Consider the following 56,801-nt stretch of genomic DNA (forward strand, 5'->3'; position numbering starts at 1 on the left):
TCCGGAATGGCTGAAGCTGATCTAGACGCCGTAATCCGGCAACTCGCCAAAGCACAGAACAAAAGCCTGATGGCCGCCGCCAAAAAGCGGCAGGGCCTGTTTATGGCCAAGGCCGCCTCGGCCAAGGACAAGGAAGCCAAGGCGCGGTTCAAGCTGCTCGCCCAGAGCGCGATGCTCCATGGCACGGCGGCGGCGAAACGGCTGCAGAACTCCGCCGACAATGCCGCCGACAGCTACGCGCGGGCGGTCAAGAACGCCGCGGAAGAGATCGCGGCGATGAAGCTCGCCAAGAAGGCCGAGAAGAAGGTTGAGAAGCAGCCTGCAAAGGCCGCGAAGAAGGCCAAGAAGCGGTCATAGGGCAATTTGGCCGAAGAAGGACCCCGGCATTTGTGCGATGGGACTGCATCCGCCCGCTGCGCTGATAGGCGCACTTGGCCTGCACTTACGACGCGAAGAATAGGCAAAGAACCAAGACCGCGAGAAATCGGCCCCTCTTGCAGTCCATTCATTAGCCGCGAACCCGTGAGCATTCCTGGCAGCGCATGTACCGCGCCAGATCGGTGATCAGCGTCGTCTAGGGCCGGCGCACATTCCCAAGGCAACCGTCTGGTGCGTGTCGCAGCCCAGGCAGCGAACCCAGCCGGCATTGAGCGCGTCACCGAGGGCTGGGAGGGTCCCTTGTAATTTAGCATCCGCATGTTCCAGGCCGCGCCCGCGAGCTTGTCGGCGTCCTTACGCGCTGTCGCATCTTTCTCCGCAGACACTCACTGGAACGGTATGACGGTTTGGTTTAGTTCTAGCATTATGTCTTCCAAACTTTTACTGCCAATCGAAATCGGCTGTGCTGCGGTGTTGGCAACCCTATGTCTAGCGGCCGCAGAGTTCGTGCTCCGAATTGAACCGGTAACCGATTGGCTTGACCGTAACAGACCACCTTACATCCAATCTAACGGAAACGTGGACATGAGGTTGCACGTCGAAAAACAGATGATGCACCTAGAGCGCCTATCTCAACTAAACGAGAGGCGCGTCGTGTTTGTTGGCAGCAGCTCTGTCGTTAACGGCTTTGACGAGGGCATCGCCGCTAAAACGCTCAACCCATTGCAGCCCAGAAACCTTGGCTTGACCGCCCTTCTTGCGCACGAACTGCCGGGACTTCGCTCATTGATTGAAACGCCACAAACCGATGCAGTCGTCTACCTATACAACGGTTTTTCTTTCCCGAACGTTCAGAATCCTGATGCGATAGAAACACGCGGCAATGTGCTTGAGGACCTAAAGATTGAGCCCATTCAGTGGTGGCAGGTGCGAACTCTGTTCAACATTGGTGAACGCACTGTTTCCGAAACACTATGGGCTCGCCGCTATCGCAATCTGCTCATTTCCTATTTGGAGCGACTGCTTCGTGGAACTCTTTCACCCCTCGAACATCCATTTGACTATCCAGTTGAGCGGCAACCCCCACCACCCGATCAGCTTACAAGAAAGCCGCAGCCCCCAGAGCCATTATCCAACTGGCTCCGGAAAGCATACGTAGAGAGCGGCTCGCTTGAAACGAGCAGAGGCTACGACGCCCTACGATCATTCTGCGACGCCGCTCGGCATAACGGTACGAAATTTATAATCTCCCCGGTCCCAGAGGCAGCGTTTGGCCGCAACAACAGCTACGCGGTTGGAGTTTCGTTTGGACACATAGACCAACGCGTCGCGCGTATCGCTAGCGAGTGTGGCGCAGCTTTCATTAACCGCGATTCACAATTCGAGAACGACGATAGAAACTTTGTCGATGAAGTTCATCTGTCTGCGAGCGGCCGAAATTCCTACACATCATTGATCTCCGAAAAAGTTGGCAAGATTTTGCGCCGATGATTTTTACATCTCTTGAGTTCTTCGTTTTTTTATCCGCGACGTTCTTTGCTGTGGCTTTCGTTTCACCGCGCGCTCGCCCATGGGCGCTGGTCATTGCGAGCTACGTTTTCTATGCCGCCGGATCGTTTTGGTGGTTATTGCTTCTCATTGCAGCTACCGCGTTTAATTTCGTCATGGCGATAGCTATTGACAAAGCGCCTGAACGCCGCGCTCTGGTTCTGATAATTGGCGTCGCTGTGAATGTAGCTCTTCTCGTGTCCTATAAGTACGTCGGCTTTATTGCCGCACTTATAAACACCGGATCAGGTCGGACTCTCATACCAATTTTCAATCCAGAGCTTCCGCTTGGAATAAGCTTCTATGTATTCGAGTCAATTAGCTATCTTGTTGACGTATACCGAAAACGGATGCCCGCTGTCCGTCGCCCAAGAGATTATGCTCTCTTTATTTCGTTCTTCCCGCACTTGGTCGCCGGCCCGATCGTCAGGGCAGCAGATTTTGTTCCTCAGATCGAAACTGCCCGCCCCTTCGATCTCGAACAGTCTCGTCGTGGGATAGAACTTATAGCCGTCGGCTTCTTCAAAAAACTTGTCGTAGCTGACAACCTGGCACCATTCGTAGGTCGAGTATTCGGTGCCCCCGAAATTTATGGCGGATCTGTTTATTGGATAGCTGCATTGGCCTTTGCCATTCAAATCTACTGCGACTTCAGCGGGTACACCGATATAGCAAGGGGCATCGCCAAACTTCTCGGCTACGAACTCGCTCTTAACTTTGACTGGCCCTATCTCAGCCAGTCGATTCGTGATTTTTGGCGACGTTGGCACATTTCACTCTCATCTTGGCTGCGTGACTATCTCTACATCCCTCTTGGGGGTAGCAAAGGTCGCGCCTCGCACTATGCGAGCGCTATCATTGCAACGTGGTTTCTTGGCGGTCTTTGGCACGGCGCGTCGTGGACATTCGTCGCTTGGGGTCTTTATCACGGTACTCTTGTAACGCTTGCCGGTTTTGCACGCGGAACGGTTGGGGAGCGAGCGTGGAATTCACTACCCAGCCTGATAAAAATTGTTCTGGTTTTCGTAGTTGTCACTTTTGGCTGGGTTCTCTTCCGAGCAGATAGCCTTTCGAAGGCGATGAACTTCTGGAAGGGCATGCTTGGGCTAGGCGCCAACCCGTTCCTATACCGGTTCAGTTTTATTTCCTACGTCATGCTATGCGGCATGGCATTGGCATCGGTTGCGCACTATGTCTCGTTCCGCATTAGGCGCGATCAAGATCAGGTATGCCTCACGAACTTTGCTCCCTTGCGTGTAGTGCTAATCGCAACAGTTATTCTAGCTTGCTTTATGTTTGCCGGAACATCGCAGACATTCATCTACTTTCAATTCTGACGCCTTCGCGTCAGTAGTCGGCAAACTGTCACGGACCTATATGTACTGCGCGACGCGCTGACGCCAAGAGAACTAGCCGTCCCAGCGCCGCTTGTGGCACCTGGAAACACCGCATGATTGTAACCCCATTCTGTATCTTTCCATTCCAGGATCGGTTGGCAGCTATCAACCCATTCGATCAGAACCGGACGGACTTTACACGCTCGGGATCGAGATGACCGGCAAGCGCGGCCACGCGACCGGTGTCGCCTAGCTTCAGGACGACCGCATCATGGGCGGCGACAGCTTTTTCCATTATACGGGCTCCTACTCCTACGCGAAGGACAAGTGGCGCCGCGAAATGATCGTGCATCAGCACACCGAAGCACCGGGCCTGAACCTGGTTTTCCAGGGCCGAGAGGTCACCTGCGGCTTTGCCGTCACCTATTCGGATGGCTTCACCGACATCGCGGCACCGCGCTCGTGGGCGGCTACTCTATTCCCTTTCGCGCGCGATTGACGCTAAATCGCGTATTGCAGATCCAGTCAGTGAGTGATCCGGAATGGCTGAAGCTGATCTAGACGCCGTAATCCGGCAACTCGCCAAAGCACAGAACAAAAGCCTGATGGCCGCCGCCAAAAAGCGGCAGGGCCTGTTTATGGCCAAGGCCGCCTCCGCCAAGGACAAGGAAGCCAAGGCGCGGTTCAAGCTGCTCGCCCAGAGCGCGATGCTCCATGGCACGGCGGCGGCGAAACGGCTGCAGAACTCCGCCGACAATGCCGCCGACAGCTACGCGCGGGCGGTCAAGAACGCCGCGGAAGAAATCGCGGCGATGAAGCTCGCCAAGAAGGCCGAGAAGAAGGTTGAGAAGCAGCCTGCGAAGGCCGCGAAGAAGGCCAAGAAAGCTGACAAGAAAAAGGCCTGAGCGCGGCTAGCCGCGCAGCATTTCCTTCAGCTTCAGCACCGCGCTGTCAGGCGTGGTCACAACCGGCCGGCCCGAGGCTTTCGCGACCATCTCGGCGGCGGGCGCCATGCTGTATTGGGCCAGCGCGATCAGGTCGCAATCACGCAGGTCTTTGGACGCCTCCACCACCAGACGATCATGGGTGGCGCGATCGCCGCGGTCGAGCGCGGCCATGGCGCCATCAGCCAGTTTCGGCACCAGCTCGATCGAAGCCGGAAATTCCCGCGGCATCGACACCAGCGTCGGCGGGAACGAGGACAGCAGGCCGATTTTGCGGCCCCTGGTGACGGTCTGCTCGATCATCGCCTCGTTCGGCTTGAGCACCGGCATCGGCGCATGCGCGCGCGCCACCGCTTCGATGCACGGACCGAAGGCGGAACAGGTGAACAGGATCGCATCGGAACCTGTGCCCGCCGCATAGCGCCCGAGTTGCATGAAGCGCTCGGTCATGGCCTCGGTGAGCCCGCCATCGCGCGCCAGATCGGCCGACAGGCTGTCGTCCAGCAAATTCATCAGCCGCGCGTCAGGCCAAAGTTTTGCAAACGAGGCCTCGATCGGCACAATCGAGTGTTTCAGGGCGTGGATGAGGGTAATGCGCATGCTGATCAGTGTGGCGGCGGCGCGATCGGTGTCAACCCGGTGCGCCGGCATTGTCCCCGCCAGCGCCGGGGCGAGAAGCGATTCACGCCGATTCGATACCTTGCCGGGAACCCCCGCCGAGCGAACCCGCAAGCTCATTGAACCTGTCGCGGACGGCCTCCGACCAAGAGGCTCGTTCGGAGATGATACGATGGCACTTGCCCAATCAATCGACGCCTGCATGACCTTCGCCGCTGGAATCCTAGCGGCCTATTACGGCTGGCGTCCGGTCCCGGCCGGCCCGAAGCATCTCGAATGGATCGCCTGGCAGGAGCGCTGGGGCATGCCCTGCCGCATCGCCGGCGTCTTCCTGATTGTCACATCGCTGATACAGATCGTGGCGAAGGCGTCCTGATGCGCAGGATGGCGCGAGGATTGTTCATCGCAGCCATGCTGGCGCTGACATGCGGCGCTTCGAACAAGGACTGACGGCGCCGGCACTTGCCGCGGCGGTCACACGTTTGAATCGTGGCGCGGCCGCCGGCGCTGATCGCGTTGTATCTGGGCGGGATCGCGATCCCTGCGGATCCGGTTCTTGAAACGGTGACCGACGACGATGAGGGCACCTTGACGACGCCCGGCGCCATCGGCTGCGGCGGATGCAGGCAAATCCGTTTCAGGGGGCTGGTTATCCTGACTCACGGCTTCGAGCGCCGCGAGAAAATCGCGGCCCGCTTGTGTGATTTGCCATCCCTCGTCGTCACGCAGCACATAGCCGGCGCCAAAGATGTCGATCGCCGGAACGCGTCGGGCCAGGCGTTTGATGCGCGCGTTCCAGTCCGGGCCGCTGGCGGAGAGAATGACGACGTCTCGCTTGAGCGAAGCAAGCGTGGCCCGGCCGCTGCCGTGACTGGCCAAGACCTTCAGAATAGCAACCTGTATGCTCACGCCAACGCCTCGGACCGCGACGTTTCTTTTTGTTCTGTGCGATCGGAGGCGAGAGTATTTCCTCGCTAAGGCACCCGTCCAGCAGCCGCAGCCAGTTATCCGCAGCCTTGATAAGGGCTTACGCATTGCTTTCACAAGCGGCCGCCTCTGCAATTCCGCGCAACGGCATGCGCGGGCTTTCACGCAGCCTCGCGCACGCCGACGCGGCGCTCGGGCCGCGCTGCTGACATCGATTCCTCCTCGCTGTCCTGCGGCGTGCCCCAGAATTCTGACAGCGGCGGCAAATGGTCATCGGGGGCCGATCGAAGGGTGTGGCACGTTCATGAGAAGAATGCGCATGGACGTCGCTCTGCTCCGTTGGTGTCATCGTTCGTCCCCTCTATGTTGTGGAAACTCCGGCCCCCCGGCCGGCGCCTGATGACGGATCAGAGGCTCGGTACCTCTTCCGGTGCGATCGCCTGCAGACCGCCGAAGCGGCGCTCGCGGCGATGGAACGCGCCGAGGGCTTCGGCAAGATCCTGCGCCTCGAATTCCGGCCACATCCGTTCGGTGAAGTGCAGCTCGGCGTAGGCGCCTTCCCAGAGCAGAAAGTCCGACAACCGCTTTTCTCCGCTGGTGCGGATGATGAGGTCGACGTCGCGAAGGTTTTTTTCGCCGGTGATGAGTTCGGCAAGCCTCTCGCGGGTGAGATCGACAATGCCGGCCGCGCGCGTTGCGGCGTTGAGGATGGCGTCGCGGGCCGAGTAATCGATCGCGATGCGCAGGTGCAGCGCAGAGCCGGCGGCGGTCGCCGCTTCCGCGCGGGCGATGGCATGGGCGATGCCTTCGGGAATGCGATCGCGGCGTCCGATCACGGTGAGACGAACGCCGTTGCGGACCAGCGCCTCGACCTCGTTGGCGAGATAGAATCGCAAGAGCGCCATTAGCGCAGAGACTTCGGTCTTCGGCCGACGCCAATTATCGCTGGAGAAAGCATACAGCGTCAGCGCACCGACGCCCTGCCCTGGCGCCGCCTCGACCACGCGCCGGATCGCTTCGACGCCGGCCTCGTGGCCGCGCAACCGCGACATCCCGCGCCGCGTCGCCCATCGGCCATTGCCATCCATGATGATGCCGACATGCAGCCGAGCGTCGGGCGTGTCTCCAAGTTTGGGCGAGAGATTACTTTGCATCACAAAGTCTCCGATTAAAAAAAGGGGATGGCGGTCAGACCGGCAGGATGCCGAGCCGGGCGACGGCGGTGTCTTCCTTGCCGGCGGCCTTGGCGGCGTCGCGCACCAGACGCTCCAGCACGGCGAGATAATCGAGGAAACGGCGGCGGCCGCTCTTGGTCAGGCGGCAGGTGGTGTGGGGACGGTTGCCTTCGTAACCTTTGGTCACCTCGACCAGGCCCGCCTCCTGCAGAACCTGCAGATGCCGGCTGAGATTGCCGTCGGTGAGGCCGCAGAGTTGCTTGAGGTCGGCGAAGGCCAATCCCTTGGGATGAGCCATCAGCGAGGTCAAGAGCCCGAGCCGCGCCTTCTCGTGGATCACACGATCGAGCCCGTCATAGGAAAACGGCGCGTTGTTGGGTTCAGTCTTCGGCATCATTCTCTCCGGACGCAAAATGCAGCAGTGCAGCCATCAGGAGCTGCCCGACCGCGAATGGCACGCCCATCATCCAGGGCGACAGCAGATGGTTTTGGCTGGCGAGCAGCAGGACCGTAAAGCCCGACAGGAAATACCAGGCACCACCGAAGGCGATGCTGCGCGGCAATGTGCGCACCGAGGCGAACACGCCAAGGCTGACCAGCACCTGACACAGCCCCGGCAGCATCCACAGCGTTTCGGGCGCGAACTTCCACAGCATGATCCCCAGCAGCAGGCCGGCGACGCCGGGCGGGAGAAATTGCTCGAACGCCTGCTGGATCATGGCGTCGGCGAGGCCCGAATGATGCCGGCGCGAGCGCGCCAGCATCTCGATCCAGATCAGCGCGCCGGAAAACAGCGCGGCGGCCGCCCAACCGGCAAAGAAAATGACCGGTTGCCCGGTCGGATCGTTGAGCCAGAGGAATTGCATGATCGCGGTCAGCAGAGCGATGCCGCCGGTGGCGGCGACCGTTGCTGGACCATAGCCGCGAAACGCGGTGCCGGCCGCAATCTGGCTGCGGATCGCCAGGATATCAGCCAACGCCTTGTCGAGGTCGCGCATCGCCCACCCTTACTTTGTATCGCAAAGTATACCGGATTACAAAGTAGATGCAAGCGGGATGCGCGAAGCCGCGATTGCGCGGTTACCTCAACAGCTTATTGGCGTGTGACACCTGGCGGCGGCTTCAGACCTTCACCAGGCTCTCGAAGCCGCCATAGATCATCCGCTTGGGGTCGAACGGCATCGACTTCATATCGCCCATCGATGACTTGAGCCTGGGATCCGCCATCACCTTGGCATTGATCTTGTCGCGCTGCGCGCGTGATTTGTAGGTGATCCAGGCGAACACCACGGTCTCGCCCGGCTTCTGCTTGACGCTACGCGGAAACGACGTGAGCTTGCCGACCTTGACGTCGTCCGCAACCCATTCGCGGTAGTCCAGCGCGCCGTATTCGCGCCAGACCTTGCCGGCCTTGGTGGACATCTTGCGATAGGCCGCGATGTTCTTCTTTGGAACTGCGACGATGAATCCGTCGACATAGGCCATGGGTTTTGTTCCCTCTGTTTGTTCGCGTCATTGCGATGTTTTCGACGAAGCAATTTGGCTTTCGTCATTCCGGGATGGTCCGAAGGACCAGACCCGGAATCTCGAGATTCCGGGTTCGATGCTTCGCATCGCCCCGGAATGACGAGGAGATCAACTATGGCAGCAGGATGCCTGAACCGGCGCCGGTGTGTATTGGTCACGTAGCCGCACCCAATCCATCGGATATGGCAGATCCTCCTCGTGACGACCGAGCGGTGTCAGGTCGAGATAATGATAGGCGGCGTTCATCATGTCGAGGCCGCGCGCGAAGCAGGAATAGGTGTGAAAGATGTTCCCGGCCTCATCGCGATAGAACACGCTGATGCCGGGTGCTTCCTCCGTGCCGAAGCGGGTGGTGCCGAAATTATATCTGTTGTCGCCTGACTTGAGCGCCTCCGGCGTGAACGACACCTCATAATCGTAGTTGAAATCGTTGTTCCCCGACGACAGCCAGTCGAAGGTCCAGCCCATCCGCGCCTTGAACGCGGCTAGCTTTTCGACCGGCGCGCGCGAAATCGCGACCAGCGTGGTGTCGCGCGCGGCAAGATGCGGGATCATGCGCTCAAATCCGTCGGCCCAGAACGAGCAGTGCTTGCAACCTTCGTTCCAGTCCGGCGCGAACATGAAATGCTGTACCACGAGTTGGCGGCGCCCCTTGAACAGGTCGGCCAGCGTCATCCGGCCGCCGGGTCCGTCGAACATATAATCCTTTTCGACCTTGACCCAGGGCAACGCGCGACGCTCCTCGCTCAGGCGCTCGCGCGCCTGGGTCAGCTCCTTCTCATGCGCAAGATGGGCTTTGCGTGCGGCGATCCACGCTTCGCGCGAGACGACGATATGCGGCTGCATAGGCGGCTCCTGTGTTGATCGTTCAGCTGACAAATCGTTCGAGCTTGCCGAGCAATTCGGTCCAGCCCTTCTCATGGCCGTCGCGCGCGGCCTCGTTGAAGAACTGCTCGTGATGCAGCGTCAGCAGCGTGCCGGCGCCATCCGGCTTCAACGTGATGGTGAGCTGCGATTCGCGTTCCGGTGTCGAATGCCAGGCCCAACTCATCACCAGCAGCTCGTTCGGCACGATTTCGCGATAGACGCCGCCGGCCTGAAAATACTCGCCGTCGGTGGCATGGAAGCTGATGCGGTAGTGGCCGCCGACGCGCAGATCGGTTTCCGCCTGCACCGAACCTTCCCTGACCTTCGAGGGCCCGAACCACGCCGCTAGCTTTTCCGGGTCGGTCCACGCGGCGTAGATTTTCGCCGGCGCCGCACCGATACGACGTTTGAGGGTGAGGCTTGGGCTGGTTGCGAGAGCGGTGTCGCGGCGAGAATCTGGCTGGATGCCTGACTGGGTGGCCATGGGTCTTCCTCCACAAAAGCTGCAAGTCGGTCGAGATTGTCGGACCAGAAGCGCTGGTAGCGGTTCAACCAGTCCATCGCCTGCTCCATAGGCTTGGCGGTCAATCGGCACGCCACGGTGCGGCCGGTTTTCTCGCGCGCGATCAGGCCCGCATCCGACAACACGTCGAGATGCTTCATGATGGCGGGCAGCGACATCGCAAAGGGCTGCGCCAGTTCGCTCACGGAAAGGCTTTCGCGGTCGCCGAGCCGCGCCACCAGCGCGCGCCTCGTCGGATCGGCGAGGGCTGCGAAGGTACGGTCCAGGACATCTTCTTGATACTTAACCATATGGTTTAGTATATGCGCAAAAGATCAGGCGTCAAGCGCCTGCTGCTGATTTTCCTGATCAGTAATCCCGATAGACCCGGCCGCGCCGTGGTTGCTGGTTCAACGCCGCGCGCGGATTGACGTTGCAATAAACGCCGCGGCCGGAGGCCGAGGCCATGCACTGCTGATAGGTCTGGTAAGAACAGTCGCCGGGAATGCCGACGCCCCGGCCCTGAACACAATAGGGGTAATCGTAAGCGGCGGCCGGCGTCGGGCCAGCCACCGTGGCAGTTCCAGCCGCCAGCAAAACCAACATGGCCAGCTTCGCGTTGCGCATGATCGAATCCTCCTCCACGGTATTATACCGCATCGCCGGGTCGCCTTAGGTTCAAAACCTCGCGACCCGGAGAAGGTTCCCGAGAGGCGCTTTACTGCACCTTCTCGATATTGGCGCTGTCGATCACTTTCTTCCACTTGTCGGTTTCGGCCGCGATCATCTTGCCGAACGCTTCGGGCGGGCCGATCAGCGGCTCACCACCGAGATCGACCAGCTTCGCCTTGATCGCAGGCTCCGCCAGCACCGCGTTCACTTCCTTGTTCAGCTTCTCGATGATTTCCTTGGGCGTGTTCTTCGGAGCCCCCATGCCGAACAGCGCGCTCGCCTCGTAGCCCGGAATGGTGTCGGCGAGGACCGGCACGTCGGGCAGAAGCTCGGACCGTACCGTCGAGGTCACCGCCAGCGCGCGCAGCGAACCGGCACGGATGTGCTGCAGGATCGAGGGCATGTTGTCGAAGATCACCTGAACCTGGCCGCCGAGCAGGTCGGTGATCGCGGGCGCCGCGCCGCGGTAGGGCACGTGCTGCATCTTGGCACCCGACATCATCATGAACATTTCGCCGGACAGATGCACCGACGTGCCGTTGCCCGATGACGCCAGGTTCACCTTGCCCGGGTTGGCCTTCACATAGGCGATGAACTCGGCAACCGTCTTCGCCGGCACGTTGTTGTTGACCGTCATCACGTTCGGCACGCGATTGAACGCCGCGACCGGCGCGATGTCGCGAACGACGTTGAATTTCAGGTTGGCGTACAGCGATGCGTTGATGTAGTTCGCCGGATTGACCAGCAGAAGCGTGTAGCCGTCCGGTTCGGCATTGATCACCGATTCGGTGGCGATGTTGTTGCCGGCGCCGGGCTTGTTTTCGATCACGAATTGCTGGCCAAGCCGCTCCGACAGGCGCTGGCCGATCAGGCGCGCAATGATGTCGGTGGCGCCGCCGGGCGGATATCCGACCACCCACTTGACCGGCCGCGTCGGATAATCCGCCGCCAAGGCAGTGCCGATCGAAGCGGTCATCGAAAGGCCGATTGCCGTCAGGCAGATCGCGGTACGGCGTGAAATCATGAGTTATTCTCCCTGGGGCCCGGGTTCACCCGGGCCGTTTCTATTGAACTGAATACGGGCCGCGTTGTAACAAACAATCTCCGATGCGACCAGTGCGACGCAACGCCCTCAAGGCGCGACCAAAGGATTAGGCATGTCCGTCAAGGTGAATGCGCTCGATCATCTCGTGATCAATGTCTCCGACGTGGCGCGTTCCGCCGAGTGGTACCGGAACATCCTCGGCATGGAGATCAAGGTGTTCGATCCGGGCCCGGGCAAAACGCCGCGGACGTCGCTGGTGTTCGGGAACCAGAAGATCAACGTGCGGCCGCGCGATGCCGACAAGGTCGAGTGGTTCACGGCGGATCATGAGACCGCCGGCAGCGACGATCTGTGCTTCCTGACCGCGAGCACGCCGGACCAGGTGGTCGCGCACCTCAAGGCCAACGGCGTCGCAATCGAGGAAGGCCCGGTCGCCAAGCAAGGCGCGCGCGGCACGCTACGTTCGGTCTATTGCCGGGATCCGGACGGGAGTTTGATCGAGATTTCGTCGTATGAGGGGGATGTGGCCTGAGGGCGCCCGGCCTCTCCCCGTCATTGCGAGGCGCGAAGCGACGAAGCAATCCATATCACCGTGAGGACGGTATGGATTGCTTCGCTTCGCTCGCAATGACGCGGAAGGAGATTTGCCCGCAAATACCGATTTGATCATCCCGCGATCCAATGGCAGAACTGCTCCCAAGCAATAACCAAGGCAGCGGTCAGCTGCACCGGGAGGACATATGTCTATTTCACAGGCAGTGCCGGGCGTCGTCGGACCATTCGCAGGCCTCGACGTGCCATGGCTGCTCCGGATGCGGGCCGAGAGCCGCCGCAACCATCCGTTCCTGATCTGGGCGCCGTTCGAGGCCCCGGCGCGGAGCTGGTCCTACGGCGAATTTCATGAACGCGTCGGCGCGCTGGCGGCGGGCCTCGTCAAACGCGGCATCAAGCCCGGCGAATATGTGCTTATTCATCTCGACAATTGCATCGAGGCGATGCTGGCATGGTTCGCCTGCGTCGAGCTCGGCGCCATCGCCGTCACCACCAACACCCGCTCGGCCGCCGCCGAAATGGAATATTTCGCCGGCCATTGCGGCGCGGTCGCCGCGATCACCCAGCCGGCCTATGCCGAATTGATTTCGGCCCATTGCTGCGACCTGCGCTGGATCGCCGTGATCTCGCATGACGCCGGCGCTGTGCCCGCGCAAGGCAAGGGCGCGCCGCGCGGCGATAGTTTCGAATCGTTGTTCGCCGACAGCACGGACCGGCCGCGCCGCGCCACCGACCCGTTTGCGCCCTGCAGCGTGCAATATACCTCCGGCACCACGTCGCGCCCGAAGGCGGTGCTGTGGACGCATGCCAACGCGCTGTGGGGCGGCAAGATCAACGCCGCCCATGAGGATCTGCATCAGGGCGACGTGCACCAGACCTATCTGCCGCTGTTCCACACCAACGCGCTGGCCTATTCGATGCTGGCTTCGCTGTGGGTCGGCGCGTCCTGCGTGATCCAGCCGCGATTTTCCGCGAGTCGGTTCTGGAACGTCGCGCTGGAACATGGCTGCACCTGGACCTCGACGATCCCGTTCTGCCTGAAGGCGCTGCTGGAGCACGAGATTCCGAAGCATCACAAATTCCGGCTCTGGGGCACGGCGGTGAACGATCCGCCGCCTTTCGCCGCCTTCGGCGTCAAGACCATCGGCTGGTGGGGCATGACCGAGACCATCACCCACGGCATCGTCGGCGAGGTCGATCAGCCCAACACGCCGATGTCGATCGGCCGCGCGGCGCCGGAATATGAGATCCGCATCACCGATGACGACGGCCGGCCGACCGAAGTCGGCGACACCGGCAATCTCCTGATCAAGGGCATTCCCGGCCTGTCGCTGTTTTCAGAGTATCTGCACAACGACAAGGCGACGCGCGAGAGCTTCGACGAGCACGGCTATTTCATCACCGGCGACCGCGTCACGCTGCTGGAGGGCGGCTTCATCAAGTTCGGCGATCGCGCCAAGGACATGCTGAAGGTCGGCGGCGAGAACGTCGCGGCGTCCGAAATCGAACAGGTGGTCGCGCTGGTGCCCGGCGTGCGCGAGGCCGCGGTGGTGGCGAAGAATCATCCGATGCTGGACGAGGTGCCGGTCGTGTTCATCATTCCGCTGGCTGGCGTCGCGGCCGCGCCGGCCGATCTGCATGATGCCGTGATGGCCGCCTGCCGTAATGCGCTGGCCGATTTCAAGGTGCCGCGCGAGATCATCTTCGTCGACGAGATGCCGCGCTCGACGCTGGAGAAGGTCGCGAAGGCGGAATTGCGGAAGCTGCTGGAGTGAGGTGCGTGTAGTCTCCTCCGTCATTGCGAGGAGCGTAAGCGACGAAGCAATCCATTCATTCGTTATGCCGCACGATGGATTGCTTCGCTGCGCTCGCAATGACGCGGCGAGGCTTTCGCCTAGCCATACCCGAACGCGATCGGGCGGAAGGCCTGCAGCAGATGCTGATCGAGCCTGTCGCCCATCTCTTCCATCACCCCGAACGCCTTGACGTGGGTGAACTGCAGCCGGTAGGCGCGCTTCTCGACGAGGGCTGCGTAGATGTCCACGATGGTCGTCAGGCGCACGATGTCGCTGATCTCCTTGCCGGAGAGGCCGTCGGGATAGCCGGTGCCGTCGAGGAATTCATGGTGGTGCAGTACCACGTCGAGCATTTCCGACGGAAAACCGCCCTGCGCCGCCAGCGCGTCATAGCCGCGCCGCGGGTGCTGGCGCATCTCTTCCATTTCCTCCGGCGTCAGCGGATCCGGCTTGTCGAGGATCGCGACCGGGATGAACGCCTTGCCGACGTCGTGCAACAGCGCGGCGCGGGCGAGACGGCGCTGGTCGTCCTCGCGCATGCCGAGGTGCTGCGCGAACGCCACCGCAAAGCCGGTCACGAACAGGCAGTGCCGATAGCTGTCGGTGTGGTGGCAGCCGACGGTCGTCAGCCATTCACGCAGCGAGGTGTGCTTGATGGCTTTCAGAATCTTGTTTTCGGCCTGCACGATGTCGCCGTATTTCAGCGGCTCGCCGGCCCGCATGCCGTTGAAAATCCTGACCATGACGCCGTGCGCGGCTTCGACGCCGCGGTTCAGCGCCTTGCCGCGGTCGGTCTCGTTGTATGAACTGTCGTCCGGAAAGGCGGCCCGGATGCGCTGCAGGATGCCCTGCGCGTCGAACGGGCGCGCGATGGTGTCGGTGGCGCCGAGCGCCCAGGCCTGCATCGATCCGTGATGCAGCGCGTCCGCCAGCACGAACAGCCGCGGCATTTCGCGATAGGCCTCGGTGCGCAGCTTGTTGCGCACCATCTGCACGCTCTCGGCCGAGCGCAAGTTGATGTCGACCACGATGCCGGAGAGATCGCGCGCCGGCGCGTCGGGAATATCCGTCGTGGCGATCATGTCCACTTGGCCGACCGACTGCAGAATGCCGGCCAGTTCGCTGCTTTGATCGCTCCGATCCGACGCCAGCAGCAGCCGGCGCTTGGACGGAGTCTTGTTGGTTAATGCTGTCATAGGACCCCAGGGCCTTGCGGTGATGACCGTCCGCCAAGCTACCGGATAAGGAGTTCCCTGTGGCTTAAGACGTATCGTGAATGTTGATTGATCGGGATCGATAGAATTTTAGGGATTCTGGGGCTTCGTCGTCCCGGCGAAGGCCCCTCCATGCGTCGTCCCGGCGAAGGCCGGGACCCATAACCACCGGCGATAATTGTTCTTGCGCGCAGGTCGTTATCTTCCTTTTTCAACCACGCGGGCCGCGGCGTATGGGTCCCGGCCTTCGCCGGGACGACCAATATTGTTCTCGCGACGCATTGCGCCCGAGCTGTTGAAAATTCTTCACCCTCTAAAAATCCAGAGGGCGCAGGGAATGCCGGATGCGCGCTGCACCCGCGGTCTCGTGTGCGATTGTGCAACAAGATGGTGCACACGAGCATACAGGGCAGCGGAGAGCATCCGACATTCCCTGCGCAATGGCTTTACGGCTTATGACGCGCTCTCCCCGGTGAGACGGCCTCTATTGCCACCGTCACCGCGCAGGGCGTGAGCCCTTGCGCAGCTTGACGCCGTTACGGGCGCCAGGACCACACGCTTTTACCGTACGCCTCAGCCGCGACCGTCAATCGCAACCTCAGCGTCCACCGCGACCCGCCCCTCGTTGTGACGATGGCCAACGCCCCTCTGAGTGGGACGGGATGGCTATTGATGTGCAGGTGATTTGGGGTGGAAGGGAAGAGAAATATTTTTTGATTTTCGGAAATTTAGGACTTGACATCATTTCTGCAAATCGGAATTGATTTGCCCGTCGTGTTGTTTTGTCGCACGCGAGCCGCGAGATTGCGCTTGCGCGCGAGGCGACTCAGTCAGGCTTTTGCAATTCATCTGAAAGGAAACTACGGTAAAAAATAATGCAATCAGCCGTGGTCGATTTGGATGAATGTTGTTGGTCGGGTCGAAAGTGTTTGGCGCTATCCTGTGAAGAGCATGCGCGGCGAAATGCTGCCGGAAGCCTATGTCAGCTTCTCCGGAGTTTTGGGCGACCGCCTTTACGCGGTCCATAATTCGGCCGCGCCCACGGCATTCCCATATCTGACGGCACGGGCTCGCCCGGACATGCTGCGCTATCGTCCGTTTTTCCGCGAACCGGTGCGTTCGGTGCTGCCGAGCAACCTTGCCGAGGCCGAGGCGCGCGGACCTGGCATCACCCCGCTCTATCCAAGCCTTGAGGATCTGGCTGTCGATGTCGAGATACCGTCGGGAGAAATTCTCGGGGTTGATGATGACAGGCTGCTCGGCGCACTGACCGACGCGTCCTCGCCGGGCGCGCTGACCATGCGACGGTCGGATCGCGCCATCACGGACTGCCGCCCGCTTTCGCTGCTTGCGACCCGGACGATCGACGGCATTGGCCGCGCGGTGGGTGTGAGGCTCGACAAGCGCCGCTTTCGCGAAAACCTTTATGTCGATCTCAATTCCGGTGAAAGCTTCGCCGAAGACGCCTTCGTCGGTCGGCGGCTGCGGATCGGTCCGAAATTGACGGTGCACATTCTGGAACGCGACATCCGTTGCCGCATGATCAACATTGACCCGGAGTCGCTCGAAGAGAGTTCCGAGATCTTGCAGTATGTCGCCAAGAATCATGACAACAGAGCCGGCGTCTACGCCGCTGTGCTGGTGGAGGGTCTGGTACGCCCGGGTGACGAGATCGTTGTTGAGGATTAGTATCTGCTTGGGGGCGGGTCCTTCTCGCCGATCCATACGAGATGGCGGATTAAAGCGAATCCGCCCTACGGCCCTGCGCTTGCGGCACAGAGCTTGGCTTCAACCCATACTCGTCTCAACCGCGAGAGCGGCGATGAAGCGATCGAGTTCTTCCTCGGTCGTATAGAGCGCGGGGCTGACACGAATGCACTGCCCCTTGGCTACGCCATCGCGGCGCACGGTGAGAACTTTGTGCCTGTCGCGCAGGGCGACAACCAACGCATTGTTGTCCTCGCGCGATCCCTTGTTCTTGACCCGGAATGAGGTGATCCCTGCAGCCAACCCCGGCTCGTCCGGCGTCAGCACCTCGATATTCGGCAACGCGCGCGCCTTTGCGACCCAGCGGTCGCGCAGATAGCGCAGACGTGCGGCCTTGGCCGTCGTGCCGATGGTCTCGTGCAGCTTCAACGCCAGCGGAAGCGTCAGGATGGTCGCAAAGTTCGCGGTACCGGTATGAACGCGGGTGCGGATGTCGTTCGGATCGAAACTGCCATCGCCATAGTGCCGGTCGATCGCGTCCAGACGGCCTTTCCGGATATAGAGGAAGCCGATGCCGACCGGCGCCCCGATCCATTTGTGCAGGTTGAAGCCGATGAAATCGACGCCGAGATCGGCGATCTGAAAATCGATCTGGCCCCATGAATGCGCGGCGTCGAGAATGACGTCGATGTTCTTCTCCCGCGCCATCGCGGCGATTTCCTTGACCGGGATGATCAATCCGGTGCGATGGCTGAGATGGGTAAGCAGGATCAGCTTCAGCTTCGGCGTTTCGCGGATGGCTTTGGCGTAGGCATCGAGAATGGCCTGCCTGCTGGCGGGTTCCGGCAGCGCGATCTTGAAAACGCCGACACCGCGCCGGTCTTTCAGCCACTCCATTGCGAATTGCATCGAGTCATAGTCGAGATCGGCGTAGAGAACGGAATCGCCGGGCTGAAGGCGGTTATAGTTGACAATGAGATTCTGCAGCGCCTCGGTCGCCCCCCGGGTGATGGCGATCTCATCCTTGTCGACACCGGCCGTACGTGCGAGCGCGCTGACGACCGCGTCGGAATCCGCGCCAAATTTCGTGCGGGCATAGGCGGTATTCTGTTGATTGACCCTCTCCGTCTGGCGAACGAATTCGGCAAGAACCGGCCTGGCCATGATGCCCCAATAGCCGTTCTCCAGATTGGCCATGCTGCGATCGACGTCATAGAGCGACGCGACCTGCTCCCAGAACGGCCGGTCCTGCGAGACGCTGTCGCCAGTCCGCGTGAACGACGGAAGTGACGATGCGCCAGTTTGCGCGCCGGCGCTGCTGGCCGTGACGATGGCCGCCGCCGTGCCACCCAGCACGCCGCGCCGGGAAAACTGCGGGGTCCGGTTCATGATAGCCTCCCTCGGATCAGGGGCGCTTGATCTCAATTTGAGACGACAGCTTCATGACATCAGCGCGTAAGGCGGGGCGGATTCTCTTTGACCCGCCGATCGATACGAGATGGCAGATTAAAGGGAATCCGTCCTGCGGGCTAGATAAGGCCCAAGCGCAGCTACCCGTTGAGCATCCCCACATATCAGTCGTGGACTTCCGATAGGATTTTAGCGCCAGAGGCCAGCAAAATCTGCTTGAAGGCATCTATTCGGGGCGGAATACCGGTCACTTGCAAGACGAGCCGCACCTCGCTACCCGATCGCTCATAACCCCACCACCGCCAGTCGCGCTCACGAATGGCATCGAGCCATGATCCGAATTCCCAATTTGGTATTAGCTCATCCCATTGCTCGCGCGGCACGCGAGCCAAAGCCGCATCGCACTCCTCTCTCGTCATCATGAACGATGACAACCAGTCCGGCAGGATTGCTCTCCAATAGTCTTCATCATCTGGCCAGCTATCATAGTCAAAAGCGACCACACTTTCGACAACACCAATAATGCGCTTCCAAGCATCGTCCGGGCTCTGGCCCAGATCGATCCTAAAATCCCATTTGGCGACGGGCAAAGTTGGACCAAGCCCTCCATGCTTGATACGCTCAATTTCCTCACGGTCTGACATTTCTACCTGCGCCTTGGTCTATCGAATCGAAATTTCTGGAATTGGTCTTGTCGTAAATCCAAGCTGGTGGGGATGTGGATAGGTACCGGGCGGGTTCTCTCCAACCCACCGATCCATAGGCGTTGGCGGATTAAAGACAATCCGTCCGACGAGCTTCAATTCAGCACAGTCAGCCGGCACAGTGGTCTTACTTTCGGCGAAAGAGATGTCGAATCTCCGCAGGCGTCAACGTCAGGGATGAATAATATGGCCACCTTTATCCTGATCCCCGGAGGCTGGCAGGGCGGCTGGGTCTACCAACAGGTGGCAGAGATACTGACCGCGCACGGGCACAATGCCTTGCCGATCACGCTTTCAGGGCTCGGTGATACTCCCGCCCCGACGGCCAATCTTGAAACTCACATTGGTGAGGTCGTCAGTGCCGCGAAGTCGCATCAGGGCGACGTGGTCCTTGTTGGGCAATCCTACGGCGGGATGGTCGTGAGTGGCGCGGCCGATGCCGCGCCATCGCAAATCCGGGCACTGGTCTATGTGGACGCCTATGTGCCTGAGACCGGTGACTCCGTCTGGTCGCTGACGACGCCGCGTTTTCGGGACATGTTCGTCGCGGGCGCGAAGGCCGACGGACTAAACTGTACGCCGCCCCCTACGCTTGACCCGCGATGCCGGCCGCATCCGATCGGGACGTTTCTGCAGTCGATCAATCTCAGCGGACGTTGGCGCGAGGTGCCGCGCAAGACCTACATCGGTGCACATGGATGGGAAGGAAGTCCGTTCCTCGACCTCTATCAGCGCCTGAGCGGCGAGCCGGAGTGGTCGACCTTTGCCTTCGATTGCGGGCACAATGTAGCGCGGCTGAAGCCGGAGGCTTTGGCCGAGATATTGCTGGCTCAGGTTTGAACGACCAGCGACTGAGAATCTGCCCTGCGACCCTGCAACTCCGCCGGCTTGTGGAAAAGCGTCATACAAGGCAGATATCGTTAAACGTGCAGTTTATAATTGTGAATTATTCTCGCGTGTGATGTCATCCGCTGATGCAATTCAGAATTCCTTTGTTGGCCGGCCTGTTCGGACTGCTATTGGTCTCGGCGATCCCCTCCTATGCGCAGACTGACAGCAAGACCGCTCAGATGAACTCCGTCGATACCTGGAAGCAGCAGATTCAAACCCGGTTGGCGAGCAACAGAGCGTTTCCGCCTGCAGCGACGGGGCAAAGTGGCACGGCCAAGGTCAAGTTCGCCATCGATCGGCAGGGGAAGCTGATTTCCAAGGAACTGGCGGAGAGCAGCGGCTCCGAATTGCTTGATGCGGCGGCCCTAAGGATGATTGAACGATCCGAGCCGTTTCCCGAGCCTCCCGCCGAGGTGAAGGACGATATGCTCAACTTCACGGTGCCCGTTATGTTTTTCACCAAGAAGCAACTACCCTGGGCGGGCGGGAAATGGCCTGAAGAATGGGTCGAGGAGCAGAAGAAGGTGGACACCAAAATCCGCGGTATCTGTCGAGGCTGCTAATGGCGGCCGACGACCCGTCTGGTCCAGCGCAGGATGGCCTCTCCACACGCCGCCGATTCATCCAAGAGGCCGGATTAAAGGGAATCCGCCCTCTCGGAGCTTCCTCTGTCATTGCGAGCGAAGCGAAGCAATCCACACTTGTTTTCCTGGCTGCTATGGATTGCTTCGCTGCGCTCGCAATGACGGTTGTGGGAGCTTCGTGGCAACAACGTAAAAAAAATCCGCCGGAGAAAATCTCCGGCGGATCGTTGTTGTTGAGTAACCTGAGGCAGTCCTACGCCTTCATGTTCGCCTTCACCGCCTCCGCCGTGATCGGCAATGCCCGAACGCGGGCGCCGCAGGCGTTGAAGATGGCGTTGCCCAATGCGGGGGCGATCACCGTCACCGCCGGCTCGCCGACGCCGGTCGGCTTTTCGCCGTTGGCGATGACGTTGACGGCGACTTCCGGCATCTGGCTCATGCGCAAGGGCGTGTAGGTATCGAAGTTGGTCTGCTCGATACCGCCGTCCTTCAGCGTCGCCTTTTCATACATCGCGAGCGAAAGGCCCCACAGCGCCGCACCCTCGACCTGGGCGCGGATGTTGTCAGGATGCACCTGCATGCCGACGTCGGTGGCCACGGTCAGCTTCTTGACCTTGACCTCGCCGCTCGGCGACACCGCGACATGGGCCACGCAGGCGGTCCAGCTCGCGGTCGCCCGTTCCTGCGACGACACGCAGGCCACGCCCATGCCTTCTCCCTTGGGGAGTTTGACGGTGCCGTAGCCGGCCATGCCCATCGCCGCGAGCAGGGTGCTGCGCAGACGCTGCGCCCCACCATCGTTCTTGCCTTTGCCGTCGAGCAGCGCGATCCGGTACTCCGCAGGATCCTTGCCGGCGGCATGGGCGAGTTCGTCGATCATGCTTTCGACCGCCCAGAAGGTCCAGCCCGGTGCGACCGACCGCAGCTGTCCCGACGGGGTGGCGTTGTGCGCCATCTCGTTCTTGATGGCGCGCACATTGTGATTGGGCACGGAATAGAAGAAATCCGCGCCGTTCACGGTGAACGCATCCAGCGGCCCCTTCTTGTCGACCGACGGCGACAGGAAATCGGGGATGCCCCAGCGCTGGGTCGGCCACGCACTGACCACGTCGTGATTGAGCGCGATCAGTTTGCCATCGCCATCGAGACCCGCCTTGACCTTCTGGAAGGTCAGGGGGCGCGAATAGTCCATGGTCATGTCGTTTTCGCGGGAGTAGATCACCTTGACCGGCTTGCCGACGGCCTTCGCCGCCTGCACCGCGGGCACCATCATGTCGGCGTCGAGACGCCGGCCGAAGCCGCCGCCCAGCCACATCTGATGCATCACGACGAACTTTGGATCTATACCGGCGGCGCCCGCCGCGATCGCGCCGGAGCGCGTCGCGAACTGGTTGCCGGAATAGATATTCAGGATGTCGCCCTTGAACTCCGCGGTGGCGTTCATCGGCTCGAGCGGCGCATGGATATTGATGCTGGTGGTGTATTCCGCCTCCAGCACTTTCGCCGCGTTGCCGAAGGCGGCCGCGGTATCGCCGTCCTTGACGAAGAACTGCCCGGAATCATCCAGCTTCTGCAGCCGCTTTGCCTCCTCAAGCAGCGACTCGCTCGACAATTTTGCGTTCGGACCGTTGTCATAGGTGATCTTCAGCGCATCGGCCGCCTTGCGGGCGTTGGCATAGGTGTTGGCCACCGCCACCACCCACCCCGTCGTGCTTCCGGTCTTGTCGTCGAGCGTGACCGCCTTGATGAAGCCCGGCACCTTCTTGGCGGCGGAGTCGTCGACCGCCTTGACGGTGGCGCCATAGCGCACCGGCGGCGTGATCACCTTGCCGTAGACCATGCCCGGCAAATTGACGTCGATGCCGTACTTGGCCGTGCCGTTGCTCTTCGGGGGAATGTCGAGCTGCGGAACGGAAACGCCGATCATGGTGTATTGATCCGGCGTCTTGAGCTTGATCGCCTTGAGTTCGTCCGGCGTGAAGGTTTTTGTAATTTTGCCGCTCTTGACGATGTCGGCAAAGCTCATCGACTTCTTCGACTTCGGATGCGACACGGTGGAATCGCGCACCACCAGTTCGCCGGCGGGAACGCCCATGATCGTGGCCGCCGCCTGCGTCAGCGCGATCCGCCCCGCGGCGCCCGCGCGGCTCATCGCGTCGAAGTTCATCATCGTCGACCAGCTGCCGCCGGTGATCTGCGCGCCCAGGACGGGATCGTTGAACTTCGGATCGTTGGAGGCGAGCTGAACCCGCATGTCCTTCCAGGACGAGCCGAGCTCTTCGGAGACGATCTGCGCCATGGTCGAGGCGATGTGCTGGCCCATATCGGCCTTGCCGCACGTCACGGTGACCAATCCATCCGGTCCGATCGAGTACCAGACGCTGGGATCGAACTTGGCCGGTGCCGCCAGCGCCTGATCGGCGCCGAGCAGGCCGGGAACGGCTGAGTAGCCGAGCGCGAGGCCCGCGGCGGCGGTGCCGACGAGGAATGAACGGCGGCTGAGGTCGGCGGGTTCGCCGGATATCTTTTTCACGTGCGTGTTCATGTGGGCCTCCGCTCGGTGCCGGCGTTGGACGCGGTGCGCATGTCGGCGGCGGCGCGCAGGATCGCCTTCTGGATGCGGGAATAGGTCATGCAGCGGCACAGATTGCCGTCCATATGCGCAACCACTTCTTCCTTGGTCGGATTGGAATTCTTGGAAAGCAGCGAAGCCGCCTGCATGATCTGGCCGGACTGGCAGTAGCCGCATTGCGGAACCTGCTCGATGATCCAGGCCTTCTGCAGCGGATGATCGCTCTTGGCGCTGAGGCCTTCGATGGTGGTGATCTTCTTGCCGACGGCCTCGCTGACCGGGGTCTGGCAGGACCTGACGGCTTCGCCGTTGACGTGAATCGTGCAGGCGCCACACAGCCCGGCGCCGCATCCGAATTTCGTGCCGGTCATCTGCAATTGCTCGCGGATGACCCATAACAGCGGCGTATCGTTGGCCGCCTCGACGGACATATTCCGCCCGTTGATGTTCAGATTAGGCATTTGCGCTTCCCCTTCCGGTGTATGAAGCCGCTTACGGCGGCAGCTCACTGTTGGGTATTCCTGGCACCCACCGGCTCGATGTCAGTTGGCGCGCAGAATGATACCGATCGGAATTAGAGGCAATGCAATTTGGAATCGTTCGAAGAGAATAAAATTTTGAAAAATCTGGTTGTGCGCTGCGGCAAGATGTTGCGCGTGCCCTTGATTTGGAATGCGCCGGCGTGGGCACGGTCCGCCATTTCCGCATTTCCCAACCGCTGACGGATCGCGCTAGGATGCCGAAATTACGCATGATTGTTTTGGGAAAATCGCAATGCCGATGATCAACCGTGGCGGCGTCAACATCTATTACGAGGTGCATGGCAGCGGGCCACCACTGCTGCTGACCCACGGTTATTCCTCGACTTCAGGAATGTGGCAGGGCCAGATCGAGGCGCTGTCGAAGCATCACAAACTCGTGTTGTGGGACATGCGCGGCCACGGCCAGTCGGATTATCCCGATGATCCGGCAGCCTATAGCGAAGCGCTGACGGTGGCCGACATGGCAGCATTGCTCGACGAGGTCGGCGCGGACAAGGCCATCGTCGGCGGGCTGTCGCTCGGCGGTTACATGTCGCTGGCGTTCTATCGCAGCCACCCCGAGCGCGTGCGGGCGCTGCTGATCATCGACACCGGACCCGGCTTCAAGAAGGACGATGCGCGCGAGGTCTGGAACAAGCGCGCCCATGGCACCGGCGACCGGTTCGAGCGCGAGGGACTGGACGTTCTGAAATCCGCCAGCCGCGAACGCTCCGGCGTCAGCCATCGCGACGCGTCGGGACTGGCGCGGGCCGCGCGCGGCATGCTGATCCAGCGCGACGCGCGCGTGATTGAATCGCTGCCCGACATCAAGGTGCCGTCGCTGGTCGTGGTCGGCGCCGACGACACCCCGTTCCTGGCCGCATCCGATTACATGGCGGCAAAAATTCCCGGCGCGAAGAAGGTGGTGGTCCCGGCCGCCGGCCACGCCGTCAACATCGATCAGCCGCAGGCTTTTATCCACGCGGTGCTGCCGTTCCTTGATGGCCTCGACACCAAGGTAAGCGCGAGGGCCGCGACATGAAGGCGATTGCCGCCGCGGCTCTGCTTCTCGTCGCCAGCGCTCCCGTATCGGCGTTGGCACAACAACTGCCGCCGTTCGGCGGCCCCTACCCGCCGCCGTTCACCGAAGCCCTGTCGAACACCACGCCGCTGGCGTTCGGCATGGATGCGATGGAAGCCGAACGCGCACTTGGAACGCCGCTCAATTACGTCAAGGGACGGCCGGGCGATGAGGTGTTCCTCACCTTCCGCGATCTCGGCGGCAGCGGATTGTTTCCGAGCAAGCACCGGCTCTATCTGCAATTCCGCAAAGGCCGGCTGGCGGGCTGGAAGGGCGACTGGGGTCACAACTGGATGTGGCAATAACCGCCGCCTTCCCTGCAACAGGCTTCGTGCAACCCTTCAACGAAAAGCAAATCTTCAACAAGAAGCAAACCTGCAACAAAAAGGATGACCCGTGGGACAGGATATTACACTGACGGCTTCGGACGGTTTCAAACTCGGCGGCTATCGCGCCGATCCGGCGGGCGCGCCAAAGGCTGCCATCGTGGTGATCCAGGAGATCTTTGGCGTCAATCACCACATCCGCTCGGTGTGCGATCGCCTCGCAGGCGCCGGCTATGTCGCGATCGCGCCGTCGATCTTCGACCGTATCAGCCCGAACTTCCAATGCGGCTATTCGCCGGATGAGGTCGCGAACGCGCGCAAATTCATCGCCAATCCGGATTGGCCGGCGATGTTGCTCGACACCCAGGCCGCGATCGATACGGTCAAGAGCGTGGGCCCGGTCGGCATCATCGGCTTCTGCCTCGGCGGCAGCATCGCTTTCGCCGCTGCGACCAAGCTGACGGGGCTATCAGCCGCGGTCGGTTATTACGGCGGCGCCGTCGTTCGCTTCGCCGACGACAAACCGAAAGTGCCGACGCAACTGCATTTCGGGGAAAAGGACGCCGGCATTCCGCTGACCGACGTCGAGACCATCAAGACCAAGCGGCCCGACGTCGAAGTCTTTGTCTATCCCGGCGCGCAGCACGGCTTTCACTGCGACGAGCGGGCCAGCTACGACAAGGCCAGCGCCGACATCGCCTGGCCGCGCAGCCTCGATTTCTTTGCAAAACATTTGAAGTGACGGCAGCGGCGTCATCCACTCGTCGTCCCGGCGAAGGCCGGGACCCATACGCCGCAGCCCTCATTGTTGCAGAAGGTCTCTAACGCCAGCGTGCTCATCGATAGGCCGCGGCGTATGGGCCCCGGCCTTCGCCGGGGCGACAATGATTACTCGCCCTTGACGCCGGTGGCTTTCACCACATCCGCCCAGCGTGCGTAGTCGCGGCGCAGGGTGGCTTCGAAGGTTTCCGCCGTACCGCCGACGGGCATCAGGCTGACCGTCTCGAGCCCTGCTACGCCCTCAGGGGAAGCGATGATGCGGGCCAATTCCGCGGACAGTTTCGTGACGATGTCCTTGGGCGTTGCAGCGGGCACGAAGACACCGACCCAGCCTTCGGCCTCAAAGCCGGGGAAGCCGAGTTCGGCCATCGTCGGCACGTTCGGCAACTGGGTCCTGCGCTTTTCGCCGCCGACCGCCAGCGCCCGGACCTTGCCGGCCTGGATTTGCGGGCCGGCCGTGGTCAGGTCGACGAAGCCTGCGGTCACCGTGTTGTTGAGCAGATCGTTCACCAGCGGCGCCGCGCCGCGATAGGGAACATGGGTCATGTCGATGCCCGCGTTCTTCTTCAGGAGTTCGCCGTAGAGATGCGACGTCGTCGCGTTGCCGAACGAGCCGTACGGCACCTTGCCGGGGTTCGCCTTGGCGTGATCGATCAGTTCCTTGACCGACTTGATCGGCTGCGCCTCGGGGACCGTCAGCACGACCGTCGACAGCCCGACCTGGGTCACCGGCGCGAGATCCTTGAATACGTCGTAGGGCAATTTCGCAACCAGGCTCGGCGCCTGGATGATCTGGGTGATGGCGACCAGCACGGTGTAGCCGTCGGGCTGCGCCTTGGCGACGTAATCATTGCCGACCACACCACCGCCGCCCGACTTGTTTTCGACGACGACGGGCTGCTTCCACGCCTCCGACAGTTTGTTGGCCAGGAGGCGTGCCGAGACGTCGGTGGCTCCGCCCGCGGGATAAGGCACCACGAAGGTTATGCGCCGGTCCGGATAGGACTGCGCCGCCGCCTGTTCCGCGGACACGCACACGGCCGTCATGGCAATGCCTGCGATCATTGCAGCTGAAATTGCAGTGCGCACGAGCTTGGTTGGCAAACGGATGCTCATCTCTTCCCCTGGTTGATTTAAATGGATTGCGTTGACGGCGGCATATGCCGCTGGCCTGTGAGAGGCAAGTTCCGATCCAGCGCTTCGCGCCGAATGCGCTGATTCACCACAGCCAGCCAATGACACTGATAACGGTAATGCCGCTACACGGAATGATCCGAACAGCATCGTGCCAACGGCGTCATTCCGGGGGGGGGCGCGCGCTAGCGCGAACCCGGAATCTCGAGATTCCGGGTTCGATGCTGCGCATCGCCCCGGAATGACGAAGGGAAAATTCTAGAACCAGCGCTCGCCGACCAGCACCGTATCGCCCGGGCTGATCGAGGTACCGGGCGGAACGATGTAGCGCGCGGTTCCGGAAGCATCGGTGTGTGTCACCGTCACGCGGTCACGGCGCGCGCGGGGCGAGAAGCCGCCGGCGATCGCAACCGCGCTTTCGACGGTCATGTTGGGCACGTAAGGATATTGTCCGGGCGCCGCCACTTCGCCGAGGATGAAGAACGGCCGGTAGGCTTCGATCTCGACCGCGACGGAGGGATCACGGATGAATCCGGCGCGCAGTTTGGCTGCGATCTCGGCTGCGAGACCGGCGGGCGTGCGGCCGCGCGCCGGCACCGAGCCGATCAGCGGTATCGTGATCGAGCCGCCGGCATCGATCGCGTAGGTATTGGTGAGGCCTTCCTGGCCATAGACCACGACGCGCAGCCTGTCGCCGGCATCGAGATGATACGACGTGTCATATCGGACCGGTTCGGCATAGGCGACGGGCGGCGCGACAACCACGGGAGCGGGCGCGTAAACTGGACGCGGCGTTCTGGCAAAGGACGCGCGCATCGCGCTGATGGCGCCGCCGCCGCTATTGTCCACGACGACCGGCGCCGGCGCCGCGCCATAGGTCATTGCGTCGAGATCGGCTTGCGGCGCGACCGCGACGGGTCCAGCCGTGCGCATGCACCCCGACAGAGCGAGCGCGGCCATCATCGCAGTGATCGAAAATCGAAACGCGCGCGCAACTCGCACCGGAGCCATCCCTCAAAGCGAGACAGCTCTAGTCTTGCACCGGTTATGGTTAACAAAGCGTTTTTTTGGGGTGCGGTGCCGTAACGGAACACGCAACGCGGACCATGCGTCATTGCCTGCGACAAACGCGAAGCGTTTGCGCAAGGGAGTGAAGCGACGAAGCAATCCATCTATCGCTGTGCGGAGAGATGGATTGCTTCGCGGAGCCTGTCATCGGGCGCGCATTCGCGCGACCCGTTGGCTCGCAATGACGGCCTAGGCGGCGTTCACGCCGACACCAACACCGATCGGGCACGACACGCCGGTGCCGCCGAGCCCGCAATAGCCGGCCGGATTCTTGGCGAGATATTGCTGGTGATAGTCCTCGGCAAAATAGAATTCACCTGACGGCGCGATCTCGGTGGTGATGGCGCCAAGGCCCTTGGCTGCCAGCGCCTTCTGGTACATCGCCTTCGACGCATCGGCGGCTTTGGCTTGCGCATCACTGAGCGTGTAGATCGCGGAACGATATTGGGTGCCGACATCATTGCCCTGGCGCATGCCCTGCGTCGGGTTGTGATTTTCCCAGAACGTCTTCAGCAGCGCCTCAAAGGAGATCTGCTTCGGATCGAACACGACCAGCACCACTTCGGTGTGACCGGTGCGGCCCGAGCAAACTTCTTCGTAGGTCGGATTGGGCGTGTGGCCGCCGGCGTAACCGACGGCGGTCGCAAAAATGCCCTCGCCGAGTTGCCAGAACTTGCGTTCGGCGCCCCAGAAACAGCCGAGCGCGAACACCGCCTGCTCGAGACCTGCGGGATAAGGCGGCTGCAGCTTGCGGCCGTTGACGAAATGGGTTGACGCGGTCGGGATCGGCGTGGCGCGGCCCGCCAGCGCTTCGGCGGCACTCGGCAACGCGGTGGTCTTGCGCATGAACAACATGGATTGCCTCCAGGCGGAACATCGGCTGGCGCGCAAACGGCGGCAGCCGGCTGACTTCTATATAAGGCTTTACGCGGGTTGCCGCAGCCCTGTTACGCAAGCCTTCTTATGCAAGCCTTCTTACGCAGCCTTGGCAACGCCCGGCCTTTGCTGAACCAAAGCCTGTCAGTCCCGCGAATAGCCGATCAGCGGCTTGCGGGGCCGGAACAGGATCATCAAGAGAATGCCGAACACGCCCAGCACCGCGAAAACCGGCTGGTCCAGCAGGACCTTGATGACGCTGTTCCAGAGCCAGGGCGCGGCACCCTCGACCGAAGTGCGAAACGCCAGCTGGCTGGACTGGTGGATGTCGTTCCAGAACTGCCCGAAGCGGGTGAAACGCAGAGTCTGGTCGGCGACATACCGTGCGCCGTCATAGACCATGAAGATGAATCCGCCGGCCAGGAGCAGCAGGCCAATTAGCCGGAAGAAACCGCGGATCATGCGTCACCTTATACCTGTCGGGCCCGGAAGGCCGTCAGCCCAATACCGGGCTCCCTTAATAAATTCAACCTCGTCAGCACCTTATGCGCCATTTCCGGCCGGATTTTCCGATTTTTGGAGGGTCCAGAAAGCGTTGACGGTGCAAGACCAGCCCTCTATAAGACCCCCAATGGCGGCGGGCGCAATCCCGCCGCCGCTGTTCTTTGAGCCGCGCCGCGGTGGGAGCATTTTGGCTCCCGAGCATGGCGACCTCAAGGACACCCTGAAACACACCAGCGCAATTTGAACGGCCGGCGCGCTCAAGCCCGACCACCCGAGCGATGACAGCCGAAGGATAGTTGAGAACATGGCCAATACCACTTCCGCCAAGAAGGCGACCCGCAAGATTGCCCGCCGCACCATCATCAACAAGTCGCGCCGCACCCAGATGCGTGGTGCGGTTCGCACCGTCGAAGAAGCCATCAAGAGTGGCGACCGCGATGCAGCGTTGAAGGCGATGGCGCACGCGGAACCGGAACTGATGCAAGCCGCGCAGCGCAACATCATTCACAAGAACAACGCGAGCCGGAAGGTGTCACGCCTGACTCACCAGATCGCCAAGCTCGCGAAATGAACTGACGAAAAAAAATATTCGTCAAAGAAGCCCGGCCTTGGCCGGGCTTTTTCTTTTTCCAGTTCGATTGTCCCGTTGCTGCACAACCGAGCGCGTGTCATATTTCTTCGGCCCCGTAGTTTTACGCGGTCAGTTTGTTGCAACGGCAATGCTGTGCGCAGACGCGAGATGCACAGCCAGTTTTGCTGCGCGAGATTCAAGCTTCGCTGCGCGAGGTTCCAAAAGATTCCCGCTGTTTGCCCGCAACAGCCACGCGAGAGTTACCCTAAAAAAGAATCGCGAAAAACTTCGTCTCGCTAATCACTTATCCACATAGCGACTTCAAGCGGTTTGAAAAATGGTCTGCGCAAGCGCGATTGTAACGGTTTCTTAAAATTTTTCTCGAGTGCGTCGAAAATTGTCACGATGAGCAAGCGCGCGCGAATCTGTTCACGAATCCAAAACGTTGCTTTCGAGTGTCACAATTGCAACCCGGCCACACAGCCGAGGACTCGGTCACACACGTCGATTCACGGATTGTCAGAATTTCCGCTTGGTGTACATCTAGTGTCGTTCGCGACGCCCGCGGCTCTCCAGACCAGCGCGGTTTGAGACCCAAGGGTGGACGTGCAAATCGGCGGCGGTGTGCGCGTTAGCGACGCTTTCCAAGCGATGCTAAGTTGGTAACTCATAGCAATATGAGAATGGTTGTTCTGTGTCTAAATTTCTCAGACGTGGCGTGCATGTTTCGCGTGTCGATGACTAGGGAGATAAGGCAAGTGTTGGCAACCGCATCGTTGGGAACGCGTAGTGCGTGAACGTGTTGAAGACGACAGACTGAGGTTACGCGGCGGCGCAGCGCCGGGCAGATGTCCGGTAGCGGCAGACTGACTTTGAAAAACACTTTCGACATGACAACTCGCCGCGTTCTCGCGGCGAGAGGGGGAGGCACTATGCTTTACGGAATCGCGGCATTAGACGGACGCATTTCACAACAGACCGTATTGGTTGCTCCAGCCTTCTTTTCCAACCATTGCTCGGTGCGAACTCCGGACGGGCCGTCGAGTACGCGCTGACCTCGCGGGAAACCTTCTTCTCCAACTGAAAATCTGACCCGCGGCGGTTCGCGCCGAACGGTCGATCTATGTCCGGAGTTGAAGCCCCGCGTGAGGTCGCGCATTGCAGCACCCCTGCTGGCAGGAACCCTGCAAGGCGAATTAGCAACGAACATTACTCTTTCAGAAAAGTTATCAGACAATGACGAATATCGAACAGGATCGCTGGTCGCGGGTGAAGGGTCGGTTGCGGACGACGGTAGGCGAGGACGTCTATACGAGCTGGTTCGCGCGCATGGATCTGGAAGGCGTGCAGGACGAGAACGTCCATCTGTCGGTTCCGACCCGGTTTCTCAAGAGCTGGATCCAGGCGCATTACGCCGATCGCGTTCTCGCCTGCTGGCAGGCCGAGATGCCCGAAGTGCACCGGATCGACCTCACCGTGCGCACGGCGATGCGATGCGCCGCACCCGCGAAGGAAGCTCCCGCGCCGGCCGATCAGCGCCGCGTCGAGCATGCCAACGGCCGTCCCGCGCCCGAGCTGCGCGCCACCGCGACCGCGCCGGTGTCCGCGAGCCATGATGCGCTCGGCGGCTCGCCGCTCGACCCGCGCCTGACCTTTGCAAGTTTCGTGATCGGCCGCTCCAACACGCTGGCGCATGCGGCGGCCCGCCAGGTCGCCGAAGGGCGGCGCGGCGATGCCGTGATGTTCAACCCTCTCTATATTCACGCCGGCGTCGGCCTCGGCAAAACCCATCTGCTGCAGGCCGTCACGTGGGCCGGCAATTCCGGCAACGAGCGCAAGGTGCTCTATCTCACCGCCGAGAAGTTCATGTACGGCTTCGTCGCGGCGCTGAAGACGCAGACGGCGCTGGCCTTCAAGGAAGCGCTGCGCGGCATCGACGTGCTCGTGATCGACGATCTGCAGTTCCTGCAGGGCAAATCGACCCAGGCCGAGTTCTGCCATACGCTGAACGCGCTGATCGATGCCGGCCGCCAGGTCGTGATCGCGGCCGACCGCCCGCCGTCCGATCTCGAAAGCCTCGATGATCGCGTGCGCTCGCGGCTGGCCGGCGGCCTCGTGGTGGAAATGGGTTCGCTCGGCGAAGAGCTTCGGCTCGGCATCCTCAAATCGCGCGTCGCCGCGGCCCGTGCCCATCATGCGAGCTTCGACGTGCCGGAACCGGTGCTGGACTATCTCGCGCGCACCATCACCCATAACGGCCGGGATCTCGAAGGCGCCATCAACCGGCTGCTCGCGCACTCCAAGCTCAACGCCCAGCCGGTGACGCTGGAAATGGCCGAGCGCGAAGTCCGCGACCTGATCCGTCCGCAGGAACCGAAGCGGATCAAGATCGAGGACATCCAGCGCGTGGTGGCCCGGCAATATAATGTCAGCCGTTCGGACCTGTTGTCCTCCCGGCGTACCGCCAATGTGGTTCGCCCGCGCCAGGTCGCGATGTACCTGGCCAAGACGCTGACGCTGCGCTCGCTGCCCGAGATCGGCCGCCGGTTCGGCGGACGCGACCACACCACGGTGCTGCACGCCGTGCGCAAGATCGAGGCACTGGTGTCCCGGGATACCGCGCTGTCGGAAGAGGTCGAATCCCTGAAGCGCCAATTGCAGGAATGAACGCAGTCGTTCCGGCCGAGTGCGCAATTGCGCACGGGCGCCGGAACCCATACTCCGCGGCCGGGTTTTTGGGCACCCGGCTGACGGCTTATGCAGCCACGAACGCCTGTGGTTATGGGTCCCCCGATGCGCAATTGCGCATCTGGGCCTGCGCCGGGACGACGGTGAATTGCCCGCAAACCGTGGGAAACGGCGTCGTAATCCCTTGCGCTTGGGCGCTATCCGCGCCACCTTGCGGTCCCCCCGAAGGTTTGATCAAGTCTCATCTTGATCCGGCTTCTCGGGTTTCAATGGCCGCGGCGCGCCTTCAGGGCCGCCCGGCTTTTCCATCTTAGGGATCGGGCGGGTATTGCAATGAAGGTCACCGTCGAACGCGCGCAACTCCTGAAATCGCTGGGCCACGTCCATCGCGTGGTCGAGCGCCGCAACACCATCCCGATCCTCGGCAACGTGCTGATCCGTGCCGAGAACGCCAAACTGTCGCTGAAGGCGACCGACCTCGATCTCGAGGTGACGGAAACCCTGGCAGCGGAAACCGGAACCGCCGGCTCGACCACCGTGCCGGCGCACATGTTCTACGACATCGTCCGCAAGCTGCCCGACGGCGCGCAGATCGTGCTGGAGGCCGACGGCGACCGTTCGGTGCTGGCGATCCGTGCCGGCCGTTCGCGCTTCACGCTGCAGACCCTCCCCGAAAGCGATTTCCCCGATCTGGCCGCCGGCGACATGACGCATTCGTTCTCGCTGGCCGCCGCCGACGTCAAGCGCCTGATCGACCGCACCCAATTTGCGATCTCGACCGAAGAGACCCGCTATTACCTCAACGGCATCTATTTGCACTCGGCCGGCAGCGCCAAGGCTGCGACCTTGCGCGGGGTGGCGACCGACGGACACCGGCTGGCGCAGATCGATCTGGTTCTCCCGAAGGGCGCTGTCGGCATGCCCGGCGTGATCGTGCCGCGCAAGACCGTCGGCGAAGTGCAGCGGCTGATCGAGGACAATGAAGCCGAAGTCTCGATCGAATTGTCGCAGGGCAAGATCCGCTTCACCCTCGGCAATGTGGTGCTGACCTCGAAACTGATCGACGGCACCTTCCCGGATTACGGCCGCGTCATTCCGCAGAACAACGACAAGGAACTGATCGTCGACAAGAAGGATTTCGAGGCCGCGGTCGACCGCGTCTCGACCATTTCGAGCGAACGCGGCCGCGCGGTGAAACTGGCGTTGTCGGCCGGCAAGCTGGTGCTGTCGGTGACCAACCCGGATTCCGGCAGCGCCACCGAAGAACTCGAAGTCGAATACGCCTCCGACGCGCTCGATATCGGATTCAACTCGCGCTATCTCCTGGATATCGCCGCCCAGATCGAAGGCGAAGTCGCGGTGCTGCGGCTGGCCGATCCCGGCTCCCCGACCCTGGTGCAGGACAAGGACAACAAAGGCGCGCTCTACGTGCTGATGCCGATGCGGGTGTGAGGAATTAGCTGTCATTGCCGGGCTTGACCCGGCAATCCATCAACTTCGAAAATGACCTATTGGGTGTACATTCTCGCAAGTAAGCCCGGTGGAACGCTATATATTGGCGTGACAAACAATCTGGTGCGGCGCGTTTACGAGCATCGAGAGGGCTTGGCAGATGGCTTCACCAAGAAGTACGGCATCAAGACACTGGTTTATTTTGAACCGCACGATGCAATAGCCACTGCGCTGCAACGAGAAAAGAACATCAAGCATTGGTCGCGAGAGTGGAAAATCGACCTGATTATCGCGAGCAACCCCGACTGGCGAGATTTATACGAAGATATTGTCCGCTGACGCGGACGATGGATTGCCGGGTCAAGCCCGGCAATGACGGTTGAACATGACCCCCTCCCGCATCCACAAGCTGACGCTGACGCATTTTCGCAATTATCGGGCGGGGAGCGTGCAGACGCGCGGCGACGTCGTGGTGCTGGTGGGGCCGAACGGCGCCGGCAAGACCAATTGCCTCGAGGCGATCTCGTTTCTGTCGCCGGGACGGGGCTTGCGGCGCGCGACGCTGGAAGATGTCGCCGACAATCAGGGCAACGGCTCCTGGGCCGTCTCCGCCGAAGTCGAGGGTGCGCTGGGGCTGGCGACGCTGGGCACCGGGATCGATGCGCCGGGAAATGAAAACAGTTCCGCTGGCCGGCGCTGCCGGATCGATCGCGAGCCGGTCGGCTCGGCGACCGCGTTCGGCGACCATTTGCGGATGGTGTGGCTGACGCCGGCGATGGACGGGCTGTTTCTTGGCGCCGCCTCGGAACGACGGCGCTTCTTCGACCGGCTGGTGCTGGCGATCGACAGCGAACATTCCAGCCGCGTGTCGGCGCTGGAGCGTTCGCTGCGCTCGCGCAACCGGCTGCTCGAAGTTCGCAATTACGACGACCATTGGTGCGACGCGATCGAGCGCGAAACCGCCGAGCTTGCGGTCGCGGTCGCGGCCACCCGCGGCCAGACCGTCACAAAACTCGCAGCGATGCTGCGCGAGCGCGGTGCGGCTTCCGCGTTTCCGTCGGCGCAGATCATGCTCGACGGCTGGATGGAGAATGCGCTGGTGGGCGAGCCCGCGACGGCCGTGGAAGATCGCTACCGCGAGATCCTGCGCGCGAGCCGCCCGCGCGACGCCGCGGCAGGCCGCACGCTGGACGGACCGCATTTGACCGACCTGCAAGTGGTCTACGCGCCGAAGAACATGCCCGCGCGCGATGCCTCCACCGGCGAACAGAAGGCGCTGCTGATCGGGCTGGTGCTGGCCCATGCCACGCTGGTCGCCGAGATGACCGGCATCGTGCCGCTGTTGCTGCTTGACGAGGTCATCGCACATCTCGATCCGGGCAGGCGCAAGGCGCTGTTCAATGAGCTGGAAAAACTCGGCGCGCAGGTCTGGATGACCGGCGCCGATCCGGCGGCATTCGCCGATATCGGCACATCCGGCGAGGTTTTCGACGTGGATTCCGGCCACGTCACCCGCCGCGCCTAAAGCGGCAGACACCCGGTTGAACCTCGACGTCCGCCCGCGCGACTAGACTTCAGCAATCGCGCCATCAATGCGCGGCCATTACTGCTGCGCGGATCAAGCGTCGGCAAATACCGGAGATAGCCATGCTTGGAATGACGCGCGGGACGCTGGTCCCGGCACGGAAACATCTGTTTGCTGTCACCCTCGCGGTGATTGCCTGCGCGCCGGTTGCCGCCAGTGCCAACTCCGACATGGTCGATGTCCGCACCCTGCCGCGGCTCGAAGGCGCCGTGGAACAGACGGCCCTTACCAAAACCCATCAATCCAAAACCTATCAAGTGACCTACGACGTTCCGACCGACTTCGCGGCGACCACCGCTGCGGTGAGGCAATTGCTGGCCGCCGACGGCTGGGTGCGATATGCGCACCCGCTCGAAAACGACAAGTTCTCGTCAAAATTCAAGAAGGGACGGCAAGGACTGTTTGTGTCGGTCCCGCCAGGCAAGCCCAATCAATCCAGCGTGATTTATAGCGCCAACGCAGCGCATGTGAACGTGCCGTTCCCGCCGGATGCTGCCGACATCGTGTTCGAGGAGTGGCGGCCCTATCTCGGCTGCATTGCCCCGACTGCGCTCGACGCAACGCTCGACTTCTTCCGCAAGGAGATGGCCGCGAGCGGCTGGAAGCCGCTCAAAGCCGCGGAGGCGGCCGCGCGCTGGCCGAACGTGCAGCTCAGCGAGACGATCGAGAATGGCGTGCGGGCCTATTACACCCATGATTTCGACAATGGCTTTCATCGGCAGCGGCCGGTGATGCTGACGCTGCAGCGCCGTGACGACGGCAAAACCGGCGTGGAGATCCGGATCGCGCCGTTTGCGATGCCGGAAACGCTCGAAGCCGCTGACGACACGGCCGGCCTGCCGACGCCCAAACTAACCTGGACCGCGCAGAACTCGGGCGATTCCGATTCGGCCCGGCGCGTGCTGGACGTGGCGGTCCTTGCCGAAATTCCTGCAACGCTCGCCTTCTATCGTCGCGAACTCGCGGCGCGAAACTGGACCGAAGAAACCAGCGGTGCTGTGGTGACCGCTGATAACGTCATGCTGAACTTTTCCTCGGCCGAGCAAACCGCCACGCTGGAGCTCAGCCGCCGATATGACATGACGATGGTCAATATCGTCACTCAAATGAATGGCGCCATCCTCGCCGAACGCGCCAGGGCCAAGAAGGAAGCCGACGCGGCCCAGGCCGCCAAGCTGTTGGATGCGCCGCTGTCGGATGCGCCGCTGCGCGCCCTTGCCGACAATTCGAAGCCCGTGCCGCTGCCGGAGAACGCCGAAGAGGTGGAGTTCGAGGCCGCTGCCGGCCAAATCGATTTCTATTCCCCCTCGACCGTGAGAGCGGTCGCAGCGTTCTATCGTGACGCACTGCAGGCCCAAGGCTGGAAAGAAAAGCCCTCGGTCATCAACGATCCCCGCATGGTCGTGATGGAGTTTTCCAAAGGCGGCAAGGCGATGCGGTTCAACATCATGAAGATGGGTCGGAGGGCGAGTGTCACCGCCTCTGGATCGGCTCTGGTGACGGCCGATGCCAAGATCGCCGCCAAGCCAGGAGCGGCAGCCGTCGCTCAGGCCTCTAATGGCGCCGGCGCCAAAGCGGCGGCGATGCAGGTTCTCGAGGCCGACCCCGACGCCGACCCCGACGCGCCCTTTCCGGTGCCAAAGCAGCATAGCGCGATGAACACGTCGGCGAGCGGAAAGCTGCCGGGCAGCAACGCTGTGTACCGCAGGCAACTTGACGCCAGCATTCCCGCCGAACTGAATGCCGTGCTCGCCTTCTATCGTCGCGAACTCGGCAAACGCGGCTGGACGGAATCGGCGGAGCGTGCCGTTGTGCAGGCGGACCGCGTGCAGCTGTCATTTACCTCGCCCGACGGGCCCGCACTGCTGAAGCTTGGCCGCAGCGACGACGAGACGTCGGTCATCCTCGCGCAGAAATATCCTGATGTCGCCGCAAAAGCGGACTTCGTACCGAAGCCGGGTCACGCCAAGCTGATGCTCGGCAATGTCGGTGAAAGCGAAGCGGCCGTCACCATCAACAAGCAGACGATCAAGCTCGCCGCCGGCGCAGGTGGACTGCATTCGCCTAGGCCCCCGATCCTCGAACTGCCGCCGGGCAAGTACCGATATTCGATGAAGGTCGCGGGCCGCCCCGCCCGAAACGATACGATCGAGGTGACCGCCGACGACGGCTGGGGTCTGATCATTCTCCCGAGCGGAGAGGCATTGTCGATGCAGATGTATTGATACGAACGGAATGGAGCAGTCCTCGCGCGGCTTGCTCCATTCCGGCCAAATCGCCCGACGCGCCTGAGCCGGCGGGCGTCCGGTTGAACCTCGACGTCCACCCGCGCGACTAGACTTCAGCAACCGCGCCATCGATGCGCGGCCATCACTGCTGCGCGTCAGGCGTCGGCGAATACCGGAGATACCCATGTTTGGAATGACGCGCGGGATGCTGGTCCCGGCACGGAAACATCTGTTTGCTGTCGCCTTCGCGGCGATCGCCAGCGTGCCGGTTGCCGCCAAGGCCGACCCCACCATGGTCGATGTCCGCATCGTGCCACGCCTGGAAGGCGCCGTGGAAGGCCGTCCCGAAACTTTCAAACTGAACTACTACGTTCCGGGCACCGTCGCAGCCACCACCGCGGCGGCGAAGAAATTGCTGGCCGCCGACGGCTGGGTGCAATACGTGCGCCCGTTCGAAAACGTCAGGAGCACGTTGACCTTCAAGAGGGGTCCGCACGGACTTAACGTGTCTTTCACGCAAACCCAGCCCAATCAATCCGAGGTGCATTACGGCGCGGACAGGATCTATGCGAACGTGCCGTTTCCGGACGATGCGACCGACATCATATTCAACGAGCGCCGGCCCTATCTTGGCTGCACGACCGCCGCGAGCGTCGAGACCGGCCTGGAGTTCTTCCGCAAGGAACTGATCGCGGCCGGCTGGTCGCCATTGTCGGCGGCGGACGCAGCGGCGCGTTATCCCGGCGCCACGATCGATGCATCGATCAGCAACGGCGCACGCGCCTTCTACAGCTTTCCAAAACGTGACGGCTACCAGCAGCAGCCGATCATGCTGACGCTGCAGCGTCGCGATGACGGCAAGACCAATGTCGACGTCCGGATTGCGCCCTTCGCGCATCCGCAGAGCCTTGAGCTTGCGCGCGAAACCGCCGGCCTGCCGGTACCGAACCAGACAGCGGGCTTCGGAAGCGAGGGCGATTCGAGTTCGAACTCGCGCAAGGTACACGGCGCCGTTCAGGCTGAGTTGCCGGTGGTACTCGCATTCTTCCGCCGCGAACTAGGGGTGCGGAACTGGAAAGAGGAAACCCGCGGCGCCGTTGAAACGCCGGACCAGACCGTCCTCAACTTCTCGTCTCCCGATCAAACCGCCACGCTCAGGCTCAAGCCCCAATACGATCTGACGATCATCAACCTCACCACGCAGGTGACCGAAGCCGGCCTGGCGGCACGCGCCAGGGCCAAGAAGGAAGCCGACGCGAAGTTTTTCAGCGATGCGGCGGCAATGGCAAAGGAAATCATCGCGGCCGACGAAGTGCGGCGGGTGGAACAGGCCGCCAAGATGTCAGATGCGCCGCTGCGGCCGCTGGCCGACAATTCGAAGCCCGTGCCGCTGCCGGAGAATGCCGAAGAGGTACAGTTCGAAGGCGCCAAAGGCCGGCTCGATTTCTATTCCCCCTCAAGCGTGAAAGCGGTCGCGGCGTTCTACCGTGGCGCGCTGCAGGCCCAGGGCTGGAAAGAACGGCCTTCGGTCATCAACAATCCCCGCATGGTCGTGATGGACTTTTCCAAAGGCGGCAAGGCGATGTCGTTCACCGTCATGCAGATGGGTCCGAGGTCGAAGATCAGCGCCGATGGATCGGCTCTGGTGACGGCCGATGCCAAGATGGCGGCCAAGCCCGGCGCGGCAGCCGTCGCTCAGGCCCCTAACGCTGCTGGCGCCAAAGCAACGGTGCAGGTTCTCGAAGTTGACCCCGAAACCGATGCCGACGCGCCGTTTCCGATGCCCAAGCAGCGTGGTTCGACTGTCTCCCGCGGAAGCGGAAAGCTGCCGGGCAGCAACGTTCCATTCCGCAGGGAACTCGAAATCAGCGTTCCTGCGGATCTCGCTTCCGTGCTCGCCTTCTATCGTACCGAGCTCGGCAAGCGCGGCTGGAAGGAATCCGCGGAGCGCGCCGTCATGCAGGCAGACCGCGTGCAACTGGCATTTGCTTCGCCCGATGGGCCTGCACAGCTGAAACTCGGCCGAGCGAAGGACGAGACCACCGTCAGCCTCGCACAAAAGTACACTGATGTCGCCGCGAAGGCTGACGTGATCCCGAAACCGGGTCAGGCCAGGCTGGTGTTCGGCAACATGGGCGGCAGCGAGGCTGCCGTCACCATCAACAAGCAGACGATCAAGCTCGCTGCCGGCGCCGGCGGGCCGCAATCGCAGAAGCCTCCGATGCTCGACCTGCCGCCGGGCAAATACACCTATTCGGTGAAGGTCGCGGGCCGTCCGGCACGAAACGATACGGTCGAGGTCACCGCTGATGACGCCTGGGGCCTGATCATCGCTCCGAGCGGCGAGGCATTGTCGCTGCAGATGTATTGACACGATCGCTCTGGAGAAGCCCAGAGAAGACCAAGGGCGGCGTGCTCGCGGGCGCTTGCGTCCCGAGCACGCGGCCGATGACGGACAAGATCAGGTAGCCGAGCCCTTCCCGGTGAGGGGAATCGGTTCTCCGGCAACGAACCCGCCTGTTGCGCCGTTCTCCAGCAGATCCGTTGCAGTCTGCCATTTCCTGCCGCGACCACGTCTCAAAAACAGGCACTTCGAGGCGCGGAATCATCCCCCGAATCGTCCTTTTCAGAGGCCGCTGAATCGCCCTTTGAGCGCCTTGAAAGAGCGCCAAAAAACACTATTTATTCAATAGCTTGTGGACGGAGACTTTGCGCTAGGCGCATGGCCTCTTTCATGGCACAAATAGATCCATCAGCGCCTCATATTGCGCAGCTGATTCGGGACACCTCGAAGGCCTTACATGACAGAACCTGCCCGGCAGTCACCTGCCGACACTGAGCATCCCATTCCGATTGAATATGGCGCGGAATCGATCCGGGTGTTGAAGGGCCTCGACGCCGTGCGCAAGCGGCCGGGCATGTATATCGGCGACACCGATGACGGATCCGGCCTGCATCACATGGTGTACGAGGTCGTCGACAATGCGATCGACGAGGCGCTTGCCGGTCACGCCACGGCGGTCGAAGTCGTGCTCAATGCCGACGGCTCGGTGACGGTGCGCGACGACGGCCGCGGCATTCCGGTCGACATCCACAAGGGCGAAGGCATTTCCGCGGCCGAGGTCATCATGACCCAGCTGCACGCCGGCGGAAAATTCGACCAGAACTCCTACAAGGTCTCCGGCGGCCTGCACGGCGTCGGCGTCTCCGTCGTCAACGCGCTGTCGAGCAAGCTGCAGCTTCGCGTCTGGCGCGACGGCAAGGAGCATTACATCGAGTTCGCCCACGGCGATTCCGTTGCCCCGCTCAAGGTGGTGGGTGAAGCCAGTGGCAAGCGCGGCACCGAGGTGACGTTCTTTGCGTCGACCGAAACCTTCACCAATGTCGAGTATGATTTCGCGACGCTGGAGCATCGCCTGCGCGAGCTCGCGTTCCTGAATTCCGGCGTCAATATCGTGCTGTCAGACATGCGCCACGCGGTCGAAAAGCGCGAGGTGATGCAATATGCCGGCGGTGTCGAGGAATTCGTCAAATATCTCGACCGCAACAAGAAGGCGATTGTGCCCGCCGCGATCATGGTGCGCGCGGAATTGAACGACATCGGCGTCGAGGCCGCGCTGTGGTGGAACGACAGCTACCACGAGAACGTGCTGTGCTTCACCAACAACATCCCGCAGCGTGACGGCGGCACCCATCTGGCCGGCTTCCGCGGCGCGCTGACGCGCCAGGTCAACGGCTATGCCGAGGCCAACGCGAAAAAGGAAAAGATCGCGCTGACCGGCGACGATTGCCGCGAAGGCCTCACCGCGGTGCTTTCGGTGAAAGTCCCGGACCCGAAATTCTCGTCGCAGACCAAGGACAAGCTGGTCTCCTCGGAAGTACGCCCGGTGGTCGAGAACGTGCTCAACGAGGCGCTGGCGGCGTGGTTCGAGGAACACCCGTCCGAGGCCAAGGTCATCGTTGGCAAGGTGATCCAGGCCGCCGCCGCGCGCGAAGCCGCCCGCAAGGCGCGCGAACTGACCCGGAAAAGCCCGCTTGGCGGCAGCTCGCTGCCCGGCAAGCTCTCCGACTGCCAGGAAAAGGACCCCGCCAAGTCAGAACTGTTCATCGTCGAGGGTGACTCCGCAGGCGGCAGCGCCAAGATGGGCCGCAACCGCGAATTCCAGGCGGTGTTGCCGCTGCGGGGAAAGATCCTCAACGTCGAGCGCGTTCGCATGGACAAGATGCTGTCCAGCGAGCAGATCGGCATTCTGATCGCGGCACTCGGCACCGGTATCAGCGACGATTTCAGCGCCGACAAGCTGCGCTACCACAAGATCATCCTGATGACGGACGCCGACGTCGACGGCTCGCATATCCGTACGCTGCTGCTGACGTTCTTCTATCGCCAGATGCGCGAGGTGATCGACCGCGGCCACCTGTATATCGCGCAGCCGCCGCTCTACAAGGTGGCGCGCGGCAAGTCCGAGCAGTACCTGAAGGACGAGCGCGCGCTGGAGGATTACCTGATCGCAACCGGCCTCGACGATTGCGTCTTCAAGCCAGCCACCGGATCGGATCGTGCCGGCCGCGACCTGCTGTCGCTGGTCGAGGACGCCCGCATTATCCGCGGCATCCTGCATAATCTGCACAGCCGCTATAACCGCATGGTGGTCGAGCAGGCTGCAATCGCCGGCGTATTGAGCCCGAAGATCACCAGCGACATCAACACCGCCAATGCCGCCGCCGATTACATCGCCAAGCGGCTCGATGCACTGACCGACGAAGTCGAGCGCGGCTGGAGCGGACGCTTCACGGAGGGTGAAGGGTTCCTGTTCGAACGCACCGTCCGCGGCGTCAAGGATGCCGCCATCATCGACGACGCGCTGCTCGGCTCCGCCGATGCGCGCAAGCTCGACGATTATGCAGCGAAACTGCAGGAAGCTTATCCGAAGCCGGGCGTGTTGCGCCGCAAGGATGCCGAGATCGCGATCCACGGGCCGGTCAGCCTGTTCGAAGCGGTGACCGATGCCGGCCGCAAGGGCGTCACGCTGCAGCGCTACAAAGGCCTCGGCGAGATGAATCCGGAACAGCTCTGGGAAACCACGCTCGATACCAACGAGCGCTCGCTGCTGCAGGTGAAGATCAAGGAGGTCGACGAGGCCGACGACATCTTCACCAAGCTGATGGGCGACGTGGTCGAGCCACGCCGCGAATTCATCCAGGATAATTCGCTCAGCGCCAATGTCGACGTGTGATGCACGGAGTTCCAGTGGCGCCCATCCAGTACATCGTTGAAGGCGGCCACCGGCTTGCGGGCACGATCGAGCCGTCGGGCAACAAGAACGCGGCGCTGCCGATCATCGCGGCGGCGCTGCTGACCGACCATCCGGTCACGCTGGAGAACGTTCCCCGGATTCGCGATACCGAGACGCTGGTCGAACTGATCCGCTCGGTCGGCGCCTCGGCCGAATGGGTACAGCGCAACACGCTGAAGATCCACGCCAAGGAAATTCGCGCCGCCGATCTCGATCCCGAGCTTTGCGCGCGCATCCGCGCCTCGATCCTGCTGGCGGGCCCGCTGCTCGCCCGTTGCGGCGAGGTGGCGCTGCCGCCGCCCGGCGGCGACGTCATCGGACGCCGCCGCCTCGATACGCATTTTCTGGCCTTCGAACAGCTTGGCGCCACCGTCACGGCGACGCACCGGCTCGAGTTCCGCGCCTCGCGGCTGAAGGGCGCCGACGTCTTCCTCGACGAGCCCAGCGTCACCGCGACCGAAAACGCCCTGGTCGCCGCGGTCGGCGCCCACGGCACCACGCACCTGCGCAACGCCGCATCCGAGCCGCATGTGCAGGACCTCGCCAACTTCCTGGTGGCGCTCGGCGCCAAGATCGAGGGCATCGGCACCAACACCATCATCATCCACGGGCCGGCGACGCTGGGCGGGACCAGCTACGCGATCCAGCCCGACCATATCGAGGTCGGCTCATTGATCGGGCTCGCCGCAGTGACGCGCTCGCCGCTGCGCATCGCGCGCGCCGGTGTCGAGCATCTGCGCTCGGTCCGGATGGGCTTTGAGCGGCTCGGCATCGTCTGCGGCGTCGAAGGCGACGATCTCGTCGTGCCGTCCGGCCAGACCATGAAGATCCAGGATGATTTCGGCGGCCATGTGCCGAAGCTCGAAGACCAGCCATGGCCGGCATTTCCCGCCGACCTGATGTCGATCGCCATCGTCACCGCAACGCAATGCGATGGCGTGATCCTGATGTTCGAAAAGATGTTCGAATCGCGGATGTTCTTCGTCGACAAGCTGATCTCGATGGGCGCCCGCATCGTGCTGTGCGACCCGCACCGCGCGATCGTGGCGGGCCCGAGCCGGTTGCGCGGGGCGCTGATGACCTCGCCCGATATCCGCGCCGGCATGGCGATGCTGCTGGCGGCGGTGGCCGCGGAGGGCACCTCGACCATCAACAATGCCGACCAGATCGAACGCGGCTATGAGCGGATCGAGGAACGGCTCAATGCGCTCGGCGCCAGGATTACGCGGGTGCCGGCGCGAGACGGCGGATAGGTCGCAGCCACCGTCACTTTTTCGGCCCGTCGCCGTGTTAGTCCTGATCCATGACCTCGCTCGACAAAATCGACGCAACCTTGCTCGCGCCTGCCCCGACGGCGCGGGCGCGCGGCCATCTGGCTGAGGAGTTCGCCGAAACACTGAAGCTCGCGGTGCCGCTGGCGCTGACGCAGCTCGGGCAGATCGCGATGATGACGACCGATCTGGCGTTCATCGGCCGGCTCGGCGGCGAGGCGGTCGCTGCGGCGGCCCTCGCGCATACGGTTTTCTTCGTGATCTTCACGTTCGGCCTTGGCCTGGTGTCCGCCGTGGCGCCGCTGGCGGCGCAGGCTTTCGGCGCGCGCGACCCGCGCATGGTGCGGCGCGCGCTGCGCGTCGGCCTGTGGGCGGCGGTGTTGATCTCGGCGCCGCTGATGATCCTGCCGTTCCGCGGCGAGGCGATCCTGATCGCGCTCGGCCAGGCGCCGGCTGCCGCAAAGCTTGCGCAACAATATCTGTTCGGCCTCGCCTGGGGCATCCTGCCGGCGCTGTGGTTCATCGCGATACGCGGCTTCATGAGCGCCGTGAACCGGCCCGAGCCGGTGCTGTGGATCACGCTGGCCGCGATCCCGGCCAATGCGCTGCTGGTCTATCCGCTGCTCTACGGAAAATGGGGCCTGCCCGAGCTTGGGCTGTTCGGCGCGGGCCTTGCGACCAGCATCGTCAATCTCGGAACGTTCTTCGCCGGGCTGTGGTTCACCGCGCGCCGCCGGCCGTTCCGCAAATATCACGTGCTCGGCCGCATCTGGCGGATCGACTGGCCGTTGATGGGCAAGCTCGTCGTCATCGGCGCGCCGATCTCGATGGCGTTCATGCTCGAATACGGATTGTTCGGCGCGGCCGGCCTGCTGATGGGCCTGATCAGCACCACCGCGCTCGCCGCGCACCAGATCGCCCTGCAGATCGCGGCCATCCTCTACATGGTGCCGTTCGGGATCAGCATGGCGGCGACCGTCCGGGTCGGGCATGCGGTAGGGCGCCGCGACCGCGACGCCGTCAGGCGCGCCGGCTATGTCGCGATCCTGCTCGGGACGGTGTTCATGGCGACGATGACGCTTGCCGTGATCCTGGGGCGGTTCACGATCGCCGAACTGTTCCTCGGCGAAGCCGTCGACGCCACCGCGACGCTGACGGCAACGCTGCTGCTGGTCGGAACCACCTTTTTCATCACCGACGGTATTCAGACCGTCGCCAACGGCGCGCTGCGCGGGATGAACGACACGCGCATACCCCTGTTGTTCGCGACCTTCAGCTACTGGCTGGTGGGCTTTACCTGCGCCTGGGCGCTCGGATTTCGGACATCGCTTGGCGCCGGTGGCGTCTGGGTCGGATTGTCCGTCGGTACCGTCGTGTTTGCTATTCTGCTGATCTTGCGCTTCCGCCTGCTGTCGAACAGACTGGCGCTGCAATGACCGTTCGTGAAGTCACACCCGCCATCGACCCGAACACACTGCCCGGCGCGCAGTTTGCCGACGCTTTCCGTATCGAAATCGGTGATCGCGCCCTCAATGCGCGGCAGGCGGCCGAGCGCATGATGGCTCGGCAGCCGCGATAGGCCGAGGCGCTGCTGACCCTGCGCAACATTCTGGTGACGCCGTTTGGCCTCAAGACGTCAGGCGCCAGTTCGACTCCCAGAGAGATGCTCGGAATATTCCCGATCGTCAGCGAGCAGCCCGACCGCTTGGTCGCCGGCTTCAACGACAAGCATCTGGATTTCCGCATCGTCGTCGACGTCGCGACATCAGGCGCCGCCCGGGAGGTCACCGCAACCACGCTGGTGCTGACACACAACTGGCTGGGGCGGACCTATCTGGCCGTCATCATGCCGTTTCACCGGCTGATCGTCCGCAGCCTGCTGCGTCAGGTTGCGGCCTGAATCGGCCACACAGGTCGGCCTCCATCGGCCTGTTGCCCGGCGTGAACCCGTTGTTCCGAACCTGCGACTGAAACGGGGAGATCGTGGCTGACGGCCGTGGTCGCACGACCCTTTGCGTTGGCAGCAGCTCGTGCCTGCAGCCTAGCGCCCGCGTTCGGAGACCCTCATGCGTCTGGTAAAGTTCTTCCACCGCCCACCGGGCGATGATGATCGCGGCCTGCTGTTCATGCCCGGCAATGAGCCGACGGTCGTTGGCAAGTATATGAACGAGGCGCCGGGCGCGCGGAAAAAAGACGAGTTCCTGCGCAAGGAATATTCCAAACCCAAGACCGCCGTCGCCACGTTCCGCCGGCAAACCGCCGAACTCATCGCAGCCGGCTATATCGAAACCACGCACACGGATTACATGCTGCGCAATCTGCTGCCGGATCCAGAGCCCAAGCCTGACTGGCAGAGAGGCCTCGACGATCTGATGCTGGCGGCGCTGGGCGAACCGCTTGACGAGCAGGCCAAATATCTTGCCGCGCTTCGGGATACGCCGGCGGCAAGCCAGCCGCTCTATCTCTGGCTCGCCGCCCATCACTTCTATGCCGACGATCAGGACAACGACCAGATCATTGCGCTTGCCGAACGCGGCCGCGACACCATCGCCGCCCACCGCGCCGCCAGGACGCCGCACTATTTCTGGTCGATGGAGGATCGCGACCTCGAGGCTCGAATATTGGAGGTTCTGAGCTGGGCGCATCTGCGCGCCGATAACCCAAAGGCCGCGCTGGAGGCGATCGAAGAGGCCTGTCGGGTCGACGCAAGCCAGGACCGCGGCGCGCAGCTCGCGACAATTCTGGTCGAGCACTTTCCGGAGCGGCAGGACGAGGCTTTCGATGACGCCTACAAATATCACGAGTTTGGCGGCTACGAAGACATCATCGCGCTGCCGGCCTATGCCGACTATGTCACGCGGAGAAAACGCAAATCGAAATCCGACAAGGGCTGGCGTTGGCACACAAAAAAGCCGGCAAGCGAAGGCGACGTGCTGCAGGCGGAGCAAGAGCTCGGCGCCACACTGCCGAAGGATTATCGGAAGTTCCTCACGACATACGGCTCGACCGAATTGCAGGTCCGGCTGCCGGACGAGTCGGCCGAACTGTGCTTCTACCGGCCGACGGAACTGGCGACCCAGCGCAACAATCTGTTCAACTACATCACGCGCTTCGAGAAGGATCCGGAAAAGGTCGATGCATACTTCCGCGAGCAGTACGGCGTGGCCGCGCGCGACCTGCTGCCGGTCGCCGCGCCCTCGCAGCACAGCCGCTGCCTGGTGATCAATCTTGGGCAGGGCGAACGCTATGGCTGGTGTTTTGAGTGGGACCATGACGGCTCGTGGGAGCTGGAGCAGGCCGCACCCAGCTTTGATGCTGCGCTCAAAGCGCTTACCTCCGGCATCGAGAAGCGCGACGCCGCCATGCTCGGTTTTCTCGGCGTCTATCTCGACTGACCATAGCGTTTTCCCATCAGCGGCGTTGTGCCCGCGCGTTCGGAGATTCCCATGTATCTGGCAAAATTCTTTCATCGCCCGCCGGGGAATGATGACAGGGAGCTGCTGTTAATTCCCGGCGGCGTTCCAATCGTTCTGGGCATCCTGATGCGTGAGGACCTCGAACCCGGGGAAGACCAGTATTTGCGCGATGAATTTTCCGACATGAACACCGCCGTCGCGGCGTTCCGTCGGCATGCCGCCGAACTCGTCGCATCCGGCTACATCGAAACCACGCACACGGATTATACGCTGCGCAATCTGCTGCCGGACCCAGAGCCCAAGCCCGACTGGCAAAAGGGCCTCGACGACCTGATGCTGGCGGCGCTGGGCGAATCCCTCGAAGCGCAGGCCAAACATCTTGCCGCGCTTCGGGACACGCCGGCGGCAATTGAACCGCTATATCTCCTGCTCGCCGCCAACCACGATTATTTCGACGATCAGGACGATGAGGGGATCATCGAGCTTGCCCAACGTGGACGCGACACCATCGTGGCCCGCCGTGCGGCCAGGACGCCGTATTACGCTTGGTCCATCAGGGAAAGCGACCTCGAGGCCCGCACGCTGGAAGTCCTGAGCTGGGCGCATCTGAGCGCCGATGATCCAAAGGCCGCGCTGGAGGCAATCGAAGAGGCCTGCAGGGTCGATGCAAGCGTGGACCGCGGCGCGCAGCGCGCGATGATTCTGCTCGACCACTTTCCGGAACGGCAGGAGGAAGCTTTCGATTACGCCTATAAGTATCGCGGGTTTGGCGGTTACGAAGAGATCATCGAGCTGCCGGCCTATGCCGATTATGTCGCGCGGCGCAAGAGCATATCGGAATCCGACAAGGGCTGGCGCTGGCACAGCAAGAAGGCCGTGAGCGAAAGCGACCTGCTTCAGGCCGAAGAGGAACTCGGCGCCAAGCTGCCGAAAGAATACCGCGAATTCCTCGCGCAGCTTGGCGAGAGCGAATTGCAGGTCCGGCTGCCGGACGCTTCGGCCGAATTGTGCTTCTACCGCCCGACGGAACTGGCGACCCAGCGCAGCAATCTGTTCAACTTCATCGCGCTCACCGAGGACGATCCGGAAAATGTCGATGCCTATTTCCGCGAGGAGTACGGCGTGGCCGCGCGCGATCTGCTGCCGGTCGCCGAACCCGCCCATCACAGCCGCTGCCTGGTGATCAATCTCTGGCAGGGCGAGCGCTTCGGCTGGTGCTTCCTGTGGGACCATGACGGCGCCTTCGAACTGGAACAGGCGGCCCCCAGTTTCGACGCCGCATTGAAGGCGCTGACTGACGGCATCGCGAAACGCGATGCCACCACGCTCAATTTTCTGGGCGTTTATCTCGATTAGGGTCGGTGGCTTCATCCTTCGAGACGCCGCTTCGCGGCTCCTCCAGCGATGAGCTTACGCTCACGCGGGGATGATGTCTAAAACCCTCATGGTGAGGAGCGCGGCAAGGCCGCGCGTCTCGAACCACGAGGCCCGTCAACAACGCAACATTGCGTCTAGCTTTCGATTCCAGTTGGCTTCGCCGACGGCTTTGCCGACCACTCCGCGACGCAGCGATCGAGATCGCCGATATTCTGGCGCATCTGCTCCAGCGAAAATCCGAGTGCGTAGAAGCGCTCGGCGGCATCGCCCGGCAGGGGGCGGATCAGACCATCGCGGCGGACCGAGGCTACCTCCTCCGCGTAGCCCTGCAGCGCGAATTGCAAGGGGTCGATCACCGGCGGACTGGTACCGCTGCGCAATGCGGCCGCCGACGCGCGCAGATGGGCGACAATCGCCTCGCGCACGCCGGACAAGGGCGTATCCAGCCGCGCCTGCAAATTCGTAGGCAATGCGACCAGGCATTCCCTCCCGATCATCACAACGTCATGACGCAGGCGCAGGATGGTCCGCAGCAGCGGACCGGTGTCCGGACCTGAGGACAGGCGCGCCGCACGCTCGCGCTCGGCTTCCTGCCCCATCGCGTGCAAGGCCGTGACCGCAGCACCGATGCCGTCCTGGATCCGGTGCGCCGCGTCGTTGTCGAGGCCATGCGTCAGGCCAACCAGCAACTCCGAAAATGCGCCCGCGATCAGTTCGATCAGGCGCGCCGCATTGGCGCGGATCTGACGATGCGCCCGCGACGGCAATACCAAAAAGGAAGCGGCTAGCCCGGTGGACGCGCCGACGGTCACCTCGATCAGGCGATCGATCACGGAATCCAGCGGACTGGTGTGGTGCATCTCCGGGATCAGCAATACGATGACACCTGTCACCGTGGCCGCGGTCAGGCTGGGGTTGATCGATCCGAGATAGGCCAGCGGCGCCACTGTCAGCACCAGCAACGCCAGCAGGGCCGCTTCGCTCGAATGCGGAATCAGCACCGCAAGCGCTCCGCCATAGATCGCGCCGCCGATCGTCCCCAGCATATAGTCCGTGGTCGCCTTCAGCGACCGGCCGACGCTCATCTGGGTGACGATGAGGGAGGTGAGAACAGCCCATAGCGGCAGCGTCAGATGCAAGGCGTTTGCGATGGTGTAGGCGACAACCGCCGCCACCGTCACCCTGACGGCCAGCGCCAGCTGCGTCCTGCGCGACCGCAAACGACCGGCCACGCGCTTCAGAAAGCCGGCCATGCGCCCCATTCCGCAACCTGCAGGCGATCCTGCCTGTAAATGAGCTTTAGCATAGCTGATGCCCGCGACCCGGAGACGGCTTGAAAGGTGGATTCAGCCCGCCTACCCTGCGGGCCAAAACGAGGAAACACGATGGCCAACGAAACCGCAACGCTCGCCTCCTATGTCGCCAACCTGAAATTCGAGGACATTCCGCGAGAGGTATTGGAGCGCGCCAAGGTGCTGACGCTCGATTTCCTCGGCAGCACGATCCGGGCGCGGCGCGATGCGGAATCCACGGCCTCGCTGCTGAAGATGCTGGAAGCCTTGGCGCTGGACGGCAAGGGCGAATCCACCGTGTTCGGCGATGCTAAGACCTGGACGCCCGCGGTCGCCGCTTTGCTCAACGGCGCACTCGGCCATTCGCTGGATTTTGACGATACCCACGCGGATTCCTCGCTGCATCCGAGCGCGCCCGTGGTGCCGGCGGCGTTCGCGGTCGGCGAGATGGTCGGCGCATCGGGCCGCGACGTGCTCACCGCCATCGTCGCAGGCTATGAAGTGTGCTGCCGGCTCGGCAACGCGCTCGACCCCACCTCGCATTATGCGCGCGGCTTCCACCCCACAGCGACCGCGGGAACCTATGGCGCGGCCGCGGCCGCCGGAAAGCTGTTCGGCCTGTCGAAGGATCAGATCGTCTCGGCGTTTGGTGTTTCTGGCAGCCAGGCCGCCGGCTCGCTGCAATTTTTGGTCAATGGCGCCTGGAACAAGCGCTATCAGGTCGGCGCCGCCGCGATGAACGGCGTGATCGCGGCTACCCTGGCGCGCAACGATTTTGTCGGTTCGAGCGAATCGGTCGAAGGCAAACATGGCCTGCTCGTCGGCTATAGCGACAATGCGCATCCCGACAAGGCGACCGCCGGCCTCGGCAAGACCTATGAGACGCTTCGAATTGGCGTAAAGCCCTATCCGAGCTGCCGCTACACCCACGCGGCGCTCGATGCGCTGATCGCGATGCGCCGGGAGCACAATCTGACGCCGGACCAGATCAAGAAGGTCGAGATCGGCCTGCACCGCAACGGCATCACACTGACCGGCGATGCCGCCACCAAGCGTCACCCGACCTCGATCGTCGGCGGACAGTTCTCGATGTTCTTCACCGGCGCGCTGGCGCTCGACCAGGGCCGTTTCGGCTGGGACGATTACGAGCGGCTCGGCGACGCCGCCGTCAATGCACTGGCCGACAAGTTCGACGTGGTGCAGGACGATCGCCTCGAGATCGGCCGCACCCATCCCTTTGGCGCGCGCGTCTCCATCACCACCGACGACGCCGTGCATGAGCGGCTCTATGCCGACCCCTCCGGCGAGCCGGATTCATTCCCGGACGCGCAGGCGATGCAGCAAAAATTCCTCACGCTTGCACGGCCGGTGCTGAACGGCCGCGCGGACCAGCTTGCGGACGCGATCCTCTCGCTGGAGCGATTCGATCGCGTCGCGAAGGCGACGCAGTTGGGAAGGCAGTAAATCGGACTTGCACCGGTCTCTTCCCTTCTCCCCTTGTGGGAGAAGGGAAAATTCTCCGCATGCATTTAATTCTTGCCCGCCAGTTTCGCCTTGTCGCCGACAGCCGCGACAACGTCCGCCACCAGCCTGAACACGCCATCCGCCTCCGGCGGCCCGTTCGGTGAACGGCCGAGCCGCACGATGACGAGCTTTTCACTGGGGATGATGATCACATATTGTCCCATCGTGCCCTTGGCGAAGAAGGCATCGCGCGGCCAGCCGTGCTCGCTGCGATAATTGGCGCCAAAGCTATCGCCGAGATTGGTCCAGAAGCCGGCCCCCATTCCGACCCAGGCATTTGATGTCGGCGAGACCGAATACTTCACCCATCCCTCGGGCAGGATGCGCTTGCCGCCGGCGACGCCGTCATTGAGATAGAGCTGGCCGAAGCGCGCCCAGTCGCGCGCAGACGCCAGCATCTGGCTCGATCCATCAGCATTGCCCGACGCGTCGAATTCGATGGTGACGTTACGCATGCCGAGCGGCGCGAACAGTTCGGCGCGCGCGAACCGCAGCAGGTCCGCCGCTTTGCCGCCCGCCGCTTCGCGGATCAGGTGCGAGAGGATGACGGTGTTGCCGTCATTGTAATTCCATTGGCTGCCCGGCGGCGTCTCGAGTTCGATGCTCTCGGCATATCCGGCCATGTCTGACATCACGAACTTCATCCGGTTGACGGGCTCGACCACTGAGCTGAGCGAAGCCTGCAGCGAACTGCCGAGCGCCAGCCCTGCCGTGTGACGCAGCAGATGATCTACCGTAATCGCACGCCTGGGATCATCAGCGCCTTGCCACGCCGCAATCGGCGCCGGCTGATCGAGCGTCAGCGCGCCCTTGCGCACGAGAATGCCGGTCAGCGCTGATATCACCGACTTGGTCGCGGAGAAGCCGAGGATCGGCGTATCGATGCCGTAGCCTTCGGCATAGCGCTCGGCGACGACGCGGCCATCCCTAAGCACCACAATCGCCTTGGTCGCACGCTTCGGCGACTGTTCGGGCTCGGCAAAGGCGCGATCGAGCGCGACGGTCAGTTGGGGATTGGCTGACGTGACGACCGACGGCCCCGCGATATCCGGCAACAGCGCCTGTGATGATTTGGCATCGATTGATGGCAGCGCGATTTCGGCGACCGCACCGCCGTGATCGAGATAGCAGCCGAGACCTTCGCGGTAGACCGCGTGGCTGCGGCCGAGGCCGAGCAACGTCACACTGGTTTCCTTCCGCGTGCGATCGACCTTGTAATCCATCGCCCAGGTAATCAGGCTGACGCCGGGCATCGCGGCGGTGGTTTCGCGAAAGATCCGGTCCGGCTGCTGGCCGGACACGAAGGTCTCCGAGCACAGGATGTTGGCGACAAAGCCGGTGGCAATTTTGGGAACATCGCGTGCCCGCGCTGACGATAGCGCCAGCGCGCCGAGCGCGGTGGTGGTCGCGAGGATGAGCAGCAGGTTTCGTCTGATCACATTGGCCTCCGGCATAACGCATGAGCGCGTGGTGGCCATGTTGGCGAAGGGGAGCCCGGCCGCTCGCCGAATTTGGAAATCGGACTGGCCGAAATGCGCGAGCGCCTCGCCGATTTCGGAATTATGTAGAACTTACAACAATTTATGGATCAAACCGCCGAGGCGTTTTGCCGCCTATATTCGGTCGGGGTCACGCCGGTGATAGCCTTGAAGGCGCGGTTGAACGGGCCGAGCGACTGGAAGCCGGCGTCCATCGCAATGGTGATGACGGGGACCTCAAGCTGCGTCGGGTCTGACAGCGCGGCCTTGGCTTCCTCGATCCGATGGTTGTTGAGGAAGACATTGAAGTTGCGGTAGCCGAGCCGCTGGTTGATCAGCCGCCGCAATCTGTATTCGGGTATTCCAAGTTTGGTCGCGAGCGTGCCGATCGTGATGTTGTCGTGGCGGTAGATGCGCTCATCGGCCATCAGGCGCATCAGCGCATCGACCAGTTTTTGGTCGTTCGCATCCTCCGCCGCGACCGTCTGAACCGGCGCAAGCGCTACCGGCGCTACCTGAGTTGCCACGGGAAACAGGTCCGCACCATCCACGCGCATCATCGCGTAGCAGATCGCCGCCACCACGCCGGCCAGAACGGCTGAATTCACCGTGTTGACGAACTCGCTACCGGGCAGAAATATCTGCAGCAGCGCGTTCATGCCGCCATACAGCGCGGCCGCGCCGATAATGAAGCCACGAACGTCACGGCGGCGCTCGACCAGATCCGTGGGCCATGAGGCGATCGTCTGCACCACCGCCAGTGCGATGAATCCGAGCGCCACCAGATTGACCGCGACGATGGCAATCCGCGCGCTGAATGTCGGTCCGGTCCACATGCAATTGACAAAACTGAACGCGGTAACCCCGGCCCATATCAGCGCATGCCACCAGCGCAACCGGAACGCCTCGTCGAAAAGCGCACGCGTGAACAGCCAGAACACCACGACATTGCCGGTCGACAGCGCAATCAACGGCGCATACGGAAGCGAGACCGGCGACGTCCAGCCGATCGAATAGCTTACGGCGTGGGCGGCCGATCCCAGCGCAAACGCCGCGGCCAGCCGCCCCGCGAGCACGGTGCCGAACCCGCGAAACAGCGATGCCGCGAGCACCAGCAGCAACGCCACGATGGCGCCGCGCAAGGCGATGTCGATTGTGGAAAGCAGCATCGATTTGCCCAGTCGCGCGGTCAGCCGCGCCGGGCGATTTTAGTGCAGATCAATGAACGATTCAATTTTGCGCTGCCCAGGATTTGCGCGACGTCACCCATATCTCGACCGGCTTGCCGAGCAAGTCACCTTCGCGATCGTTCCTGGCCCCCAATTTTCGCGCCACCGCTTGTGACGGCGCGTTGTCGCTCCTGATGCAATGGATGATCTCCTCGATCTCGAAGGTCGCAAACACCCAGTCGATCGACGCCCGCGCCGCTTCCACCGCGTAGCCCTGGCCGCGGCATTCGCTGGCGATGCCCCAGCCGACCTCAAGGCCCGGCCAACCCGGCGGCGACCATGGTCCCACGCGCCCGATATATCGGCCGCTCGACCTCTCCTCGACGGCAAACATGCCGAAGCCATATAGCGCCCAGTGTCCGGAAATAACTGCGGCGTTGCGCCATCCGTTGATCTCTGACGTGACCGGCTGGCCGTCGGGGGCGATGTAGCGTGCGGTACCGGGATCGGACAGCATCGCCGTATTCGCGGCGATATCGCTGCTGCGCCATGGCCGCAGGATCAGCCGTGCGGTCTCGATCACCGGACCGTCGGTCTGCAACAGTTTCGCACCCGGCTTGAGCGGAGGGATCATCGGTTCCTCAATACGTGTTTGGACGCAACCCTGCCATTGTTGCTAAGGTTGCCAAAGATGCAAAGGAGCTTCTCATGAGCTGGCAACCCTCCAACGATCCCGTGCTCGGCGATCCCAAGACCTGCGACGCGCTTGAACTCATCATCGTGCCGCGCACCCGTGATCTCGGCGATGGATTCGTGGTTCGGCGCGCGTTGCCGCACGGCAAGCGGCAGATGGTCGGCCCCTTCATCTTCTTCGATCATTTCGGCCCGATGCAGTTCATCGCCGGCAACGGCATGGACGTACGCCCGCATCCGCATATCGGGCTTGCCACCGTCACCTATCTGTTTGACGGCAGCATCATGCACCGCGACAGCGAGGGCAACATCCAGGAGATCCAGCCCGGCGCGATGAATCTGATGACCGCCGGCCGCGGCATCGCGCATTCCGAACGCACGCCCGACGTGCAGCGCCGCGACGGCCAGAAGATGCTGGGCCTGCAAAGCTGGATCGCACTGTCGGCAGGCTCGGAGGAAATCGCGCCATCGTTCCAGCACTACGCCGCCGACAGCCTGCCGACCGTGAAGGACGGCGGCTTCACCGCGCGCATCATCGCCGGCAGCGGCTTTGGCGTGAAATCGCCGGTCACGATGGTATCGCCGTGGTTCTATACCGAGGTGACGGCTGGGGCCGGCACCAGCGTGCCGCTCGATCCTGACCACGAGGAGCGCGCGATCTATGTGGTGGACGGCGAAGTCGAGATCGCCAACGAGCGCTACGAGGCGCCGCGCTTGCTGATCTTCCGGCCCGGCGACCGCATCACGGTGAAGGCGATCAAGCCGACCCGGATGATGTTCCTCGGCGGCGACGCGCTGGAGGGCCCGCGCCATATCTGGTGGAATTTCGTTTCTTCCAGCAAGGAACGGATCGAACAGGCCAAACAGGACTGGAAAACCGGCCGTTTTGCCCATGTTCCCCAGGAACACGAGTTCATTCCGCTGCCGGAGTGAGCTATCCCTCGGCTACCAAAGCTCCGCTACCCGCGCTTCATCCGCGGGCGCGCTTCTTGAAAGCATGACACCATGAACGCGATGCTCGCCAGCGATTTGCCTCTGCCACGGATCGGGCGCGGCAAGGTCCGCGATATCTATGCCGTCGGCGACGACCGCGTGCTGCTGCTGACCACCGACCGCATCAGCGCGTTCGACGTCGTGATGGCCGAAACCATCCCGATGAAGGGCGCGGTGCTGACCCAGATCAGCGCCTGGTGGTTCAGGCAGCTCGCAGACGTCGTGCCGCATCACATGATCAGTGCCGATGCCGACGAGATCATCGCGCTGGCGCCTGCGCTGAAGGCACACCGCGCCGACATCGCAGGACGCGCGATGCTCTGCCGGCGCACCACCGTCTTCCCGGTTGAATGCGTGATCCGCGGCTACATCTCGGGATCGGCCTGGAAGGAATATGCCGCATCGGGCACGCTGGCCGGCGAGAAGCTCGCGGCAGGTCTGGTCGAAAGCGAGAAGCTGGAGCCTTCGATCTTCAGTCCGGCGACCAAGGCCGAGACCGGGCATGAC

53 protein-coding genes and 1 pseudogene (1 of these 54 running past the window's edge) are annotated in these 56,801 nt (G+C 62.4%); 30 read left to right on the forward strand and 24 right to left on the reverse strand.

From position 1 onward, the window contains the following. The 5 genes from JQ629_RS25165 to JQ629_RS25185 form a co-directional block, all read left to right on the forward strand. A partial coding sequence (locus JQ629_RS25165; protein ID WP_349631319.1) for a hypothetical protein occupies positions 1-357 on the forward strand: 357 nt, incomplete at its 5' end. Between the two features lie 606 nt (positions 358-963). Further along, complete coding sequence (locus tag JQ629_RS25170; RefSeq protein WP_212414911.1) at positions 964-1,869, forward strand: hypothetical protein; 906 nt, start codon at positions 964-966, stop codon at positions 1,867-1,869. After that, positions 1,866-3,263: an MBOAT family O-acyltransferase gene (locus JQ629_RS25175; protein ID WP_212414912.1), complete on the forward strand. Its 1,398-nt coding sequence runs from the start codon at positions 1,866-1,868 to the stop codon at positions 3,261-3,263. Before JQ629_RS25170 ends, JQ629_RS25175 begins: the two co-directional genes overlap by 4 nt. A 271-nt stretch (positions 3,264-3,534) precedes the next feature. Next, positions 3,535-3,762 carry a hypothetical protein gene (locus JQ629_RS37255; RefSeq protein ID WP_249135263.1) on the forward strand — a complete coding sequence of 76 codons (228 nt, stop codon included), beginning with the start codon at positions 3,535-3,537 and terminating at the stop codon, positions 3,760-3,762. 43 nt (positions 3,763-3,805) lie between these two features. After that, positions 3,806-4,168 (forward strand): hypothetical protein, encoded by a 363-nt coding sequence (locus tag JQ629_RS25185; protein ID WP_212414913.1) that lies wholly within the window; start codon positions 3,806-3,808, stop codon positions 4,166-4,168. 6 nt (positions 4,169-4,174) lie between these two features. Here the strand turns inward: JQ629_RS25185 and JQ629_RS25190 are convergent, their stop codons facing one another. Next, complete coding sequence (locus tag JQ629_RS25190; RefSeq protein ID WP_212414970.1) at positions 4,175-4,807, reverse strand: aspartate/glutamate racemase family protein; 633 nt, start codon at positions 4,805-4,807, stop codon at positions 4,175-4,177. Between the two features lie 190 nt (positions 4,808-4,997). Here JQ629_RS25190 and JQ629_RS25195 point away from each other — a divergent pair, with 190 nt between their 5' ends. After that, positions 4,998-5,201 (forward strand): hypothetical protein, encoded by a 204-nt coding sequence (locus JQ629_RS25195; RefSeq protein WP_212414914.1) that lies wholly within the window; start codon positions 4,998-5,000, stop codon positions 5,199-5,201. 98 nt (positions 5,202-5,299) lie between these two features. Here the strand turns inward: JQ629_RS25195 and JQ629_RS25200 are convergent, their stop codons facing one another. The 10 genes from JQ629_RS25200 to JQ629_RS25245 all read right to left on the reverse strand — a co-directional run bounded on the left by JQ629_RS25200 (position 5,300) and on the right by JQ629_RS25245 (position 11,519). Further along, complete coding sequence (locus tag JQ629_RS25200; protein ID WP_349631320.1) at positions 5,300-5,734, reverse strand: aminoacyl-tRNA deacylase; 435 nt, start codon at positions 5,732-5,734, stop codon at positions 5,300-5,302. Positions 5,735-6,159: 425 nt separating this feature from the next. Continuing rightward, a complete protein-coding gene (locus JQ629_RS25205) occupies positions 6,160-6,906 on the reverse strand; it encodes a di-trans,poly-cis-decaprenylcistransferase (protein ID WP_212414915.1) in 747 nt (248 codons plus the stop codon). Between the two features lie 34 nt (positions 6,907-6,940). Further along, positions 6,941-7,324, reverse strand: coding sequence for a transcriptional regulator (locus tag JQ629_RS25210; RefSeq protein ID WP_502753294.1), 384 nt, complete (start codon positions 7,322-7,324; stop codon positions 6,941-6,943). Continuing rightward, complete coding sequence (locus tag JQ629_RS25215; RefSeq protein WP_212414917.1) at positions 7,308-7,925, reverse strand: hypothetical protein; 618 nt, start codon at positions 7,923-7,925, stop codon at positions 7,308-7,310. Before JQ629_RS25215 ends, JQ629_RS25210 begins: the two co-directional genes overlap by 17 nt. A 124-nt stretch (positions 7,926-8,049) precedes the next feature. Then, complete coding sequence (locus JQ629_RS25220) at positions 8,050-8,412, reverse strand: DUF1428 domain-containing protein (protein ID WP_212414918.1); 363 nt, start codon at positions 8,410-8,412, stop codon at positions 8,050-8,052. Positions 8,413-8,562: 150 nt separating this feature from the next. Beyond that, positions 8,563-9,300 carry a DUF899 domain-containing protein gene (locus JQ629_RS25225; protein ID WP_212414919.1) on the reverse strand — a complete coding sequence of 246 codons (738 nt, stop codon included), beginning with the start codon at positions 9,298-9,300 and terminating at the stop codon, positions 8,563-8,565. Between the two features lie 22 nt (positions 9,301-9,322). Next, on the reverse strand, positions 9,323-9,721 hold the full coding sequence (locus tag JQ629_RS25230; RefSeq protein WP_349631322.1) for an SRPBCC family protein: 399 nt from the start codon (positions 9,719-9,721) through the stop codon (positions 9,323-9,325). Beyond that, complete coding sequence (locus JQ629_RS25235) at positions 9,667-10,134, reverse strand: ArsR/SmtB family transcription factor (RefSeq protein ID WP_212414920.1); 468 nt, start codon at positions 10,132-10,134, stop codon at positions 9,667-9,669. The genes JQ629_RS25230 and JQ629_RS25235 overlap by 55 nt, the downstream gene beginning before the upstream one ends. A gap of 58 nt (positions 10,135-10,192) precedes the next feature. Further along, a complete protein-coding gene (locus JQ629_RS25240; RefSeq protein WP_212414921.1) occupies positions 10,193-10,450 on the reverse strand; it encodes a DUF3551 domain-containing protein in 258 nt (85 codons plus the stop codon). Positions 10,451-10,541: 91 nt separating this feature from the next. Further along, positions 10,542-11,519 carry a Bug family tripartite tricarboxylate transporter substrate binding protein gene (locus JQ629_RS25245; RefSeq protein ID WP_212414922.1) on the reverse strand — a complete coding sequence of 326 codons (978 nt, stop codon included), beginning with the start codon at positions 11,517-11,519 and terminating at the stop codon, positions 10,542-10,544. A gap of 133 nt (positions 11,520-11,652) precedes the next feature. Between JQ629_RS25245 and JQ629_RS25250 the strand changes: the two genes are divergently transcribed. Further along, entirely contained in the window at positions 11,653-12,072 is a 420-nt protein-coding gene (locus JQ629_RS25250; protein WP_212414923.1) for a VOC family protein, read from the forward strand. Between the two features lie 208 nt (positions 12,073-12,280). Next, entirely contained in the window at positions 12,281-13,867 is a 1,587-nt protein-coding gene (locus JQ629_RS25255; RefSeq protein WP_212414924.1) for an AMP-binding protein, read from the forward strand. Between the two features lie 119 nt (positions 13,868-13,986). Here the strand turns inward: JQ629_RS25255 and JQ629_RS25260 are convergent, their stop codons facing one another. Next, positions 13,987-15,084, reverse strand: a complete 1,098-nt coding sequence (locus JQ629_RS25260; RefSeq protein ID WP_212414925.1) for an HD-GYP domain-containing protein — start codon at positions 15,082-15,084, stop codon at positions 13,987-13,989. 918 nt (positions 15,085-16,002) lie between these two features. Between JQ629_RS25260 and JQ629_RS25265 the strand changes: the two genes are divergently transcribed. Further along, on the forward strand, positions 16,003-16,791 hold the full coding sequence (locus JQ629_RS25265) for an MOSC domain-containing protein (RefSeq protein ID WP_283815953.1): 789 nt from the start codon (positions 16,003-16,005) through the stop codon (positions 16,789-16,791). 99 nt (positions 16,792-16,890) lie between these two features. Here the strand turns inward: JQ629_RS25265 and JQ629_RS25270 are convergent, their stop codons facing one another. After that, positions 16,891-18,198 carry an aminotransferase class V-fold PLP-dependent enzyme gene (locus JQ629_RS25270; protein WP_212414927.1) on the reverse strand — a complete coding sequence of 436 codons (1,308 nt, stop codon included), beginning with the start codon at positions 18,196-18,198 and terminating at the stop codon, positions 16,891-16,893. Between the two features lie 185 nt (positions 18,199-18,383). Next, positions 18,384-18,863, reverse strand: a complete 480-nt coding sequence (locus tag JQ629_RS25275; RefSeq protein WP_212414928.1) for a hypothetical protein — start codon at positions 18,861-18,863, stop codon at positions 18,384-18,386. Positions 18,864-19,109: 246 nt separating this feature from the next. On the opposite strand from JQ629_RS25275, the gene JQ629_RS25280 reads away from it, so the two are divergent. Both JQ629_RS25280 and JQ629_RS25285 read left to right on the forward strand, forming a co-directional pair. Beyond that, on the forward strand, positions 19,110-19,763 hold the full coding sequence (locus tag JQ629_RS25280; RefSeq protein WP_249135264.1) for an alpha/beta fold hydrolase: 654 nt from the start codon (positions 19,110-19,112) through the stop codon (positions 19,761-19,763). A gap of 155 nt (positions 19,764-19,918) precedes the next feature. After that, positions 19,919-20,377 carry an energy transducer TonB family protein gene (locus tag JQ629_RS25285; protein WP_212414930.1) on the forward strand — a complete coding sequence of 153 codons (459 nt, stop codon included), beginning with the start codon at positions 19,919-19,921 and terminating at the stop codon, positions 20,375-20,377. A 274-nt stretch (positions 20,378-20,651) separates the two neighbouring features. Here the strand turns inward: JQ629_RS25285 and JQ629_RS25290 are convergent, their stop codons facing one another. Continuing rightward, positions 20,652-22,943 (reverse strand): xanthine dehydrogenase family protein molybdopterin-binding subunit, encoded by a 2,292-nt coding sequence (locus JQ629_RS25290; RefSeq protein ID WP_212414931.1) that lies wholly within the window; start codon positions 22,941-22,943, stop codon positions 20,652-20,654. Beyond that, complete coding sequence (locus tag JQ629_RS25295) at positions 22,940-23,431, reverse strand: (2Fe-2S)-binding protein (RefSeq protein WP_212414932.1); 492 nt, start codon at positions 23,429-23,431, stop codon at positions 22,940-22,942. The genes JQ629_RS25290 and JQ629_RS25295 overlap by 4 nt, the downstream gene beginning before the upstream one ends. A gap of 313 nt (positions 23,432-23,744) precedes the next feature. Between JQ629_RS25295 and JQ629_RS25300 the strand changes: the two genes are divergently transcribed. The 3 genes from JQ629_RS25300 to JQ629_RS25310 all read left to right on the forward strand — a co-directional run bounded on the left by JQ629_RS25300 (position 23,745) and on the right by JQ629_RS25310 (position 25,640). Then, a complete protein-coding gene (locus JQ629_RS25300; protein ID WP_212414933.1) occupies positions 23,745-24,533 on the forward strand; it encodes an alpha/beta fold hydrolase in 789 nt (262 codons plus the stop codon). Further along, positions 24,530-24,877, forward strand: a complete 348-nt coding sequence (locus JQ629_RS25305) for a hypothetical protein (RefSeq protein ID WP_212414934.1) — start codon at positions 24,530-24,532, stop codon at positions 24,875-24,877. Before JQ629_RS25300 ends, JQ629_RS25305 begins: the two co-directional genes overlap by 4 nt. 91 nt (positions 24,878-24,968) lie before the next feature. Beyond that, complete coding sequence (locus tag JQ629_RS25310) at positions 24,969-25,640, forward strand: dienelactone hydrolase family protein (protein WP_212263207.1); 672 nt, start codon at positions 24,969-24,971, stop codon at positions 25,638-25,640. Positions 25,641-25,786: 146 nt separating this feature from the next. Here JQ629_RS25310 and JQ629_RS25315 read toward each other — a convergent pair whose 3' ends face one another. The 4 genes from JQ629_RS25315 to JQ629_RS25330 form a co-directional block, all read right to left on the reverse strand. Then, complete coding sequence (locus JQ629_RS25315; protein ID WP_212414935.1) at positions 25,787-26,794, reverse strand: Bug family tripartite tricarboxylate transporter substrate binding protein; 1,008 nt, start codon at positions 26,792-26,794, stop codon at positions 25,787-25,789. Positions 26,795-27,070: 276 nt separating this feature from the next. Next, positions 27,071-27,823 (reverse strand): polysaccharide biosynthesis/export family protein, encoded by a 753-nt coding sequence (locus JQ629_RS25320; RefSeq protein WP_212414936.1) that lies wholly within the window; start codon positions 27,821-27,823, stop codon positions 27,071-27,073. 246 nt (positions 27,824-28,069) lie between these two features. Beyond that, positions 28,070-28,735: a peptide-methionine (S)-S-oxide reductase MsrA gene (gene msrA / locus JQ629_RS25325; RefSeq protein WP_212414937.1), complete on the reverse strand. Its 666-nt coding sequence runs from the start codon at positions 28,733-28,735 to the stop codon at positions 28,070-28,072. Between the two features lie 165 nt (positions 28,736-28,900). Beyond that, entirely contained in the window at positions 28,901-29,218 is a 318-nt protein-coding gene (locus JQ629_RS25330; RefSeq protein WP_192736318.1) for a hypothetical protein, read from the reverse strand. A 346-nt stretch (positions 29,219-29,564) separates the two neighbouring features. On the opposite strand from JQ629_RS25330, the gene rpsT reads away from it, so the two are divergent. The 13 genes and pseudogenes from rpsT (at position 29,565) to JQ629_RS25395 (ending at position 49,124) form a co-directional block, all read left to right on the forward strand. Next, entirely contained in the window at positions 29,565-29,831 is a 267-nt protein-coding gene (rpsT, locus tag JQ629_RS25335) for a 30S ribosomal protein S20 (protein WP_212263211.1), read from the forward strand. Between the two features lie 1,236 nt (positions 29,832-31,067). Beyond that, the gene (dnaA, locus tag JQ629_RS25340; protein ID WP_212275776.1) at positions 31,068-32,498 is read left to right on the forward strand and encodes a chromosomal replication initiator protein DnaA; all 1,431 of its coding nucleotides are present in this window, start codon (positions 31,068-31,070) and stop codon (positions 32,496-32,498) included. Between the two features lie 354 nt (positions 32,499-32,852). Then, positions 32,853-33,971, forward strand: coding sequence for a DNA polymerase III subunit beta (gene dnaN, locus JQ629_RS25345; RefSeq protein WP_192736315.1), 1,119 nt, complete (start codon positions 32,853-32,855; stop codon positions 33,969-33,971). A 51-nt stretch (positions 33,972-34,022) separates the two neighbouring features. Next, positions 34,023-34,310, forward strand: coding sequence for a GIY-YIG nuclease family protein (locus JQ629_RS25350; protein ID WP_212414938.1), 288 nt, complete (start codon positions 34,023-34,025; stop codon positions 34,308-34,310). Between the two features lie 46 nt (positions 34,311-34,356). Continuing rightward, positions 34,357-35,496, forward strand: a complete 1,140-nt coding sequence (recF, locus tag JQ629_RS25355; RefSeq protein WP_212414939.1) for a DNA replication/repair protein RecF — start codon at positions 34,357-34,359, stop codon at positions 35,494-35,496. 122 nt (positions 35,497-35,618) lie between these two features. Continuing rightward, positions 35,619-37,781: a hypothetical protein gene (locus tag JQ629_RS25360; RefSeq protein ID WP_212414940.1), complete on the forward strand. Its 2,163-nt coding sequence runs from the start codon at positions 35,619-35,621 to the stop codon at positions 37,779-37,781. A 187-nt stretch (positions 37,782-37,968) separates the two neighbouring features. Continuing rightward, the gene (locus tag JQ629_RS25365; RefSeq protein WP_212414941.1) at positions 37,969-40,155 is read left to right on the forward strand and encodes a hypothetical protein; all 2,187 of its coding nucleotides are present in this window, start codon (positions 37,969-37,971) and stop codon (positions 40,153-40,155) included. A gap of 430 nt (positions 40,156-40,585) precedes the next feature. Then, the gene (gene gyrB, locus JQ629_RS25370; RefSeq protein WP_212414942.1) at positions 40,586-43,021 is read left to right on the forward strand and encodes a DNA topoisomerase (ATP-hydrolyzing) subunit B; all 2,436 of its coding nucleotides are present in this window, start codon (positions 40,586-40,588) and stop codon (positions 43,019-43,021) included. A gap of 14 nt (positions 43,022-43,035) precedes the next feature. Beyond that, a complete protein-coding gene (gene murA / locus JQ629_RS25375; RefSeq protein WP_212414943.1) occupies positions 43,036-44,334 on the forward strand; it encodes a UDP-N-acetylglucosamine 1-carboxyvinyltransferase in 1,299 nt (432 codons plus the stop codon). 50 nt (positions 44,335-44,384) lie between these two features. Beyond that, positions 44,385-45,788, forward strand: a complete 1,404-nt coding sequence (locus JQ629_RS25380; RefSeq protein ID WP_212414944.1) for an MATE family efflux transporter — start codon at positions 44,385-44,387, stop codon at positions 45,786-45,788. Next, positions 45,785-46,252: pseudogene (locus JQ629_RS25385) on the forward strand (DUF2867 domain-containing protein). Before JQ629_RS25380 ends, JQ629_RS25385 begins: the two are co-directional and overlap by 4 nt. A 166-nt stretch (positions 46,253-46,418) precedes the next feature. Then, positions 46,419-47,747, forward strand: coding sequence for an SMI1/KNR4 family protein (locus JQ629_RS25390; RefSeq protein WP_212414945.1), 1,329 nt, complete (start codon positions 46,419-46,421; stop codon positions 47,745-47,747). 51 nt (positions 47,748-47,798) lie between these two features. After that, on the forward strand, positions 47,799-49,124 hold the full coding sequence (locus JQ629_RS25395) for an SMI1/KNR4 family protein (protein ID WP_212414946.1): 1,326 nt from the start codon (positions 47,799-47,801) through the stop codon (positions 49,122-49,124). 155 nt (positions 49,125-49,279) lie between these two features. Here JQ629_RS25395 and JQ629_RS25400 read toward each other — a convergent pair whose 3' ends face one another. After that, positions 49,280-50,398 carry an FUSC family protein gene (locus tag JQ629_RS25400; protein ID WP_212414947.1) on the reverse strand — a complete coding sequence of 373 codons (1,119 nt, stop codon included), beginning with the start codon at positions 50,396-50,398 and terminating at the stop codon, positions 49,280-49,282. 132 nt (positions 50,399-50,530) lie between these two features. Between JQ629_RS25400 and JQ629_RS25405 the strand changes: the two genes are divergently transcribed. Then, complete coding sequence (locus JQ629_RS25405; protein ID WP_212414948.1) at positions 50,531-51,901, forward strand: MmgE/PrpD family protein; 1,371 nt, start codon at positions 50,531-50,533, stop codon at positions 51,899-51,901. 65 nt (positions 51,902-51,966) lie between these two features. Here the strand turns inward: JQ629_RS25405 and JQ629_RS25410 are convergent, their stop codons facing one another. The 3 genes from JQ629_RS25410 to JQ629_RS25420 form a co-directional block, all read right to left on the reverse strand. Then, positions 51,967-53,400 (reverse strand): serine hydrolase domain-containing protein, encoded by a 1,434-nt coding sequence (locus JQ629_RS25410; RefSeq protein ID WP_212414949.1) that lies wholly within the window; start codon positions 53,398-53,400, stop codon positions 51,967-51,969. A 149-nt stretch (positions 53,401-53,549) separates the two neighbouring features. Then, on the reverse strand, positions 53,550-54,608 hold the full coding sequence (locus JQ629_RS25415; protein ID WP_212414950.1) for an AraC family transcriptional regulator: 1,059 nt from the start codon (positions 54,606-54,608) through the stop codon (positions 53,550-53,552). Positions 54,609-54,669: 61 nt separating this feature from the next. Continuing rightward, positions 54,670-55,242 carry a GNAT family N-acetyltransferase gene (locus JQ629_RS25420; RefSeq protein ID WP_212414951.1) on the reverse strand — a complete coding sequence of 191 codons (573 nt, stop codon included), beginning with the start codon at positions 55,240-55,242 and terminating at the stop codon, positions 54,670-54,672. A gap of 74 nt (positions 55,243-55,316) precedes the next feature. Here JQ629_RS25420 and JQ629_RS25425 point away from each other — a divergent pair, with 74 nt between their 5' ends. Next, positions 55,317-56,234, forward strand: coding sequence for a pirin family protein (locus tag JQ629_RS25425; RefSeq protein ID WP_212414952.1), 918 nt, complete (start codon positions 55,317-55,319; stop codon positions 56,232-56,234). Positions 56,235-56,306: 72 nt separating this feature from the next. Next, positions 56,307-56,801, forward strand: partial view of a phosphoribosylaminoimidazolesuccinocarboxamide synthase gene (locus JQ629_RS25430; RefSeq protein WP_212414953.1) — the 5' portion only. 420 nt of this gene lie beyond the right edge of the window; 495 of the gene's 915 nt are visible here — the first part of the coding sequence; its start codon is at positions 56,307-56,309; its stop codon lies beyond the right edge, outside the window.

Origin of the sequence: Bradyrhizobium sp. AUGA SZCCT0222 (genome assembly GCF_018130205.1) — a bacterium.
GTDB lineage: Bacteria > Pseudomonadota > Alphaproteobacteria > Rhizobiales > Xanthobacteraceae > Bradyrhizobium.

What these genes read in the sequence shown, in the direction of transcription:
- JQ629_RS25170 (WP_212414911.1), top strand. Translation starts at nt 964, where the DNA reads ATGAGGTTGCACGTCGAAAAACAGATGATGCACCTAGAGCGCCTATCT.
- JQ629_RS25175 (WP_212414912.1), top strand. Translation starts at nt 1,866, where the DNA reads ATGATTTTTACATCTCTTGAGTTCTTCGTTTTTTTATCCGCGACGTTC.
- JQ629_RS37255 (WP_249135263.1), top strand. Translation starts at nt 3,535, where the DNA reads ATGGGCGGCGACAGCTTTTTCCATTATACGGGCTCCTACTCCTACGCG.
- JQ629_RS25185 (WP_212414913.1), top strand. Translation starts at nt 3,806, where the DNA reads ATGGCTGAAGCTGATCTAGACGCCGTAATCCGGCAACTCGCCAAAGCA.
- JQ629_RS25190 (WP_212414970.1), bottom strand. Translation starts at nt 4,807, where the DNA reads ATGCGCATTACCCTCATCCACGCCCTGAAACACTCGATTGTGCCGATC.
- JQ629_RS25195 (WP_212414914.1), top strand. Translation starts at nt 4,998, where the DNA reads ATGGCACTTGCCCAATCAATCGACGCCTGCATGACCTTCGCCGCTGGA.
- JQ629_RS25205 (WP_212414915.1), bottom strand. Translation starts at nt 6,906, where the DNA reads ATGCAAAGTAATCTCTCGCCCAAACTTGGAGACACGCCCGACGCTCGG.
- JQ629_RS25210 (WP_502753294.1), bottom strand. Translation starts at nt 7,324, where the DNA reads ATGATGCCGAAGACTGAACCCAACAACGCGCCGTTTTCCTATGACGGG.
- JQ629_RS25215 (WP_212414917.1), bottom strand. Translation starts at nt 7,925, where the DNA reads ATGCGCGACCTCGACAAGGCGTTGGCTGATATCCTGGCGATCCGCAGC.
- JQ629_RS25220 (WP_212414918.1), bottom strand. Translation starts at nt 8,412, where the DNA reads ATGGCCTATGTCGACGGATTCATCGTCGCAGTTCCAAAGAAGAACATC.
- JQ629_RS25225 (WP_212414919.1), bottom strand. Translation starts at nt 9,300, where the DNA reads ATGCAGCCGCATATCGTCGTCTCGCGCGAAGCGTGGATCGCCGCACGC.
- JQ629_RS25235 (WP_212414920.1), bottom strand. Translation starts at nt 10,134, where the DNA reads ATGGTTAAGTATCAAGAAGATGTCCTGGACCGTACCTTCGCAGCCCTC.
- JQ629_RS25240 (WP_212414921.1), bottom strand. Translation starts at nt 10,450, where the DNA reads ATGCGCAACGCGAAGCTGGCCATGTTGGTTTTGCTGGCGGCTGGAACT.
- JQ629_RS25245 (WP_212414922.1), bottom strand. Translation starts at nt 11,519, where the DNA reads ATGATTTCACGCCGTACCGCGATCTGCCTGACGGCAATCGGCCTTTCG.
- JQ629_RS25250 (WP_212414923.1), top strand. Translation starts at nt 11,653, where the DNA reads ATGTCCGTCAAGGTGAATGCGCTCGATCATCTCGTGATCAATGTCTCC.
- JQ629_RS25255 (WP_212414924.1), top strand. Translation starts at nt 12,281, where the DNA reads ATGTCTATTTCACAGGCAGTGCCGGGCGTCGTCGGACCATTCGCAGGC.
- JQ629_RS25260 (WP_212414925.1), bottom strand. Translation starts at nt 15,084, where the DNA reads ATGACAGCATTAACCAACAAGACTCCGTCCAAGCGCCGGCTGCTGCTG.
- JQ629_RS25265 (WP_283815953.1), top strand. Translation starts at nt 16,003, where the DNA reads ATGAATGTTGTTGGTCGGGTCGAAAGTGTTTGGCGCTATCCTGTGAAG.
- JQ629_RS25270 (WP_212414927.1), bottom strand. Translation starts at nt 18,198, where the DNA reads ATGAACCGGACCCCGCAGTTTTCCCGGCGCGGCGTGCTGGGTGGCACG.
- JQ629_RS25275 (WP_212414928.1), bottom strand. Translation starts at nt 18,863, where the DNA reads ATGTCAGACCGTGAGGAAATTGAGCGTATCAAGCATGGAGGGCTTGGT.
- JQ629_RS25280 (WP_249135264.1), top strand. Translation starts at nt 19,110, where the DNA reads ATGGCCACCTTTATCCTGATCCCCGGAGGCTGGCAGGGCGGCTGGGTC.
- JQ629_RS25290 (WP_212414931.1), bottom strand. Translation starts at nt 22,943, where the DNA reads ATGAACACGCACGTGAAAAAGATATCCGGCGAACCCGCCGACCTCAGC.
- JQ629_RS25295 (WP_212414932.1), bottom strand. Translation starts at nt 23,431, where the DNA reads ATGCCTAATCTGAACATCAACGGGCGGAATATGTCCGTCGAGGCGGCC.
- JQ629_RS25300 (WP_212414933.1), top strand. Translation starts at nt 23,745, where the DNA reads ATGCCGATGATCAACCGTGGCGGCGTCAACATCTATTACGAGGTGCAT.
- JQ629_RS25305 (WP_212414934.1), top strand. Translation starts at nt 24,530, where the DNA reads ATGAAGGCGATTGCCGCCGCGGCTCTGCTTCTCGTCGCCAGCGCTCCC.
- JQ629_RS25315 (WP_212414935.1), bottom strand. Translation starts at nt 26,794, where the DNA reads ATGAGCATCCGTTTGCCAACCAAGCTCGTGCGCACTGCAATTTCAGCT.
- JQ629_RS25320 (WP_212414936.1), bottom strand. Translation starts at nt 27,823, where the DNA reads ATGGCTCCGGTGCGAGTTGCGCGCGCGTTTCGATTTTCGATCACTGCG.
- msrA (WP_212414937.1), bottom strand. Translation starts at nt 28,735, where the DNA reads ATGTTGTTCATGCGCAAGACCACCGCGTTGCCGAGTGCCGCCGAAGCG.
- JQ629_RS25330 (WP_192736318.1), bottom strand. Translation starts at nt 29,218, where the DNA reads ATGATCCGCGGTTTCTTCCGGCTAATTGGCCTGCTGCTCCTGGCCGGC.
- rpsT (WP_212263211.1), top strand. Translation starts at nt 29,565, where the DNA reads ATGGCCAATACCACTTCCGCCAAGAAGGCGACCCGCAAGATTGCCCGC.
- dnaA (WP_212275776.1), top strand. Translation starts at nt 31,068, where the DNA reads ATGACGAATATCGAACAGGATCGCTGGTCGCGGGTGAAGGGTCGGTTG.
- dnaN (WP_192736315.1), top strand. Translation starts at nt 32,853, where the DNA reads ATGAAGGTCACCGTCGAACGCGCGCAACTCCTGAAATCGCTGGGCCAC.
- JQ629_RS25350 (WP_212414938.1), top strand. Translation starts at nt 34,023, where the DNA reads ATGACCTATTGGGTGTACATTCTCGCAAGTAAGCCCGGTGGAACGCTA.
- recF (WP_212414939.1), top strand. Translation starts at nt 34,357, where the DNA reads ATGACCCCCTCCCGCATCCACAAGCTGACGCTGACGCATTTTCGCAAT.
- JQ629_RS25360 (WP_212414940.1), top strand. Translation starts at nt 35,619, where the DNA reads ATGCTTGGAATGACGCGCGGGACGCTGGTCCCGGCACGGAAACATCTG.
- JQ629_RS25365 (WP_212414941.1), top strand. Translation starts at nt 37,969, where the DNA reads ATGTTTGGAATGACGCGCGGGATGCTGGTCCCGGCACGGAAACATCTG.
- gyrB (WP_212414942.1), top strand. Translation starts at nt 40,586, where the DNA reads ATGACAGAACCTGCCCGGCAGTCACCTGCCGACACTGAGCATCCCATT.
- JQ629_RS25380 (WP_212414944.1), top strand. Translation starts at nt 44,385, where the DNA reads ATGACCTCGCTCGACAAAATCGACGCAACCTTGCTCGCGCCTGCCCCG.
- JQ629_RS25390 (WP_212414945.1), top strand. Translation starts at nt 46,419, where the DNA reads ATGCGTCTGGTAAAGTTCTTCCACCGCCCACCGGGCGATGATGATCGC.
- JQ629_RS25395 (WP_212414946.1), top strand. Translation starts at nt 47,799, where the DNA reads ATGTATCTGGCAAAATTCTTTCATCGCCCGCCGGGGAATGATGACAGG.
- JQ629_RS25400 (WP_212414947.1), bottom strand. Translation starts at nt 50,398, where the DNA reads ATGGCCGGCTTTCTGAAGCGCGTGGCCGGTCGTTTGCGGTCGCGCAGG.
- JQ629_RS25405 (WP_212414948.1), top strand. Translation starts at nt 50,531, where the DNA reads ATGGCCAACGAAACCGCAACGCTCGCCTCCTATGTCGCCAACCTGAAA.
- JQ629_RS25415 (WP_212414950.1), bottom strand. Translation starts at nt 54,608, where the DNA reads ATGCTGCTTTCCACAATCGACATCGCCTTGCGCGGCGCCATCGTGGCG.
- JQ629_RS25420 (WP_212414951.1), bottom strand. Translation starts at nt 55,242, where the DNA reads ATGATCCCTCCGCTCAAGCCGGGTGCGAAACTGTTGCAGACCGACGGT.
- JQ629_RS25425 (WP_212414952.1), top strand. Translation starts at nt 55,317, where the DNA reads ATGAGCTGGCAACCCTCCAACGATCCCGTGCTCGGCGATCCCAAGACC.